56 protein-coding genes and 1 pseudogene (1 of these 57 cut by a window edge) are annotated in these 56,470 nt (G+C 67.6%); 28 read left to right on the forward strand and 29 right to left on the reverse strand.

Features of this window, described 5'->3' with window-relative positions:
* The 12 genes from grpE to C6Y44_RS12900 form a co-directional block, all read right to left on the reverse strand.
* Positions 1-211, reverse strand: partial view of a nucleotide exchange factor GrpE gene (grpE, locus tag C6Y44_RS12845; protein ID WP_120282622.1) — the 5' portion only. 107 nt of this gene lie to the left of the window's left edge; only the first 211 of its 318 coding nucleotides appear in the window; the start codon lies at positions 209-211; its stop codon lies beyond the left edge, outside the window.
* A 40-nt stretch (positions 212-251) separates the two neighbouring features.
* Positions 252-1,007 (reverse strand): FG-GAP repeat domain-containing protein, encoded by a 756-nt coding sequence (locus C6Y44_RS12850; RefSeq protein ID WP_120282623.1) that lies wholly within the window; start codon positions 1,005-1,007, stop codon positions 252-254.
* Between the two features lie 219 nt (positions 1,008-1,226).
* The gene (locus tag C6Y44_RS12855) at positions 1,227-2,162 is read right to left on the reverse strand and encodes an energy-coupling factor ABC transporter permease (RefSeq protein ID WP_159418299.1); all 936 of its coding nucleotides are present in this window, start codon (positions 2,160-2,162) and stop codon (positions 1,227-1,229) included.
* Positions 2,149-2,880 carry an urease accessory protein UreD gene (locus C6Y44_RS12860; protein ID WP_159418298.1) on the reverse strand — a complete coding sequence of 244 codons (732 nt, stop codon included), beginning with the start codon at positions 2,878-2,880 and terminating at the stop codon, positions 2,149-2,151. Before C6Y44_RS12860 ends, C6Y44_RS12855 begins: the two co-directional genes overlap by 14 nt.
* Positions 2,881-2,882: 2 nt before the next feature.
* Positions 2,883-3,644: an urease accessory protein UreG gene (gene ureG / locus C6Y44_RS12865; RefSeq protein ID WP_159418297.1), complete on the reverse strand. Its 762-nt coding sequence runs from the start codon at positions 3,642-3,644 to the stop codon at positions 2,883-2,885.
* A complete protein-coding gene (locus C6Y44_RS12870) occupies positions 3,637-4,332 on the reverse strand; it encodes an urease accessory protein UreF (RefSeq protein ID WP_159418296.1) in 696 nt (231 codons plus the stop codon). The genes ureG and C6Y44_RS12870 overlap by 8 nt, the downstream gene beginning before the upstream one ends.
* Positions 4,332-6,032 carry an urease subunit alpha gene (locus tag C6Y44_RS12875; RefSeq protein ID WP_159418295.1) on the reverse strand — a complete coding sequence of 567 codons (1,701 nt, stop codon included), beginning with the start codon at positions 6,030-6,032 and terminating at the stop codon, positions 4,332-4,334. Before C6Y44_RS12875 ends, C6Y44_RS12870 begins: the two co-directional genes overlap by 1 nt.
* A 4-nt stretch (positions 6,033-6,036) precedes the next feature.
* Entirely contained in the window at positions 6,037-6,366 is a 330-nt protein-coding gene (gene ureB / locus C6Y44_RS12880; protein WP_120282629.1) for an urease subunit beta, read from the reverse strand.
* A gap of 13 nt (positions 6,367-6,379) precedes the next feature.
* Complete coding sequence (locus C6Y44_RS12885) at positions 6,380-6,682, reverse strand: urease subunit gamma (RefSeq protein WP_120282630.1); 303 nt, start codon at positions 6,680-6,682, stop codon at positions 6,380-6,382.
* Between the two features lie 253 nt (positions 6,683-6,935).
* The gene (locus C6Y44_RS12890) at positions 6,936-8,111 is read right to left on the reverse strand and encodes a CaiB/BaiF CoA transferase family protein (RefSeq protein ID WP_120282631.1); all 1,176 of its coding nucleotides are present in this window, start codon (positions 8,109-8,111) and stop codon (positions 6,936-6,938) included.
* The gene (locus C6Y44_RS12895; protein ID WP_120282632.1) at positions 8,108-9,829 is read right to left on the reverse strand and encodes an acyl-CoA dehydrogenase family protein; all 1,722 of its coding nucleotides are present in this window, start codon (positions 9,827-9,829) and stop codon (positions 8,108-8,110) included. The genes C6Y44_RS12890 and C6Y44_RS12895 overlap by 4 nt, the downstream gene beginning before the upstream one ends.
* Before the next feature lie 15 nt (positions 9,830-9,844).
* The gene (locus tag C6Y44_RS12900; protein ID WP_174246921.1) at positions 9,845-10,024 is read right to left on the reverse strand and encodes a hypothetical protein; all 180 of its coding nucleotides are present in this window, start codon (positions 10,022-10,024) and stop codon (positions 9,845-9,847) included.
* Positions 10,025-10,112: 88 nt separating this feature from the next.
* Between C6Y44_RS12900 and C6Y44_RS12905 the strand changes: the two genes are divergently transcribed.
* The 12 genes from C6Y44_RS12905 (at position 10,113) to C6Y44_RS12960 (ending at position 22,001) form a co-directional block, all read left to right on the forward strand.
* Positions 10,113-10,991: a LysR family transcriptional regulator gene (locus tag C6Y44_RS12905; RefSeq protein ID WP_120282634.1), complete on the forward strand. Its 879-nt coding sequence runs from the start codon at positions 10,113-10,115 to the stop codon at positions 10,989-10,991.
* Positions 10,992-11,222: 231 nt separating this feature from the next.
* Positions 11,223-12,599 carry an MFS transporter gene (locus C6Y44_RS12910; RefSeq protein WP_120282635.1) on the forward strand — a complete coding sequence of 459 codons (1,377 nt, stop codon included), beginning with the start codon at positions 11,223-11,225 and terminating at the stop codon, positions 12,597-12,599.
* A 62-nt stretch (positions 12,600-12,661) separates the two neighbouring features.
* The gene (locus tag C6Y44_RS12915; RefSeq protein WP_120284273.1) at positions 12,662-14,113 is read left to right on the forward strand and encodes an aldehyde dehydrogenase; all 1,452 of its coding nucleotides are present in this window, start codon (positions 12,662-12,664) and stop codon (positions 14,111-14,113) included.
* Between the two features lie 87 nt (positions 14,114-14,200).
* Entirely contained in the window at positions 14,201-15,130 is a 930-nt protein-coding gene (locus C6Y44_RS12920) for a VOC family protein (protein ID WP_085468236.1), read from the forward strand.
* Positions 15,127-15,918: an alpha/beta fold hydrolase gene (locus C6Y44_RS12925; protein ID WP_159418294.1), complete on the forward strand. Its 792-nt coding sequence runs from the start codon at positions 15,127-15,129 to the stop codon at positions 15,916-15,918. The genes C6Y44_RS12920 and C6Y44_RS12925 overlap by 4 nt, the downstream gene beginning before the upstream one ends.
* 33 nt (positions 15,919-15,951) lie before the next feature.
* Positions 15,952-16,458: a cupin domain-containing protein gene (locus C6Y44_RS12930; RefSeq protein ID WP_106199710.1), complete on the forward strand. Its 507-nt coding sequence runs from the start codon at positions 15,952-15,954 to the stop codon at positions 16,456-16,458.
* Between the two features lie 2 nt (positions 16,459-16,460).
* On the forward strand, positions 16,461-17,222 hold the full coding sequence (locus C6Y44_RS12935) for a 3-oxoacyl-ACP reductase family protein (protein WP_059383468.1): 762 nt from the start codon (positions 16,461-16,463) through the stop codon (positions 17,220-17,222).
* A 40-nt stretch (positions 17,223-17,262) separates the two neighbouring features.
* Positions 17,263-18,045: an SDR family oxidoreductase gene (locus C6Y44_RS12940; RefSeq protein WP_106199707.1), complete on the forward strand. Its 783-nt coding sequence runs from the start codon at positions 17,263-17,265 to the stop codon at positions 18,043-18,045.
* Entirely contained in the window at positions 18,038-19,699 is a 1,662-nt protein-coding gene (locus C6Y44_RS12945) for a thiamine pyrophosphate-binding protein (RefSeq protein ID WP_120282637.1), read from the forward strand. The genes C6Y44_RS12940 and C6Y44_RS12945 overlap by 8 nt, the downstream gene beginning before the upstream one ends.
* A 94-nt stretch (positions 19,700-19,793) precedes the next feature.
* Entirely contained in the window at positions 19,794-20,744 is a 951-nt protein-coding gene (locus tag C6Y44_RS12950) for a PDR/VanB family oxidoreductase (protein WP_120282638.1), read from the forward strand.
* Between the two features lie 13 nt (positions 20,745-20,757).
* Positions 20,758-20,973: a recombinase-like helix-turn-helix domain-containing protein gene (locus tag C6Y44_RS12955; protein WP_159418293.1), complete on the forward strand. Its 216-nt coding sequence runs from the start codon at positions 20,758-20,760 to the stop codon at positions 20,971-20,973.
* A gap of 2 nt (positions 20,974-20,975) precedes the next feature.
* Complete coding sequence (locus tag C6Y44_RS12960; protein ID WP_159418292.1) at positions 20,976-22,001, forward strand: aromatic ring-hydroxylating oxygenase subunit alpha; 1,026 nt, start codon at positions 20,976-20,978, stop codon at positions 21,999-22,001.
* 94 nt (positions 22,002-22,095) lie between these two features.
* Here C6Y44_RS12960 and C6Y44_RS12965 read toward each other — a convergent pair whose 3' ends face one another.
* The 3 genes from C6Y44_RS12965 to C6Y44_RS12975 form a co-directional block, all read right to left on the reverse strand.
* On the reverse strand, positions 22,096-22,617 hold the full coding sequence (locus tag C6Y44_RS12965; protein WP_159418291.1) for a MarR family winged helix-turn-helix transcriptional regulator: 522 nt from the start codon (positions 22,615-22,617) through the stop codon (positions 22,096-22,098).
* Between the two features lie 101 nt (positions 22,618-22,718).
* Complete coding sequence (locus tag C6Y44_RS12970; protein WP_026061146.1) at positions 22,719-23,081, reverse strand: RidA family protein; 363 nt, start codon at positions 23,079-23,081, stop codon at positions 22,719-22,721.
* 181 nt (positions 23,082-23,262) lie between these two features.
* Positions 23,263-23,661, reverse strand: a complete 399-nt coding sequence (locus C6Y44_RS12975) for a hypothetical protein (RefSeq protein WP_225623548.1) — start codon at positions 23,659-23,661, stop codon at positions 23,263-23,265.
* Positions 23,662-23,946: 285 nt separating this feature from the next.
* Here C6Y44_RS12975 and C6Y44_RS12980 point away from each other — a divergent pair, with 285 nt between their 5' ends.
* Positions 23,947-24,792: an alpha/beta fold hydrolase gene (locus C6Y44_RS12980; protein ID WP_159418290.1), complete on the forward strand. Its 846-nt coding sequence runs from the start codon at positions 23,947-23,949 to the stop codon at positions 24,790-24,792.
* Positions 24,793-24,796: 4 nt separating this feature from the next.
* On the opposite strand, the gene C6Y44_RS12985 is transcribed toward C6Y44_RS12980, so the two are convergent.
* On the reverse strand, positions 24,797-25,198 hold the full coding sequence (locus tag C6Y44_RS12985) for a TIGR03668 family PPOX class F420-dependent oxidoreductase (protein ID WP_159418289.1): 402 nt from the start codon (positions 25,196-25,198) through the stop codon (positions 24,797-24,799).
* Between the two features lie 22 nt (positions 25,199-25,220).
* Positions 25,221-26,189, reverse strand: a complete 969-nt coding sequence (ligD, locus tag C6Y44_RS12990) for a non-homologous end-joining DNA ligase (protein ID WP_159418288.1) — start codon at positions 26,187-26,189, stop codon at positions 25,221-25,223.
* Positions 26,190-26,293: 104 nt separating this feature from the next.
* Between ligD and C6Y44_RS12995 the strand changes: the two genes are divergently transcribed.
* Positions 26,294-27,229 carry a formylglycine-generating enzyme family protein gene (locus tag C6Y44_RS12995; protein ID WP_159418287.1) on the forward strand — a complete coding sequence of 312 codons (936 nt, stop codon included), beginning with the start codon at positions 26,294-26,296 and terminating at the stop codon, positions 27,227-27,229.
* Positions 27,230-27,317: 88 nt separating this feature from the next.
* Positions 27,318-29,645 carry an arylsulfatase gene (locus tag C6Y44_RS13000; protein WP_159418286.1) on the forward strand — a complete coding sequence of 776 codons (2,328 nt, stop codon included), beginning with the start codon at positions 27,318-27,320 and terminating at the stop codon, positions 29,643-29,645.
* A gap of 63 nt (positions 29,646-29,708) precedes the next feature.
* Here the strand turns inward: C6Y44_RS13000 and C6Y44_RS13005 are convergent, their stop codons facing one another.
* Positions 29,709-30,539, reverse strand: a complete 831-nt coding sequence (locus tag C6Y44_RS13005; RefSeq protein ID WP_159418285.1) for an aldo/keto reductase — start codon at positions 30,537-30,539, stop codon at positions 29,709-29,711.
* Between the two features lie 37 nt (positions 30,540-30,576).
* A pseudogene (locus C6Y44_RS28405) lies at positions 30,577-30,759 on the reverse strand (MFS transporter); the annotation flags it as partial.
* Positions 30,760-30,769: 10 nt separating this feature from the next.
* On the opposite strand from C6Y44_RS28405, the gene C6Y44_RS13010 reads away from it, so the two are divergent.
* The 3 genes from C6Y44_RS13010 (at position 30,770) to C6Y44_RS13020 (ending at position 33,522) form a co-directional block, all read left to right on the forward strand.
* Positions 30,770-30,997: a hypothetical protein gene (locus C6Y44_RS13010; RefSeq protein WP_404817747.1), complete on the forward strand. Its 228-nt coding sequence runs from the start codon at positions 30,770-30,772 to the stop codon at positions 30,995-30,997.
* An 84-nt stretch (positions 30,998-31,081) separates the two neighbouring features.
* Positions 31,082-32,257: a Na+/H+ antiporter NhaA gene (gene nhaA / locus C6Y44_RS13015; RefSeq protein WP_404817800.1), complete on the forward strand. Its 1,176-nt coding sequence runs from the start codon at positions 31,082-31,084 to the stop codon at positions 32,255-32,257.
* Positions 32,254-33,522, forward strand: a complete 1,269-nt coding sequence (locus tag C6Y44_RS13020; RefSeq protein ID WP_159418284.1) for a glycosyltransferase family 87 protein — start codon at positions 32,254-32,256, stop codon at positions 33,520-33,522. Before nhaA ends, C6Y44_RS13020 begins: the two co-directional genes overlap by 4 nt.
* Here C6Y44_RS13020 and C6Y44_RS13025 read toward each other — a convergent pair.
* Entirely contained in the window at positions 33,495-34,205 is a 711-nt protein-coding gene (locus C6Y44_RS13025) for a FadR/GntR family transcriptional regulator (RefSeq protein ID WP_085468243.1), read from the reverse strand. The genes C6Y44_RS13020 and C6Y44_RS13025 overlap by 28 nt on opposite strands.
* 26 nt (positions 34,206-34,231) lie before the next feature.
* Positions 34,232-35,950 carry an L-lactate permease gene (locus C6Y44_RS13030; protein ID WP_404817748.1) on the reverse strand — a complete coding sequence of 573 codons (1,719 nt, stop codon included), beginning with the start codon at positions 35,948-35,950 and terminating at the stop codon, positions 34,232-34,234.
* 220 nt (positions 35,951-36,170) lie between these two features.
* Between C6Y44_RS13030 and C6Y44_RS13035 the strand changes: the two genes are divergently transcribed.
* From C6Y44_RS13035 to C6Y44_RS13065, 7 genes are all read left to right on the forward strand, one after another.
* Positions 36,171-36,935 carry a (Fe-S)-binding protein gene (locus tag C6Y44_RS13035; RefSeq protein ID WP_026060979.1) on the forward strand — a complete coding sequence of 255 codons (765 nt, stop codon included), beginning with the start codon at positions 36,171-36,173 and terminating at the stop codon, positions 36,933-36,935.
* The gene (locus C6Y44_RS13040) at positions 36,932-38,434 is read left to right on the forward strand and encodes a LutB/LldF family L-lactate oxidation iron-sulfur protein (protein WP_159418282.1); all 1,503 of its coding nucleotides are present in this window, start codon (positions 36,932-36,934) and stop codon (positions 38,432-38,434) included. The genes C6Y44_RS13035 and C6Y44_RS13040 overlap by 4 nt, the downstream gene beginning before the upstream one ends.
* Positions 38,431-39,054: a LutC/YkgG family protein gene (locus tag C6Y44_RS13045; protein ID WP_192378454.1), complete on the forward strand. Its 624-nt coding sequence runs from the start codon at positions 38,431-38,433 to the stop codon at positions 39,052-39,054. Before C6Y44_RS13040 ends, C6Y44_RS13045 begins: the two co-directional genes overlap by 4 nt.
* The gene (locus C6Y44_RS13050; RefSeq protein ID WP_159418281.1) at positions 39,051-39,314 is read left to right on the forward strand and encodes a WhiB family transcriptional regulator; all 264 of its coding nucleotides are present in this window, start codon (positions 39,051-39,053) and stop codon (positions 39,312-39,314) included. Before C6Y44_RS13045 ends, C6Y44_RS13050 begins: the two co-directional genes overlap by 4 nt.
* A 203-nt stretch (positions 39,315-39,517) precedes the next feature.
* Entirely contained in the window at positions 39,518-40,717 is a 1,200-nt protein-coding gene (locus C6Y44_RS13055) for a S8 family peptidase (protein WP_159418280.1), read from the forward strand.
* A gap of 11 nt (positions 40,718-40,728) precedes the next feature.
* Entirely contained in the window at positions 40,729-41,181 is a 453-nt protein-coding gene (locus tag C6Y44_RS13060; RefSeq protein WP_159418279.1) for a hypothetical protein, read from the forward strand.
* Positions 41,182-41,227: 46 nt separating this feature from the next.
* Positions 41,228-43,234 (forward strand): FG-GAP repeat domain-containing protein, encoded by a 2,007-nt coding sequence (locus C6Y44_RS13065; protein ID WP_192378455.1) that lies wholly within the window; start codon positions 41,228-41,230, stop codon positions 43,232-43,234.
* A gap of 61 nt (positions 43,235-43,295) precedes the next feature.
* Here C6Y44_RS13065 and C6Y44_RS13070 read toward each other — a convergent pair whose 3' ends face one another.
* The gene (locus tag C6Y44_RS13070; RefSeq protein WP_159419219.1) at positions 43,296-43,751 is read right to left on the reverse strand and encodes a M28 family peptidase; all 456 of its coding nucleotides are present in this window, start codon (positions 43,749-43,751) and stop codon (positions 43,296-43,298) included.
* Positions 43,752-44,112: 361 nt separating this feature from the next.
* Here C6Y44_RS13070 and C6Y44_RS13075 point away from each other — a divergent pair, with 361 nt between their 5' ends.
* Both C6Y44_RS13075 and C6Y44_RS13080 read left to right on the forward strand, forming a co-directional pair.
* The gene (locus C6Y44_RS13075; RefSeq protein WP_159418278.1) at positions 44,113-44,823 is read left to right on the forward strand and encodes a PadR family transcriptional regulator; all 711 of its coding nucleotides are present in this window, start codon (positions 44,113-44,115) and stop codon (positions 44,821-44,823) included.
* A gap of 77 nt (positions 44,824-44,900) precedes the next feature.
* On the forward strand, positions 44,901-46,388 hold the full coding sequence (locus tag C6Y44_RS13080) for a DHA2 family efflux MFS transporter permease subunit (RefSeq protein ID WP_159418277.1): 1,488 nt from the start codon (positions 44,901-44,903) through the stop codon (positions 46,386-46,388).
* 96 nt (positions 46,389-46,484) lie between these two features.
* On the opposite strand, the gene ppnP is transcribed toward C6Y44_RS13080, so the two are convergent.
* Positions 46,485-46,808: a pyrimidine/purine nucleoside phosphorylase gene (gene ppnP / locus C6Y44_RS13085; protein WP_059383442.1), complete on the reverse strand. Its 324-nt coding sequence runs from the start codon at positions 46,806-46,808 to the stop codon at positions 46,485-46,487.
* A 309-nt stretch (positions 46,809-47,117) separates the two neighbouring features.
* Between ppnP and C6Y44_RS13090 the strand changes: the two genes are divergently transcribed.
* Entirely contained in the window at positions 47,118-47,483 is a 366-nt protein-coding gene (locus C6Y44_RS13090) for a hypothetical protein (protein WP_192378456.1), read from the forward strand.
* Here the strand turns inward: C6Y44_RS13090 and C6Y44_RS13095 are convergent.
* The 6 genes from C6Y44_RS13095 to C6Y44_RS13120 all read right to left on the reverse strand — a co-directional run bounded on the left by C6Y44_RS13095 (position 47,469) and on the right by C6Y44_RS13120 (position 55,893).
* Entirely contained in the window at positions 47,469-50,000 is a 2,532-nt protein-coding gene (locus C6Y44_RS13095; RefSeq protein WP_159418276.1) for a helix-turn-helix transcriptional regulator, read from the reverse strand. The genes C6Y44_RS13090 and C6Y44_RS13095 overlap by 15 nt on opposite strands.
* A gap of 742 nt (positions 50,001-50,742) precedes the next feature.
* The gene (locus C6Y44_RS13100) at positions 50,743-51,261 is read right to left on the reverse strand and encodes a hypothetical protein (protein WP_159418275.1); all 519 of its coding nucleotides are present in this window, start codon (positions 51,259-51,261) and stop codon (positions 50,743-50,745) included.
* A gap of 32 nt (positions 51,262-51,293) precedes the next feature.
* Positions 51,294-52,217, reverse strand: coding sequence for an NAD(P)/FAD-dependent oxidoreductase (locus C6Y44_RS13105; protein WP_159418274.1), 924 nt, complete (start codon positions 52,215-52,217; stop codon positions 51,294-51,296).
* Between the two features lie 163 nt (positions 52,218-52,380).
* On the reverse strand, positions 52,381-54,219 hold the full coding sequence (locus C6Y44_RS13110) for an FAD-dependent oxidoreductase (protein ID WP_159418273.1): 1,839 nt from the start codon (positions 54,217-54,219) through the stop codon (positions 52,381-52,383).
* 414 nt (positions 54,220-54,633) lie between these two features.
* Positions 54,634-55,233, reverse strand: coding sequence for an NAD(P)H-dependent oxidoreductase (locus tag C6Y44_RS13115; RefSeq protein WP_120282666.1), 600 nt, complete (start codon positions 55,231-55,233; stop codon positions 54,634-54,636).
* A 336-nt stretch (positions 55,234-55,569) separates the two neighbouring features.
* The gene (locus tag C6Y44_RS13120) at positions 55,570-55,893 is read right to left on the reverse strand and encodes a hypothetical protein (protein WP_225623550.1); all 324 of its coding nucleotides are present in this window, start codon (positions 55,891-55,893) and stop codon (positions 55,570-55,572) included.
* Positions 55,894-56,470 lie beyond the last annotated feature (577 nt).

The following is a 56,470-nucleotide window of genomic DNA, read 5'->3' on the forward strand; positions in this document are numbered from 1 at the left end:
CGACCAGGTTCTCCTCCGCCGGTGCCGTTGCCGGCGTCACCGCCACCGCACGGTGACGGCTCGGATCGAACCGCGTACCGGGCTCGATGGCCAGACGTTCGACCCCCAGCTCGGCGAGTCGTGCGGTCGCGGCGGCGCGCTCGGGCCCGTCCGCCGCGACGTCCGCCGCCGCGATCAGTTCGTCGATCCGCTCACGGATCTGCGGTGACATCACCTGCTTGCCCTTCGTCTCGGATCGGTCGGAGTGGTTCTCAGGCCAGATCGGAACCGGCGTCGGTCGACTCGGAACCGTTGTCGAAGGCCGAGACGTCGACGTAGTCGTCGGCGATGCCGTCGCCGTCGTAGTCCACCGCACCGGAGTGCAGGTCGATCACCACGTCGACCTCACCGTCGCCGTCCTCGTCGAAGACGGCCAGATCGAGGCGGCCGTCACCGTCGAGATCACCGGCGACGGCGTCGATGTAGCCGTCGCCGTCGCGGTCGAACTCGATCAGGTCGGCGTTGCCGTCGCCGTCGGAGTCGCTGATCTGCGCGTCGGTCCTGCCGTCGCCGTCGTAGTCCACCAGCGACAGGTCGACCTGACCGTCGCCGTCCACGTCGACGTCGGCGACGCGGGTGCCGTCACCGAGGGTGTACTCGTCGAGCACGACCGGCTCGGTGGAGGCGGATCCGGACGTCACGCTCGAGGTGGACTCGGCGTTCTCCGCGGCGGTGCGATCGGAGGCCGAGGAGGCCGATCCGGCGGAGCTCGACGCACCCGAGTTGCTCGCCGAGCCGTAGGACGAGTCCGAGCTCGAGGAGCCGGAGCTGTCGTACCGCTCGTAACGCTCGTAGGACTCGTAGCTCGTCGATCCCGACTGGTCGGCCGAAGACGAACCGTAGGAGGAGTTGCCGTCGTAGGAGGACTGCGAGCCGTACGACGAGTCCGCGCGGTCGCTTGCGGTGGACTGCGATGCGGCCCGGTCGGAGTTCGAGGAGCTGCTGCCGGGAAAGGAATTGGTAGCCATGGTCGGTGCCTCTTTCGGTGTCTCGGTGACTGACACAGGTAAGAGGGACCGGGAGGCGGAAAGGTTCCCGCCGAATCGAAAAAGTTTCCGAGATTCCTGATCGGCGGTGGAAACCCCAGGTCACGGCGCTGCAACCGGTCGAGGTTCGTGTCGGTCGTGGAACGCAGAACGGTGCGGCCGCATCAGCGACCGCACCGTTCGATGGGGTCCGGAGGACCGTTACGCGCCCTGGCGGACCGGCATGCGGCGGCCCATCGTGGCGAGGGCTGCGCCGAGCACTGCGGTGGCGGCGAGTCCGGCCAGTGCCGCAAGGAATTCGGTGCCGCTGAGCGTGCCATAATCCGCAAGGCCGGGAAGACCGGCGAAGGCAGCGTCACCGACCGGCAGCGAATAGGCACCGACGATGTGCTCGAGACCGTCCGGGCTTCCGGACGCGACGAGCGCCAGCGCACAGGCGCTGACCACGCCCAGACCGCCGATCGCGGCGAGACCACGTCGGACGGCAACAGGAGTGACGGAGGACCGTGCGTCCCACGCGGCGACGCCGGGCGCGAACGCCATCACGGCGCTCAGCACAGCGGCGGTGATGAGAGCTTCACCTAGACCGATGGCGAGGTGGACCGCCGTCAGATTGCCGATGAACGCTGCTGCGGCGCCGGTTCCGGCGGTCACCGAGTACGCGACGCCGAGAACCGCGGCACTCACCGGCACGGACAGACCGGCGCCGACGGCGGCGGTGGTCCGCGTCAGCTTCCCGAGGCCGAGTCGCTCGGCGCCGGTACGGACGGCGGCGGTGACGAGGACAGGCAGCACCGCCATCAGCAGCACGTTCACCCCGAGGGCGTTGATCCCGCCGTCCCCGAACAGCAATGCCTGCACGCCGACCACGGCGGTCATCGCGAGAAGGGCGAGCCGGGGCCCGAGGAGCGCGGTCGCGAGAGCGCCGCCGATGAGATGGCCGCTGATGCCGCCGGCGATGGGATAGTTGACCATCTGAGCACCGAAGATCATTGCGGCGGTCGTTCCGGCGAGAAGGGTGTCCCGGGTCGTGATGCGCGGCCGCCCGGCGGTGGCGGCGAGGACGACCGCACCGGTGGCGATCGCCGCGGCGGGCGCGGTGGCGCTCATGGGGAGGAAATGGTCAGGGACGTGCATGGGTGAGACTCCCTTCGAGGGTGGACGGGTGAACGTGTGCGGAGCGCCAGGAGCGCCAGGTCGACTCGAGCGGCGAGGAGTGGGTATAGGCACCGAGGAACCGCAGCAGGTTGCCGGGCCCTTCGAGCTGGACGACGCCGTCGCCCTCGGCGCGTCGCCCGTAGGTTGCGATGACGTCGTGCACCCGGGCGGAACCGAGGATCCCGGGCTCGGGGAACGCGCCGTGCGCGTACAACTCCTCGACGAAGAGGGGACGACGATCGAGAGTGACCGAGGTACGGCTGCGGATCGCACCCCCGCTTTCTCCGTGGCGCCCGAGGACGAGGGTCTCCCGCATGCTCGCGGCGGCGTCGGAGGCGAGTTCGATCCGGGTGTCGCGGTGCACGCGGGCGCCGGTGGCGATCACGAACGGGTAGGTGTCCCAGACGAGGGTGCCGCCCTCGGCGACGGTGATCCGCACGTCCCACCGGGACAGCCGGTTGTCGGCGTCGTAGGCGACGGTGCCCCCGATGTCCTGCAGTTCGAGTGTGCACCCGACGTCGACGTGGACGTCGACGGTCACCGCGTCACCACCGAGCAACAACGCGCCGGCGGCGACGACGGCGACCCGCGCGTGGTCCGGACCGACCTCGACCGTGCGGGGGACGAGCATGCCCGCCCGCAGGGTCAGGCGTGCCCGGCCCGGTGCGCGGTCGATACGGATCGTGGTGCGGGACATGATCAGTCGTGCGTGTGTGCGACGGCGTGATCGTGCCCGTGCCCGTGCCCGTGCCCGTGCCCGTGGCTGTGGTCGTGGTCGTCCTCGTCGGCGTGGAAGTGCGGAGCCATCGGACCGGGATCGACCGGGGTGTGCGACCCGGCGCGGTGGGCTGCCAGCATCTCGCGCACCCAGTCGCCGAGCGCCTGCACGGATGAGGCGTCGGTCCGCGACAGCGCCAGCACCGGTCCGCCCTCGCGGGCCTTCTCGGCGTCGGCGACCATCTGCGGCACGTCGACACCCACATAGGGGGAGAGATCGGTCTTGTTCACCACGAGCAGGTCGGCGCGGCTGATGCCGGGACCGCCCTTGCGGGCGACGTCGCCACCGCCCGCGACATCGAGCACGAAGATCTGCGCGTCGACGAGCGCGGGGGAGAAGGTCGCGGTGAGGTTGTCGCCGCCGCTCTCCACCAGGACGACATCGAGCGGCGCGAAGTCGCGTTCGAGATCCTCGACGGCCAGCAGGTTCATGGTCACGTCGTCACGGATCGCGGTGTGCGGGCACGCACCGGTCTCCACCGCGCGGATGCGCTCGGGATCGAGCACGCCCGCCGAGCGGAGGAAGCGCGCGTCCTCGTCGGTGTAGATGTCGTTGGTGATCACGCCGAGCTGCAGCTCGGACGCGAGGGTGCGGCAGATCGTCGCGATCAGCGAACTCTTGCCCGTGCCGACGGGACCGGCGACGCCGAGACGGAGCGAACGGGTGGTGGTGTGTTCAGGCACGGAACAGCCTTTCTGGAGCGGATGCGTGGGCTTCGGCCCACAGTTCGGTCTGGGGGCCACCGGTGGCCGGGATGTCCGCCGGATCGGTGAGAGCGGACAGCTCGGCGATGAGCGGTTCGAGATGAGCGCATGCCTCGAGCGCCCATCGCGAACCGGTGGCCGGGTCGGTGGGGTGCAGTTTGAGGAAGGCCGCGACGATCGCCTGCGCCTCCTCGTACAGCACCAGTCGGGCGGTGTCGATCGCTGGAATGCGCGCGAGCGCTGCGATGGCCCCGACCACCAGTCCCCGCGACGGCCGCGGGGTCCGGACGTCGAGATCGTCGAGAACAGTGGAGGGCCACAGGTTCCGGGCCAGTCGCAGATAACCGCGGGCCAGCAACCGGGACGCATCGCGTTGGGCCGGGCCCGGAGTGCGCGCCGCCCAGTGGTCCTCGATCTCGTCGATCCGTAGCGCCAGGGCCGCTCCGGCGGCGGAGTCCACCGCGTGCCGGGTCACCACGGCGACACCGGCCTCGACCGCCGCCGAGGTGCGCAACCGTGCGACGAGGAAGCGGCGCACCTCGGTCGGTGACATCCCACCCTGGAGCGCGGGCTCGAGCCCACCCGAGTTGACGTTCCCGCCGACCGGCGCGCGCCCGTCCGCGAGGAGGAGCAGCACCGTGGTGGGGGACAGAGTGTCGGGCAACATCAGAACATCGAATACAGCTGCGCGAGCGGCAGTTCGGTGGCGGGCGCCGGAACGACCCGCTCGCCGTCGATGTCGATGTCGAAGGTGTCGGGACGGATCTCGATGCGCGGCAACACGTCGTTCTGCTTCATGTCGGCCTTGCCGATGTGCCGGGTCGGCCGCAGCGGCAGCAGTCTGCGGCGCAACCCGAGCCGTTCTGCCAGGCCCTCGTCGAGGGCGGCGGGGGAGACGAACGACACCGATGTGTGCGGGGCGAGCGCATCGCCGAACGCCGGTCGCTGCAGCACCGGCTGCGGAGTCGGGATCGACGCGTTGGGGTCGCCGAGCGCGGCCCAGGCGATCGATCCGCCCTTGATGACCAGCGACGGCCGGATACCGAAGAACTTCGGATCCCACAGCACGAGGTCGGCGAGCTTGCCCTCCTCGATCGAACCGAGTTCGTGGTCGACGCCGTGCGCGATCGCGGGGTTGATCGTGTACTTCGCGACGTAGCGACGAGCCCGTTCGTTGTCGGCGGGCATGCCGCCGTCGAGCGCCCCGCGCCGGTTCTTCATCACGTGCGCGACCTGCCAGGTGCGGGTGACGACCTCACCGATGCGGCCCATCGCCTGGGCGTCGGACGAGGTGATCGACAGGGCGCCCATGTCGTGCAGGATGTCCTCGGCCGCGATGGTGGTGGCCCGGATCCGGGACTCGGCGAACGCGAGGTCCTCCGGCACGGCGGGGTTGAGGTGATGGCAGACCATCAGCATGTCGAGATGCTCGTCGACGGTGTTGATCGTGTGCGGCAACGTCGGGTTGGTCGAGCCCGGGATGATGTGCGGCAATCCGGCAATGCTCAGGATGTCCGGGGCGTGCCCGCCGCCGGCGCCTTCGACGTGGAAGGCGTGGATCGAGCGTCCGCCGATCGCAGCGAGCGTGCTCTCCACGAAGCCCGCCTCGTTGAGCGAGTCCGAATGCAGCGCGACCTGCAGTCCGTGCTCGTCGGCCGCGCGCAACGCCGCATCGATCGCGGCCGGTGTGGAGCCCCAGTCCTCGTGCACCTTGTACCCGGCGGCACCGGCGAGGGCCTGCTCGCGCAGCCCCTCCGCAGAGACGGTGTTGCCCTTGCCGAGCAGCAGCACGTTCACCGGCAGCACGTCGAGCGCGCGGTGCATCTGCATCAGGTGCCACGGACCCGGCGTGACGGTGGTGGCCTTCGATCCCTCGGACGGACCGGTCCCACCGCCGGCGATGGTGGTGATGCCGGTGGCAAGCGCCTCGACGATCTGCGACGGCGACAGCAGGTGCACGTGCGAGTCGAAGGCGCCCGCGGTGAGGATGCGACCTTCACCGGAGATGACGTCGGTGGACGGGCCGATCTGCAGCTTCGGGTGCACTCCGTCGGCGATGTCGGGGTTGCCGGCGCGACCGAGGGCGACGATGCGGCCATCGCGGATGCCGACGTCGGCGCGCACGATGCCCCACCAGTCCAGCACGATCACGTTCGTGATCACGGTGTCGGGAGCGCCCTCGGCTCGGGTCGTCACACCTTGGGCCATCGATTCGCGGATGGATTTGCCGCCACCGAAGACGGCTTCCTCGCCGCCGAAGGTGCGGTCCTCCTCGATCTGGATCCACAGGTCGGTGTCGCCCAGGCGCACCTGGTCACCGACCGTCGGTCCGTACAGTGCCGCGTACTCGGCGCGTGTGATCTCCACGTTCTCAGTCCTCCTGCTTCCGCACCTGGATGCCGGGTACGACGCGTTGTCCGCGCAGGGCGACGGCACCCAGCTCGCGGCTGCTGCCGGGTTCGAAGCGCTGCGAGGTCCCCGACGGGATGTCCAGGCGGAAGCCCTGCGCGCGTTCGCGGTCGAATTCGAGGGCCGCATTCGCGTCCGGCAGGTGGATGTGTGAGCCGATCTGGATGGGACGATCCCCGGTGTTGAGGAAGACGAGGGTGATGCGCTCGTCGTCGGAGCGGTCCGCGTTGAGGGTGAGGGAGCCCTCGGCGACGCGAATCGCTCCGGGTCCCGAAGTCGGTCCGGATGCCATGTCGGGGCTCCTTTCAGGAAATCGGGTGGTGGATCGTGACGAGTTTGCGTCCGTCCGGGAAAGTGGCCTCGACCTGCACGTCGGCCAACATCTCGGCGACGCCGTCCATCACCTCGTCGCGGGCGAGGACCTCGCGGCCCTTCACCATGAGGTCGGCGACGGCGGCGCCTTCGCGTGCCCGTTCGATCACCCAGGTGGACAACAGGGCAACGGCTTCGGGATAGTTCAGTCGGACGCCGCGGTCCCGCCGGTCGCGCGCCACCATGCCGGCGACGGCCAGAAGGAGTTTCTCGGTGTCGGCGGGAGTCAGCTGCATATGTCGTTCTTTCGTACGAGTCGGCGGTCGTGCAATCGATGCCGATCATGCGCGGCTGTTGTTTCGCGGACGTTACCCCCGCGTATCGCGGAGAAATCCGGACACGCCGACCTCAGAAGTGCTGCCGCACTGCGTGACCGCGACGACACCCGGAGCGGGATGTCTCTACCGTCGTTCGTGGTCGAACAGTCCTACGGCCGCTCCCGATCGATCGGAAACGGCCGTAGGTCAGCAATATTCGAGACGTTCGTCGCTAGGACGGAACAGTGACCTCCTGATATCCCGCGAGGATGTCGTCGGTGTGTTCCCCGTGCAGCGGCGGCGCCGACCGCAGCGGTGGTCGCTGCCCACCGAAATTGACCGGGAACGCGATCTGTTCGAGCGGACCCGACGGGTGGTCGACGGTGCCGACCATGCCGATCGCGGCGGTGTGCGGATCGCCGTAGATCTCGTCGAGATGCCGGATGGGGGAGACCGGCACGTCGTGGTCTTCCAGGACGCGGCACCAGTGCTGCACCGTCCCGGTCGCGAACGCCGCGGTGAGGACCTCGTCGAGTTCGCTGCGATGCTCGATGCGATCACGATTGCGGAGGAACCGCACATCGGTCGCAAGTTCCGGTCTTTCCAGTGCCGTGCACAGCTTCTCCCACAATCCGTCGTTCCCGACCGCGACGACGAAATAACCGTCGTTCGCCGGATACGCCTGGTAGGGCGCGAGATTGGGGTGCGCGGAGCCCAGGGCGTGCGGGCGCTCCCGGGTGGCGAAGTAGTTCGTGGCCCAGTTGACGTGCATCGCCAGCTGGCATTCGAACAACGACGTGGTGACGTACTGGCCGCGACCGGTGCGAGCGCGTTCGACCAGCGCGGCGAGCACCCCGATGACCCCGAACAGGGCCGCACCGAGATCGCCCATCGCGTAGCCGGCCTTCATCGGCGCGCCGTTCGGTTCCCCGGTCAGCGACATCAGACCGCCTGCGGCCTGGGCGACCATGTCGTAACCGGGCTGGTCGGCCAGCGGGCCCTCGTCACCGAAGGCCGAGATGTGCAGCACGATCAGGTGCGGATACTGCTCGGACAGGGCGCGGTAGTCGAAGATCTTCTGCAGACCGCTGCCCGGCTTGAAGTTCTCGACCACGACGTCGGCGTCGGCGAGCATCCGGTGCACGATCCGCTGCCCTTCCTCGGACTTGAGGTCGATGGTCACCGACTTCTTGCCGCGGTTGACCGCGAGGTAATAGGTGGCGTCGTCGCCGACGAAGGGCGGCCCCCACACCCGGGTGGGGTCGCCATCGTCGGGGTGCTCGACCTTGGTGACATCGGCGCCGAGGTCGGCGAACGACATGGTCGCGTACGGTCCGGCGAGGATTTTCGACAGGTCGAGGACCTTGACGCCGGCGAGCGGGGCGGGGCCGGTGGGATTCGTGCTCATGAGCGGGCTCCTGTCAGTGCAGTCGGTGCCGCATCGGCGGCGGCCGCGGCGGCCGCGACGGACGGGTCGACGTCGGTGCCGTCGGTGATCGCGGCGAGGTGGTCGACAGCGACGGCATTCGGCTCACCGGCCAGGCCGTCCAGGTAGGCGTGGGCGACGAGCAACGACCGGTGGCCGAGACCGCGCTCGATGCGGTGCGACGCCAGGTCCACGAGCAGGGTCGCCATCACCGTCCGTGCGAGATCGTCGGTGTAGATCGCGCAGCGGGTCTGCGCGTGCGTGTCGTCGCCGGCGAGCAGGTCCTCGCCGCGCGCCTCGAGTGCATTCCAGCGTTCCCGCAGTGCCGCGACCGCCGGGGCGCATTCCGGATGCGCCGCGTCGAGCAGGGTGCGCTGCGCGTCGGCGAGGACCCGGTGCGCGCCGCTCTTGCGCATGGACCGCAGTACGTCGAGCGCGATGACGTTGCTCGAACCCTCCCAGATCGATCCGAGATGCGAGTCGCGGACGAGGCGGGCGAACACGCGGTCCTCGATATAGCCGCTGCCACCCCGGATCTCCATCGCCTCACCGGTGACGGTGCGGGCACGTTTGCAGATGTAGTGCTTGGCGACGGGCGTGAGGATCCGGACGACACCGCGGGCCTGCTCGTCGCCCTTGTCGGCACGGTCGAGGGTCGCACCGCTGTAGGCGACGAGTGCGAGCGCGGCCTCGGCGTCGAGCAGCAGCGGCAGCAGGGTGGCGCGCATGAGCGGTTGATCGAACAGGGACCTCCCGAAGACCTCCCGTTCCCTCGTGTGAGCGACGGCGTCGCGCACGGCACGCCGGATCAGGGCGCTCGAGCGCATCGCGTTCGACAGGCGGGAGGTGTTGAGCATCTCCGTCATCTGCCGGAATCCACGGTCGAGGTCGCCGACCTGCAGCGCGTACGCGCCGTGCAGGGTGATCTCACCACTGGGCATCGATCGCGTGCCGAGCTTGTCCTTGAGCCGGTCGATCGTGTACGAGTTCCGGCTGCCGTCGGGAAGTTGCTTGGGCAGCATGAACATTCCCACCCCGCGCGTGGAGTTCTCGTCGCCGCCGGGGAACCGGGCGAGGGTGATCACGACGTCGGCGTCCGGGTTGGAGGCGAACCACTTACGTCCGGTCAATCGCCATGTGGTGCCGTCGAATTCGGCCCGGGTCTCGGTCTTCGCGATGTCCGTTCCGGCCTGGGTCTCGGTCATGAACATCGCGCCGGTCAGGGCGGTGGCGGGATCGGGGGAGGTCAGGCCGTCGATCCACGGACCGAACACCGTAGGGTCGCCGAACATCCGCAGGGTGCGCGCGGCGGCATCGGTCATCGACACCGGGCAGGCGAGGCCGAACTCGGCCTGCACGAACAGATACGACGCCAGGTACTTGACGAGATGCGGGGGTGTGTCCGTCCAACCGTGGATCGGGCGGTGCGACAGTGCCGAGAGGCCGTATTCGCTGTAGGCGGCGCGGCACAGTTCGAGATAGGCGGGGTGGTATTCGATGCGGTCGATCCGTTCGCCGTCGGGGTCGTACTGGTGCAGTACCGGCGGATGGGCGTTCGCGGTGGCCGCGAGCGCGTCGAGACGGTCGGCGGCGTCGGCACCCAGACGATCGAGGAGGCGGTCGGTGAGCGGCCGGTCGGCGTCGGAGATCCAGCGGTCGAGTACCGCGTGCAGGGCCGGGTCGGTGTGGGCGTAGTTCATGGTCGTCCGTTCGTGTCAGGAGGCGTCGGCCGTCGTCCGGGCGGGTGCGGGGCGTGGTTCGTCGGGCTCGGTGCCGGTCGGTGAGCGTTTGAGCAGGGTGGTCATGCAGACGAGAGAGAACAGCACGTACCCGATCCCGAGGCCGACGACCGGCCGGATCGAGTCGGTGCGCTCGAGGAGGAACTGGCTCGCCATCGGGATCACTATCACCGGCGCAACCGTGTAATGTCCAAGACCTAATCGAGCACGATTGTGTAGATAAACCGACAAAATCGAGGTCGGCATGGAACTTCGGCAACTGCAGGCCTTCCTGGCGGTGGCCGAGGAGTTGCACTTCGGACGCGCAGCGGAGCGACTGCATATCGCCCAGTCGCCGCTCAGCCAGACGATCCGCGCGCTCGAACGCGAACTCGGCGCCGAGTTGTTCGCCCGCACCACGCGCTCGGTGCAACTCACCGCGGCCGGTGAATCGCTGCTCGGACCCGCACGCGTGATCGCCGCGCAGATCGAGATCGCCCGGACCGTCGTGCGGTCGACGGCCTCGGGTGTCACCGGGGTGGTGAGCGTCGGGTTCGGCGGCGCGAGCGGATACACGGTGATCTCGCAGCTGACCCGGCTGCTCGAGGAGCGTTGTCCCGGCATCGAGCTGGATCTGCGTCCGCAGACCTACACGGGGGAAGTGCTCGATCTCGTCTCGCAAGGACTGCTCGACATGGGGATCGTCGGCCTCCCGGTGCCCCGGGACGTCGCCACCGAGACGGTGCGGCAGGAATCGCTCATGGTCGCGCTGCCGGCCGACCATCGGCTGGCGGCGCGGGAGGAACTCGATGCCGCCGATCTGACCGGCGAGCGGTTCGTCGTGTATCCCGCCGCCCACGGGTCGAGCGTGCGGGAGATGACCTTCACGGTGTGTCACTCCGCCGGATTCACCCCGGTGATCGCCCGGGAGGCGCCGGATCCCTACAGCCTGCTGGCCCTCGTCGGAGCCGGGGTGGGGGTAGCGGTCGTCGTCGCGTCGACCACCGACATCACCGTGACGGGCGTGCGATACGTCCCGCTGCGGAACAGTCCGGTGCTGCCGATCGCGCTCGCGTGGCGCTGCGACAACCCGGCACCGGCGGTCCGGCGGGTGGTGGATGTGCTGCGCGCCCATGTGAACTGACCGCTGCCGCGCCCTGGTATCTGCCCTGCGGGTAGTGCGGGCGTGCCAACGTGGAAGGCACCCTCGAAGGGCCCGACGCTCGAGCGGAGGAGGTGACCCGACGGTGCCTGTGCCTGCATAGGTCATGCGGGACGGAAAGTCAACGGTTGACGGATGTCGAGTGCTGCAGGTTACATCTTAGCGGTAAGCCATTTAGGGCTTAAGTAACTGGAACACGAAACCGAGGACCCCATGACACCGGTATCGACCACCATGTCCAGTAGTGCGGAAATGATCAGTGCACGCCTCGAACGGCTGCCGATGAGCCGGTGGCACATCAAGGCGCGGGTCGCCGTCGGCGCCGTGACCTTCTTCGACGGCTTCGACCAGCTGATGATCGCGTACTCCCTCCCCGTCCTGATCCCCAAATGGAATCTCACCCCCGCCTCCGTCGCGTGGGTGATCGCCATCGGCGGCATCGGCATGCTCGTCGGCGCACTCGGTGGCGGCTGGCTCGCCGACCGCATGGGCCGCCTCAACGTCATCATCGCCTCGCTCGCGCTCTATGCGGTGATGAGCCTGGGCATGGCGTTCACCGACTCGCTGATGCTCTTCCTGGTCTTCCGCTTCGTCCAGGGCATCGGACTCGGCGCCGAAGTCCCCGTCGCCGCCACCTATATCGGCGAGATCACCAAGGCCCACAAGCGCGGACGCTTCGTGCTGCTCTACGAGGTGATCTTCCCCGTCGGCCTCGTGGCCTCCGCGATCGTCTCCGCCTGGGTGGTCCCGCGCTTCGGCTACCAGATCCTCTTCGCCCTCGGCGCCATCCCGATCCTGCTGCTGCCGGCCCTGTTCCGGCTGCCCGAGTCGCCCCGCTGGCTCGCCGCGCGCGGACGCCTCGACGATGCCGACGCCGCGATGCGCCGGATCGAGACCGAGATCTCCGGTCGCCACGGTGAACTGCCCGAACCCCGCCCGATCGTCTCCGCCGTCGCCGTCGACACCTCCCGCGGCCGCTTCATCGAGGCGTTCCAAGGTGTGTACCTGCGCCGCACCCTCATGCTCGCCGCGATCTGGGGCAGCGCCTACTTCGTCAATTACGGCATCGCCTCCTGGCTGCCCACCCTCTACCGCACCGTCTTCGAGGTCAGCGTCGACACCGCGCTGCACTACTCGATCTTCACGACCGTCGCCGGTCTCGTCGGCTGCCTGGCCGTCGCGTTCCTCATCGACAATCTCGGCCGTCGCATCTGCATCACGTCGTCGATGGTTCTGTGCGCGGCGCTGCTGTTCCTGCTCGCCGGTACCGGCACCGGTTCGGCCGTGACGGTGCTGCTGTGGTCGGCCGGCGCGGCACTGTTCGTCTTCGCAGTGAACATGGCCCTGTACGTCTACACCGCCGAGCTGTACCCGACCCGGATGCGCGCCATCGGTTGCGCGATCGGCGGCGCCGCCGGCCGCCTCGGCATCATCGTCGGCCCGCTCGTCCTGGGCGGCATCCTCGACGCCGGCGGCACCCTGACCCTGGTCTTCGGGCTGTTCGGACTCGTCGCCCTCGTCGGCGCGATCGTCGTGGGCCTGTTCGCGACCGAAACCCGTGAGAAGACCCTCGAGGAGATCTCCCAGTGACCACCGCACTCCACCCCGCCGTCACGGACACCGATCTCGACTTCGTGCCCGTCCCCGACGAGATGCTCGTAGCCGGTACCTGGCGCCGTGCTACCGGCCCGGCCTTCGAGGTCACCGACCCCGCCACCGGCCGCGTCCTGCAGACCGTGCACCAGGCCGTCGCCGCCGACGTCGACGACGCCGTCGCGGCCGGGAAGGCCGCCTCCGAGGATCCGGCCTGGCGCGGACTGCTTCCGCACCAGCGCGCCCGCTACCTGCACCGCATCGCCGACGGCATCGAAGAGAACTCCGCGCGACTGGCACTGTTGCAGAGCTACAACACCGGCAAGACGCTCGCCGAGACCACCGCCCTCGTCGGCAGTGCGGCGGGAACCTTCCGGTACTTCGCGGCGGTCCTCGAATCCGGGGACGACGACCTGACCGTGCCGCGCGGCAACTACCTGTCGATAAGCGTGCACGAACCGATCGGCGTGATCGGGGCGATCGCCCCGTGGAACTCGCCCGTCGCGAGCGACGCCCAGAAGATCGCACCCGCCCTTGCCGCCGGTAACGCCGTCGTCCTCAAGCCGGCCGAGTGGACGCCACTCGTGTCGCTTGCGCTGGGAAGGATCATCGACGACAGCGGTCTGCCCGCCGGATTGCTGTCGGTGCTGCCGGGCAAGGGCTCGATCGTCGGCGATGCGATCGTGCAGCATCCGGGCATCGGCAAGGTCACCTTCACCGGCGGCACCCGCACCGGTCGCACGATCGCCCACGCCGCGGCCGAGAAGCTCATGCCCGTCTCCCTCGAACTCGGTGGCAAGTCGCCGACGATCGTGCTCGACGACGCCGACATCGAGCAGGCCGTCGCGGGGGTGATGTACGGGATCTTTTCGTCGAGCGGACAGAGTTGCATCGCCGGTTCGCGGCTGTTCGTCGACCGGTCCCTGTACGAACCGTTCGTCGCGCGGCTCGTCGAACGCACCCGCGCTCTGCGCATCGGCAACGGCCGCGATCCGCTCACCCAGGTCGGCCCGCTCGTGCACCACGCCCACCGCGACTCGGTCGCCTCGTACGTCGACCTCGCCCGCCGCGAAGGCGGACGTGTCCTGTGCGGGGGAGCGGTACCCGACGATCCCGCCCTCGCGGACGGCGCCTACTACCTCCCGACGATCGTGGACGGGTTGAGCAACGACGCCCGCGTGTGCCGCGAGGAGATCTTCGGCCCGGTGCTCGTGGTCCTGCCGTTCGACGGGGTGGACGATCTCGTCGCGCAGGCCAACGATTCGGTGTTCGGTCTGGCCGCCGGGATCTGGACCCGCGACTACCGCCGTGCGTGGCGGCTCGCGCGGCGCCTCGACGCCGGCACGGTCTGGATCAACACCTACAAGCGGTTCAGCATCTCCACCCCCTTCGGTGGGGTGAAGGAGAGCGGTCTCGGTGTCGAGAAGGGCCGCGACGGCATCGCCGCTTATTCGCGGTGCAAGAGCGTGTATTTCGGTCTCGACGACAGCCCCGACACCTGGGCGGACTGATCCCCGGCCACCCGGCCGGAATCGCCTCTGTACACCCAAATATCTTAGCGCTAAGATAGTTACCTGTAAGACATTGGAGGGATCGTCATGAACGAACCGATCGCCCGACTGCGGCGCCTACGCTCCGTCGAGCTCCGCACACACGCTGCCGCCGAATCCACCGACTTCTACTCCCAGGTCTGGGGCCTGCGCGTCGTCGAACAGGGCCGCGAAGGCGCTTGGCTGCGCGGCACCGGCGACCAGCACCACGCCCTGCAGCTCACCCAGGCCGAGCGAAACGGGCTGGGCCGCGTCAGCTTCGCCGTCTCCACTCCCGCCGAGGTCGACGAGGCCGCACGACGCGTCGCCGCCCGCGGCATCCCCGTCGTCTTCGGTCCCGGCCCCCTGGACGACGTCGGCGGCGGCTACGGACTGCGCATCGTCGATCCCGAGGGCCGCGTCCTCGAGCTCGTCGCCGACACCCTCGCCGTCCCCGCCCTCGGCCGCGAGGACGCCGTCCCGGTCGGGGTCACCCACGTCGTGCTCAACACCGTCGACATCGACGCCGCCGTCCGCTTCTACTGCGACGTGCTCGGCATGCGGGTCTCCGACTGGTCCGAACACCAGATGGCATTCCTGCGCTGCAACTCCGATCACCACAGCATCGCCTTCAACCAGGCGCAGTGGACGTCGGTCAACCACGTCGCCTACGAGATGCCCACCGTGGACCACTTCATGCGCGGCATCGGCCGGCTGCGCCACCACGGCCAGCTGCCCCTGTGGGGGCCGGGCAAGCACGGACCCGGCGACAACACCTTCTCCTATTTCGCCGACCCCGCCGGCCTGGTGTGCGAGTACACCTCCGGCATCGCACAGGTCGACGAGGACCGCTGGCTGTGCCGGGTGTGGCGCCGCGTCCCGGAACTGTCCGACCTCTGGGGCACCGCCGGACCACCCTCGCGTCAGGTGCGTGAGCACATGGCCGGCATCCCTGACCCCGGTGCCTTCGAACGCTACGACCTCGAGCAGGCGTCATGATCCACGTCGCCGACTACGGCACCGGACCGGCCGTGCTGATGCTGCACGGCATCGGCGGCAGCTGCGACAGCTTCTCCCCGCAGTTCTCCGGCCTCGGTGACTCCCTGCGCATCCTCGCCTGGGACGCGCCCGGTTACGGCCACAGCGACGATCCCGACCGCCCGTTCGACCTCGACGACTACGCCGACGCCGCCGCCGACGTCATCCGCGCACACTGCGACGACGGCGCCCATGTCCTCGGCATGTCGTGGGGAGGCGTCGTCGCGACCCGGCTGGCCCTGCGCCACCCGGGCCTCGTACGCAGCCTGATCCTCGGAGACTCCACCGTCGGCTCGGGCACCGACGCCGACACCGCCTCGGCGATGCGCTCCCGGGCGGCCGACCTCGCAGCGAACGGCCCCGCCGACTTCGCTGCCCGGCGCGCACCGCGCCTGCTCTCACCCGAGGCACCCGCCGACCTCGTCGACCGCGCAACGGACATCATGGCCGGCTCGGTCCGGCTACCCGGCTACGGCCACGCCGCCGAGTCGATGGCCGCGACCGACCACACCGGCGACCTCGCGCACATCGACGTCCCCACTCTCGTGTTGTGCGGCGACGCCGACACCGTCACCGGTGTCCCCGCGAGTCAAGTACTCGCCGGCGGCATCCCCGGCGCGGTCTTCGTGACCCTCCGCGGCGCCGGGCACCTCGCCAACCAGGAACGCCCCGACGCCTTCAACGCGTGGACCGAATCCTTCGTCCACATCACCGAACGCCTGCGCGAACACACCCCCGCGCACGTCTGACCCCCCGCATCTATCCCGGAACGGAGCATCACCATGGCACTCGACTACACCACCTCGGACCTGAAGGAATTCACGGACTCGCTCATCCTCACCCGCGGCACCCGCCACGAGGACTGGGACACCCTCGGATTCCAGGCCAAGGCCGGCGACCGGTTCCGCCGCGCCCAGATCCGCTACGTCGGTTCCGGTGCCACCGGCAACCACGAGAACGACAACCGCACCATCCCGTCGCGCGGCTTCACCTTCTCCAACATGCTGCTGCCCGCCGGTGCCGAAGGCCCCGAGCACACCCACCACGACGCCGAGGAAGCGTTCTTCGTCCTCGAAGGCGAGGTCGAGGTCGGCATCCACCGCGACGGCGTCGTCGAGAAGCGCACACTCGGGTACCGCGACATGATCGTCGTTCCTGCCGGTGTGCCGCGCAGCCTCAAGAACACCGGCACCACCGACGCCCTGTTCTGCGTCATCATCGGCACGCAGAAGCCGCAGGTCCCGACCTACCCGGAGACCTCCGCCGTCTTCGGCATCTCCCGGGACTGAGCGTGGGCACCCTCGACGACCGCACGATCGTCGTCACCGGAGCGGCGCGCGGCCTCGGACTGGCCATCGCGCGCCGCCTCGGCGACGCCGGCGCCGCGGTCTGGATTGCCGACATCAACCCGCACGGTGAGGACGCCGCCGCGAAACTGCGCGCCGACGGCATCGCCGCGCGGTTCGTACACGTCGACCTCGCCGACGCCGACTCCGTCGATGCCTTCGCCGCGCAGGTCACCGCCGACGGACCGATCTACGGACTGGTCAACAACGCCGCGCTCGCCGACGGCGTCGGCGGCAAGGCCGTGCACGAGCTGGCCGTCGAGGACTGGGACCGGGTGCTCAACGTGAACCTGCGGGGCACCTTCCTCGTCAGCCGCGCCCTCGTCCCGTCGATCCTCGATTACGCCGAGCAGCACGGCACCGGCCGGGTCGTCGCCATCGGTTCCGACGCCGCGCTGTACGGATCGCCGCGCCTGACGCACTACATCGCCTCCAAGGGCGGAGTGTCGGCGCTGACCCGCACGATGGCCCGCGACCTCGGCCCGTATGGGGTCACCGTCAACACCGTCTCGCCCGGCCTGACGGAAAGCGAATCGGCACAGTTCGTTCCGCAACACCGGCACGATCTGTACCGGCTGAACCGGGCGTTGACCCGGCCGCAGCAACCCGCCGATCTCGTCGGCGCCGTCGCCTTCCTCATGGGTGACGAGGCGTCGTACATCACCGGGCAGGAACTGGTCGTCGACGGCGGCTTCGTCCTGCACTGACTCTTCGAGTCCTGCACTGATCTCACGGAAGGACCGGGTCGTGGACCTGCTTCTGAACAACCGCACCTGTCTCGTCACCGGCGGCAGCTCCGGCATCGGCCTCGCGACCGTCGCCATGTTGCTCGCGGAAGGTGCCAACGTCGTCACCTGCGCCCGCGACCTCGATCGACTGAACACTGCGCTGGACGCGTTGCCCGGCCGCGACCGGGCGCACGCCGCAGCCTGCGACGTCCGCGACCCCGCCGCGGTGGCTGCTCTCGTCCAGGGCGGATACGAGCGGTTCGGCGGACTCGACGGCCTGGTCAACAACGCCGGCAACTCGCGGATGAAGGCCCGCGCCGAGACCACCCTCGACGACTGGCGCGACGAGTTCGACCTGAAGTTCTCGAGCGTGCTCAACACCGTCGACGCAGCGCTCCCGCTGCTGCGGAAATCGGATGCGGCGTCGATCGTCAACATCTCCGCGGTGCTCGCGCGTCAGCCCGAGACCAAGCTGGTCACTACCAGCGCCGCACGGGCCGGACTGCTCAATCTGAGCAAGTCGCTGTCGCTGGAACTGGCCCGCGACGGGATCCGCGTCAACTCGGTCGCCCTCGGTCTCGTCGACACCGGCCAGTGGCGTCGCCGCTACGAGAACTCCGGCTACACCGGAAGTTTCGACGAGTGGGAGGCCGAGATCGCCGCCGACCGCGGTATCGGGCTCGGACGCTTCGGCACCGCCGACGAGGTGGCCTTCCACATCGTCGGCCTGCTCTCACCCCGCTCGTCGTACGTGACGGGCACCAGCATCGACGTGTGCGGCGGTGTCGCGCGCTATGTCTGAAAGGAATGTCATGACCGCACGCTCGGGTAACGGTGGGGATCTGCTGGTCCAGGTGCTGCGCGAGGCCGGTGTCGACACCGTCTTCGGCATCGTCAGCGTGCACAACCAGCCGCTGGTGGAAGCGGTGAGCCGGCAACTGCGGTTCGTGCCCGTGCGGCACGAGGCGACCGCCGTCAACGCCGCCGACGGATACGCCCGTGCCACCGGAGGACTCGGCTGTGCCCTCACCAGCACCGGCACCGGGGCCGGCAACGCCGCCGGATCCCTCATCGAATCCCTCAGTGCCGGAACGCCGGTGCTCCATGTGACGGGACAGATCGAGTCGCGCTTCCTCGGCTCGGGACGCGGGTTCATCCACGAGACGAAGGACCAGCTCGGCATGCTCGAGGCGGTCTCGGCGCACGCCGCGACGATCCTCGACACCGGCAGCGCCGGAAAAGTACTGCGCGAAGCCGTCGCCCACGCGTTGTCGACGCCCGGTGGACCGGCCAGCATCGAATGGCCGATCGACCTGCAGTACGCAGACGACTACATCCTCGAACCGGCACCGGTGACGCTCGGGACGCCGCGCAGCGCGGATCGCACCCAGGTGGAGGCGGCGCTCGCTGCGATCGCGCAGGCTCGGCGACCGGTGATCTGGGCGGGCGGCGGAGCAGCGCGGGCAGGGGACGCGCTGACCGCCCTCGTCGACCGCTGGGGTGTGCCGCTGCTGACCAGCAACTCCGGTCGCGGCGCCGTGCCGGAGAGCCACCCGCTGTGCATCGGCAATTACGGCTCGTCGCCGCTCGGCCGGGCGCTGCTCGCCGACGCCGACCTCGTGGTCTCGCTGGGCACCCACTTCCGTTCCAACGAGACCGGCGACTATTCGATCCCGATGCCCCCGCGGCACGTGCAGGTGGACCTGGATCCGGCCGCGCCCGGCCGCGTGTTCGCCGCGGATCTGCCGGTCGTCGGCGAGGTCGGTGAATTCCTCTCGGCGGTACTGGGACTCGATGGACTCGGCGATGCCGTCGAGGCAGCGTGGACGGAACGCGCCTGCGAGACTCGGCAGCGTGTACGGGAGAACCAGCGCCACGGACTCGGTGACCACGCGGTCTTGTGCGATGCGGTGCGCGCCGTGCTGCCCGACGATGCCGTCATCGCCCGGGACGTGACGATCGCGTCGAGTTCGTGGGGCAACCGACTCCTGCCCGTCTACGACCCGCGCAGCAACATCTTCCCGCGCGGCGGCGGCATCGGGCAGGGCCTCGGCATGGCGATCGGCGCGGCCCTGGCCGACGAGACCCGGCCGACCCTGGCGCTCGTCGGGGACGGGGGACTGGCGGTGCACCTCGGTGAGGTCCTGACGATGGCGCAGGAGAAGCCGTGGCTGGTGCTCCTCGTGTGCAATGACGGCGGTTACGGCGTACTGCGCAACATGCAGACCGGCTCGGGGCAACGGCCCTACGCCGTCGACCTGACCACCCCGGACTTCGCGCTGCTCGCGCGGGCGATCGGGGTCGAGTACCGGCGCATCGGATCGGCGGGGGAGGCGCACCCGGTGCTCGAGGGTGCAGTGTCGCTGCAGGCCCCGGCGATCGTCGAGGTCGACCTGGCCTCGTACGGGGAGATGCCGGCGCCGTTCACGCCGCCGGTGACGGTCCCGGGCACGTAGACGAGCTGAAAAAAGAAATCTCGCTCGACTGTGGCGCGCGTAACATCTTAGCGCTAAGATACTAAGCACTGAATCAATTACTCGGAGGGTGATCATGGCTGCTGAGACCGTCGACCTCATGGTCCGTCAGATGCGGGTCGAATCCACCGGAGTCCTCTCGCTCCGACTGGAGCGACCCGACGGAGCGGCCGTGGACCACTGGACCCCCGGCGCCCACCTCGACCTGCACCTCGGCGGTGGTCACATCCGGCAGTACTCCCTGTGCGGCGACCCCGACGACAAGACCGGCTACCGCGTCGCCGTACTGCACGAGAAGGCCGGCCGCGGCGGATCCCGTCGTGTCCACGAAATCATCCGCCCGGGCGACGTCGTCACCGTCAGCGCCCCGCGCAACAACTTCGAGCTGCTGCCCTCGCCGCGCTACGTCTTCCTCGCCGGCGGCATCGGCATCACCCCCATCCTCGCGATGGTCCGCGAAGCCGACCGCGCCGGTGTCGACTGGGAGCTGCACTACGGCGGCCGCTCGAAGGAGACGATGGCCTTCCTCGACGAACTCGCGCCCTACGGCGACCGGGTGCACCTCGTCGCCGAGGACGCCGACGGAATGCTCGACCTGCCATCGATCCTCGGCGATTCCCGGCCCGACACCCTCGTCTACGCCTGCGGGCCCGAAGGGTTGCTCACCGCCGTCGAGTCTTTCGCCGACCGCTGGCCGGCCGAGGCCATCCGGCTCGAACGGTTCAAGGCCAAGGAACGCGAGGCCGACGCTGCTGCCGACGCGTCGTTCACGGTGGTGTGCGAACGCTCCGGAATCTCCGCCACCGTCACACCCGAGAAGACCGTCCTCGACACCCTCGAGGAAGCCGGTGTGGACGTACCGAACTCGTGCCGCGAAGGAATCTGCGGCACCTGTGAGACCCGCGTCCTGTGTGGGACCCCCGACCACCGCGACTCGCTGCTCTCGGCCGCCGAACAGGAGTCCGGCGCCACCATGATGATCTGTGTCTCCCGCGCCCGCTCCGCCGAGCTGGTGCTGGATCTGTAGAAAGGACCTCCCGATGGATCGGTACCTGGTGATCAATCAGGCCCGCACGGCCGACCCCACCCCCTACGAGATCAAACTCGCCAAGGCCATCGAAGCCGTCTTCGGATCCGGCGTCCACGACCTCAACGGACTCGTCCGCGGACTCAACGCCTCCGGAATCCACGCGCCCGACGCGCAGGAATGGACCGCCGAATCGTTCACCGCCGAGATGCGCCGGATCGGAGCCTGACCATGGTCAATCGACTGCACCGCAACCTGACCGCCGACGAGATCTTCGCGACCGGCATGCGCAACCAGTGGCACGCCGTGTGCCCCTCCGGCTTCGTGGAACGCGGCAGCATCCGCAAGCTGCGCCGGCTGGGGGAGGACTGGGTCCTCTACCGCGGCTCCGACGGCACCGTCCGCATGCTCGCAGACCGCTGCCCGCACCGCGGCGCACCGCTCTCGCAGGGTGTGCACCTCGGCGACCGCATCGCCTGCAAATACCACGGCGTCGAGGTCGACGGCACCGGCACCGTCGCGAAGGTTCCGGGTATGCCCGGCTGCAACCTAGAAGGCAAGAAGCTGGTGACTTCCCTGCCCGTGCGCGAGGTGGGCGGCGCGATCCTCGCGTGGTTCGGCACCGACCCCGACGTCGAACCCGCACCGCTGGATCTTCCGGACCCGCTTGTGGACGAGGATGTCTCGGCCTTCCTCTGCTACGCCGAATGGGAAGCACCGTGGCGGTTCGCCCTCGAGAACCTCCTCGACCCCATGCACGGTGCGTTCCTGCACCACGAATCGCACTCGATGTTCGGCGGCGAGACCTCCGCGCGGTTCCGTATCCGCGAGACCGATCGCGGTTTCTTCTTCGAGAAGACCGATCAGCGCGGCGTCAACTTCGACTGGGTCGAGTACTGCCGCACCGGCGTCGACTGGGTGGACCTCGAGATCCCGTATCCGCCCACGGCCGGCCCGGGCGGACCGTTCGGGATCGTCGGCATGGGCACCCCCATCGACGCCGAGACCACAGCGGTGTTCTTCTGGCGTTACCGCCGGGTGCAGGGCTGGGAACGCGACGTGTGGCGGTTCCTGTACCGCACGGTGCTCGAGGAACGTCACTGGGAGGTCCTCGAACAGGACCGCATCATGCTCGAGGGCATGGCCCCCGACGCAGATCAGGCCGAGAACCTCTACCAGCACGACCTCGGGGTGATGCGCCTGCGACGCCTGTACCGTTCCCGCGCCGACGAACTCGCCAAGGAGATGGCCGGCTGACGAACGGAAGAGCGGCGGAGACTTCGGTCTCCGCCGCTCTCGCGTATGTGGGGTGTGTGATCCGTCGGCATGCAACGGTATCGATGATCAGTGGTCAGCCACCCTGGTGCCGGACGAGTGAGTGCTCGAGCTTGCGCAGCAACTGCACGAGTTCGGCCTTATCGTTCTTCGACAGCTCGGCGAGCATGCGCGTCTCGTTCTCGAAGTGCGCGACAGCGATCTCGTCGATGAGTTTCTTTCCGGCAGGAGTGAGTTCGGCGTAGACGATGCGCCGATCCTCTGCGTCGCGTTCGCGCCGCACCAGTCCGGCCTTCTCGAGGCGGTCGATGCGCAGTGTGATCCCACCTGTGGTGACCAGTGAACTCTCCGCGAGCTGACCCGAGGTCATGCGGTACGGCTTTCCGGCGCGGCGCAGTGCGGCCAGGACGTCGAACGAAGCCATGTTGATGCCGTACTCGTCGAAGACTCGGCCGATCGCACTCTGATACCGCAGATACGTGCGGTGAAGGCGTCCCAGCACCTCGAGGGGAGTGACGTCCAGTCCGGGCCACTCACGGGCCCACTGGTCGACGATGTCGTCGACGGCGTCACGGTCGGGAACCCTGTCGCGCCCCACGTTGCCCTCCTCGTGCTGTCGGAAATATCCGGGCTCAGTGGTTGAGCGCCAAGACATCCTTCACGATACGGGCAACGCGGGGCGCGTGGGGAGTTCGGGTCTCAGCGCGTCGCGGTGGCGATCGCGTCGATCTCGACGGTCGCACCGTAGGGCAGGGCGCTGACCTCGACGAAGGTGCGGGCCGGTCGGGGCTCGGCGAACAGTCGCTCGAACTGGCGGTTCGCCTCCTCGCGCAGCGACAGGTCGGTGACGTAGTAGGTGAGCTTGGCGACGTCCTCCAGTTTGCCGCCGACCACGGCGAGTCGGTCGGTCATGCGGTCGATCGCGGCGTCGAGGGCTTCGTCGCGTCCCTCGACTGCGACGCCTTCGGGGTCGACGGACAGGGCGCCGGAGACGAAGACGAGATCGCCGGCGACGAAGGCAGGGCTGTAGGGATGGTGGGCGCTGACGGTGGTCAGGGACATCGTGATCACTCCTGGTTGCGGGACACGGTGCCATTTATCTTAGCGCTAAGGTAAGTGTGGTGCCAGGGTCGAATCATCCTTGGAAGGAGTCGGTATCGGAATCCGTCGCGGACGTCAGCTCAGTGCGCCGACACTCTTACCGGTCAGCGTCACGCGACCGCCAGTACAGATGCACCGGCAACTACCGAGTCGCGAGGACCGATCGGGCATGGTTGAGCACGGTGTTCAGTGCGCGTTCGGCGGCGGCGCGATCGGACGGGTCGACGGCATCCCAGATACCGGACGTCAGCTCCTCGATGCGATGTTCGATCCTCGCCACGGTATCTTGTCCGGATGCGCTGAGCCGGTCGTCGCGGACCAGCCCGCGAGCGATCAGGGAATCGACGACCTCCGCAGTGTCCGGTGCGTAGGTGGTGTTGTGGAGCAGCGCGGCGAGAGTCCGCGAACCGTCGGATCGTTCGGCGAGGCGCAGTGCGACCCACTGTGTCTCGACCAGGTCCTCGTCGGCAAGGGCTACGGCCAGCAGAGCGTTGAGGGCCTTCTCGGTGCGGCCGATGAGTTGTGGTCCGAAAGCGATCATGGTTCCCTCCGCGAGTGTCGTTGTGCGGACAGCGCAGCACCTCGAGTCGACTCGAGGTCAACCGTCGGGACCGATGAGATCGGGGAGTTGTACCGGTCTGTCCGAGTAACACCGATCCGCGTCACCGAAGCGGACGGGACCGAATCCCGATCGAGAAGGAGCCGAGATCATGGGACAGGCACAACACACCACAAGGGCCACCGAGGACGTGATCGACCGGTTCGACCGGGCGTTCCGCTACTCGAAGACCGCACCGACCGTCGCCGCACTGGAGGTTGAGCGGCAGTGACCACCGTCAGCGCCAACGGGGTCGACCTCGGCGTCGAGTTCTTCGGCGACGACGACGCTCCACTCGTCCTGCTCGTCGGCGGGACGACGATGCTCTCGTGGCCCGACGAACTGTGTGAGCGGCTCGCGGCGGGTGGGCGTCATGTCGTGCGGTACGACCTGCGGGATTGCGGAGAGTCGACGACGAAGGACCCGGACGCGCCCGGCTACACCCTGCGCGACCTCGCCGACGACGCGGCAGCCCTCGTCGATGCGCTCGATGGCAGGCCGGCGCATATCGCGGGCATCGGTGTCGGCGGCATGGTCGCCCAGGTCGCTGCGCTCGACCATCCCGCCACGTTCCGGGCCCTGACTCTGGTCGGGACGCGTCCGGTCGCCCCGGGCCCGTGCGACCGCGACCTTCCCGATCACGACGCAGCGACGATGAAGCGCATGTTCGCACTTCCGATGCCCGAGTGGGCCGATCGCACGGCCGTGGCAGAGTTCGCCGCTGCCCGCGCAGCAGTCCTCGGCGACGATCCGGTCGCCGCGCGCGCGGTCGCCGAGCGCATCTGGGACCGCACACCGAACGATCAACCGTCGGCCCACTCCGCGAATCAGCTCGGGATGGTCTTCTCCAGGCTCGATTGCACGCCCCGTTGGCGAGAACGCTTGCCCGAGGTCGGTATCCCGGCCCTCGTCGTGCACGGTCGCCGGGATGCGTTCTTCCCCGTCGGCAACGGAGAAGCCATCGCACGCGAGATCCCGGGAGCGCGGTTGCTCGTCCTGGGCGATGCCGGCACCGCGGTCCCCGTTGCGGCGGTCGACGAGATCGCCGCGGCGATGCTCACGTTGGATCGGTAGTTGCTCACGCGGACCAGGACCGCCAGCGCAGCCTGTCGATGGTGATCACCGGTCCCGGTGGTCGTTTCGCCTGGTACTGCGAGTATTTGCGGACGAGCGCGTCGATGCCCGCAGTTCCCTCGGGAGTATCGGCGTCGTGGGCCGTGGCGATGCCGTCGATGCGGACCCACCACAGCTGCGACCAGTCGTCGCTGTAGTGGTCGACGAGCACGCACACCCGCGGGTTCTCTGCGATGTCGGCGAGGCGACGTAGACGCCGGGTGGATTTGGGTTTGTCGTCGACGCAGGTGTGGATCACGTCGCCGTCGAGGGCGAACACGATCGGAACGAGGTGCGGCTCGCCCGATCCGTCGGCGGTGGCGAGGCGGGCCACGCGGGCATCGGCGACACTGCGACGGACATCCATGCGCCTCACGGTAACCGGACGGTCAGTGGCGGCCGGGCAGATCGACCTCCGGCACCGTCTTGTCGGTGCGTAGTCCTCGCCAGCTCGGATGCCGGAGGCTTCCGCCTGCGTACTCCCGGTACTCGACCTCTCCGACGAGGATGGGTTCCACCCAGTGGGCTCTGTGGGTCTCCCGTGCCGGCGGCGCAACTGCCAGCGGGGTCGTCGGTCGCTCCAAGGGACGCAGCTGCGATCGCAACTCACGTCTGGTCGCAGCGGTGAACCCCGTCCCGACCCGGCCGATGAACACCAACCGTTCCTCGTCGTCGTGGGCGCCGAGCAGCAGTGAACCGATGCCGCCGGCGGCCTTGCCGGATCCGGGGAGCCACCCGACGACGACCACCTCGGTGTTCCGACGCAGCAGCGTCTTGATCCAGCCGTCGCTGCGGGTCCCGGGTAGATACGGTGCGTCCGGGTCCTTGGCGACGATCCCTTCGAGGCCGTGTTCGCGCGCGACCGTGAGCATGGTCGGTGCGTCGACATCGGTCCAGTAGGGCGACAGCTGAACCCGCGGTCCGGGGACGATCAGATCGTCGAGGACGGCCCGGCGCTCCAGATAGGACAACTCCGTCGTGGACTGTCCGTCGAGAGCGAGGACGTCGAACAGGTAGATCAGGACCGGTAGCTCGGCACGTAGCTCCTCGGTGGGGCGGTGGACGTGCATGCGGCGCTGCAACCGGGCGAAGGAGGGCCGACCCTCGGCGTCGAGGGTGACGATCTCACCGTCGACGATGCAGTCCCGGCCGTCCGTCGCAGTGGTGAGCGGGCGGGGGAGTTCGGGGAAGCTCCGGGTGATGTCGTTGCCGGTGCGGCTGGTCAGCCGGCACTGCCCGTCGGCCACCGTGGCGAGGGTGCGCTGGCCGTCCCATTTCATCTCGAACGCCCAGTTCCCGGTCGGCGGCGGACCGAGGGTCGCCAGCATCGGGGACAGTTCCGTCGTCGTGGAGGGCATGTCCCGAGTCTGCGGTACGGGGCCGGGACGGGACCGGAGAATGCGCGGTCTCGTCCGTCGGTGCGTCCCTCGCGCCGCGACCCGGGCCGTGCGAGGCTGACGTCATGACGCGTGCCGCGACGCAGAACATGACCCTCGTTCCCGGAGGCACGTTCTGGATGGGGTCCGAGGACTTCTATCCGGAGGAGCGACCGGTCCACCAGGTGACGGTCGACGGGTTCTGGATGGACACGCACCCGGTGACCGTCGCCGAGTTCCGGCGCTTCGTGAAGGACACCGGATACGTCACCACCGCGGAAGTCGCGCCGGACCCCGCCGATTATCCCGGCGCCGATCCGTCCCTGCTCGTGCCTGGCTCGCTCGTGTTCACGCCTCCTCCGGGGCCGGTACCGCTCGACGACTACACGAGGTGGTGGTCGTTCGTCCCGGGTGCCGACTGGCGCCATCCCGAGGGACCGGGCAGTTCCGTCGGCGGGCGGGAACGGCATCCCGTCACCCACGTGTCGTGGTTCGATGCCCGCGCCTACGCCGAGTGGGCCGGCAAGGAGCTGCCGACGGAGGCGGAATGGGAGTTCGCCGCCCGCGGCGGACTCGACCGCACGGCCTTCACATGGGGGGACGAACACGAACCGAAAGGCCGACCCGGCGGGAACGTCTGGCAGGGCGAGTTCCCGTGGCAGAACCTCGAAACGGACGGATTCGCCGGAACCTCACCTGTCGGACACTTCCGGCCGAACGGATACGGGCTCCACGACATGGCGGGCAACGTGTGGGAGTGGACCGCCGACTACTTCACCGCGAACCATGCTTCGAGCAGTAAGAACGTCGCGCCGGCGTCGTCGTGCTGCATCCCGACGAATCCCCGTGTCGACAAGGCCGAACACGATCCGCGCGAGGCGTATCCGCGCCGTGTCATCAAGGGCGGATCGCATCTGTGCGCCCCGAACTACTGCCTGCGGTACCGACCCGCGGCCCGCCAGGGTGACACCGAGGAGACCGCGACGTGCCATATCGGATTCCGCTGCATCATTCGCCCGTAACAGGGCAGGTTTCACCCTGATCAGGGGTGTGTGCGGCCCGATACCGGTGGTGTACTGGGAACGGATGGGGTGAGAAGAGGCATCCACCATGAGCCAGGATCTGCGTCCGGATCCGATCCCGGGCGGAGAAACTCTGCCGTTCCCACCGGTGCCGTCGGGAAGCATCGCAGGACGGACCATGCAGGAATCGGTCTACAGCCCACGCGCACAACACCGTCGCCTTCCCGACGACGCCCCGAATATCCTGGTCGTCCTCATCGACGACGCGGGCCCCGGTCTGCCGAGCGCATTCGGCGGCGAGGTGAGCACACCGACCCTCGATCGCCTGCTCGACGAAGGCATCAGCTACAACCGCTTCCACACCACGGCGATGTGCTCGCCCACCCGCGCATCGTTGTTGACCGGACGCAATCATCACCGCGTCGGAAACGGGCAGATCGCCGAACTCGCCAACGACTGGGACGGATATTCCGGGCACATCCCGAAATCGAGCGCCACCGGGGCCGAGGTGCTGCGCCACTACGGTTACACCACAGCGGCTTTCGGCAAGTGGCACAACACTCCTGCGGAGGAGACCACCGCAGCGGGTCCCTTCGACAACTGGCCCACCGGAGTCGGTTTCGACTACTTCTACGGTTTCCTCGCCGGCGAGGCGTCGCAGTACGAGCCGAATCTCGTCCGCAACACCACCGTCGTCCTGCCCCCGAAGAGTCCCGAGGAGGGCTACCACCTCAGTGAGGACCTCGCCGACGACGCGATCGGCTGGTTGCGCCGCCACAAGGCACTCGATCCGTCCCGGCCGTTCTTCATGTACTGGGCCAGCGGGTGCCTGCACGGGCCGCACCACATCATGAAGCCGTGGGCCGACCGGTATGCGGGCAAATTCGACGACGGATGGGACGCCTACCGCGAGCGCGTGTTCGAGCGGGCCAAGGAGAAGGGCTGGATCCCGCCGGAGGCCGAACTCACCGAGCGGCACCCCACCATGACGGCGTGGGACGACATCCCCGACGACGAGAAGCCCTTCCAGCGTCGTCTCATGGAGGTCGCGGCCGGATACGCCGAACACTGCGACGTCCAGGTGGGGCGGCTGTTCGACGAACTCGACCGGCTGGGCTACCGCGACAACACCCTGGTCTTCTACATCTGGGGCGACAACGGGTCGTCCGGTGAAGGCCAGAACGGCACCATCAGCGAACTGCTCGCGCAGAACGGGATCCCCACGACCACGGCCCAGCACATCGCGGCGCTCGACGAGCTCGGCGGACTCGATGTTCTCGGCTCGCCGAAGACCGACAACATGTATCACGCAGGGTGGGCCTGGGCGGGCAGCACGCCCTACAAGGGCATGAAGCTTCTCGCGTCCCATCTCGGGGGAACCCGCAATCCCATGGTGGTGCGCTGGCCTGCGCGCATCACGCCGGATCGCGCCCCTCGCACCCAGTTCCTGCACTGCAACGACCTGGTGCCTACCTTCTACGAGCTGCTGGGCATCGCACCGCCGCGGATCGTCGACGGGATTCCGCAGGATCCGATCGACGGCGCGGGTTTCGCCCGGACCTTCGTGGACCGTGACGCGCCGGCGGGTAAACTCACCCAGTACTTCGAGGTCATGGGCAGCCGAGCGATCTACCACGACGGATGGATGGCGTCGGCTTTCGGTCCCCGCGCACCGTGGTTGCCCGGTCTGCCCGGCGGGATCCGCGATTGGAGCCCGGACGACGACACCTGGGAGCTCTACAACCTCGACGAGGACTGGACGCAGAACCGCGACCTCGCCGAGCAGTACCCCGAGAAGTTGGCCCAGATGCGGGAGATGTTCGCGATCGAAGCAGCCAAGAACAACGCTCTTCCCATCGGTGGGGGGCTCTGGGTCGCGGCGATCCATCCGGAGCAACGCATCACCACGCCGTACACGAGTTGGGATTTCACCGGCGACGTCACCCGTATGCCCGAATTCTGTGCTCCTGCACTGGGAAACAAGAACAACCGGGTCTGCATCGAGGTGACCTTCCCGGAGCGGGCGCACGGCGTCCTGTACGCGCTGGGGGCCAACGGTGGTGGTCTGACGTGCTTCGCGGACGACGGTTACCTCTGCTACGAGTACAACCTGTTCATCCTGATGCGGACGAAGATGCGCTCGGAGAGCCGCGTCGCGCCCGGACACCACCTCGTCGAGGTGGTCACCAAGTACGCCGAAGCGCGCCCCGGTGGTCCGTTGAACGTCCGGATGTCCGTCGACGGGCAGTCGGTGGGGGAGACCGTCGTACCGGTCAGTGCGCCGTTGCTGTTCACGGCGAACGACTGCCTGGACATCGGCACCTGCCTGGGTTCACCGGTCTCGCTCGACTACTTCGACCGCGCACCGTTCCCGTTCGACGGGAGCATCGACAGGATGACCGTCGAATACACCTGAACGCAGCTCTTCGAGCGCCTTACCGACTCCGGGCGGTGGATCCGCCCGGAGCCGCGAGGTCTGTCAGTTGAACTCGTCCGGATGAGGTCCGGTGCGCAGATCGCGATCGGCACCGGCGATGGTCGACATGTCCTCGTCGGTCAGCTCGAAGTCGAAGACCTCGAAGTTCTCCCGGATCCGGGACGGCGTGACGGACTTGGGGATGACGACGTTGCCGAGCTGCAGATGCCAGCGCAGCACCACCTGGGCCGGCGACTTGCCGGTGCGTCCGGCGATCGACGTGATCGCCTCGTCGTCCAGCACGGCGCCCTGGGCGAGCGGGCTCCATGCCTCGGTGGCGATGCCGTGCTCGGCGTGGAAGGCGCGCAGTTCGCTCTGCTGCAGACCGGGGTGCAGTTCGATCTGGTTGATCGTCGGGACGAGCGAGCTGCCGTCCAGCAGGCGCTGGAGATGGGCGGGCTGGAAGTTCGACACGCCCGCAGCGCGGAGGCGTCCTTCCACGACGAGGCGTTCGAGCGCACGCCAGGTGTCGGCATAGAGATCGCGGGCCGGAGTCGGCCAGTGGATCAGGTAGAGGTCGAGACGATCGAGGCCGAGCGCGGCAAGGCTGGTGTCGAAGGCGCGGAGGGTGGCGTCGTAACCCTGATCGGAGTTCCACACCTTCGTCGTGATGAACAGCTCGTCGCGGGACAGTCCGGAATCCGCCAGCGCGCGGCCGACGCCGGCCTCGTTGCCGTAGGCCGCGGCGGTGTCGATGTGGCGATAACCGGTCTCGAGTGCGGCGCTGACGGCCGCGGTGGTCTCGTCCTCGGGGATCTGGAAGACGCCGAAGCCGAGCTGGGGGATCTCGACGCCGTTGTTCAGGGTGACGGTGGGGATCGTGGACGATGTCACGAGGTGGTGCTCCTTCGGGGGTGTTCGCGTAGTTCGGGATCAGAGCGGACGCGGCCAGGACGGCCCCGACGGCGTTGGGTGCCGTGTACCCGAATCCGGCGGATATCACCATGCCGCCGAGCCAGGCGGCCAGAGCGTTGCCGAGATTGAAGGCACCGATGTTGGCGGCGGACGCCAGGGTCGGGGCGCCGTGCGCATGGTCGAGGACGTGCTTCTGCAAGGACCGCGGGTTGCTGTCGCGCTATCTGTGTCCCACCGATCGCCGCGGCATCTACACCGACGTCACCGACGCCGGCCGGCGCCTGCTCGAGGAGGCCCGGCCCACCCGCAACGCCGCCTTGCGGGAGGCGCTCGACGAAGCCGCGGCCGAACCCGTCCTCGCGCCGCTGGTCGACGCCATCCGGCAGTTGCAGGACGGTGATCGGCCGGATGCCGCAGGGGGCCCGGAACGACGCTGACGGGGCCATCTCGCGGCGACGTCCTCCGCGCGCAGACCTCTCGGAACAGGTGAGATCACGCGGCCGGGTCGGGTATCGTCTCCCCTGGTGTGCCGGGAAGTCTGGTCGGCGGGAACAGCTTTCTTCGACGACTACCATGCCCTGCGGGAGACCCGGATCGGTCCGGCATCGTGGCACCTGGACCTGACCCTGGGCACCTGGGCGGCCGACGGCCTGCTCGCCGTGTTCTTCTTCGTCGTCGGCGTCGAACTCAAACGGGAATTCGTCGAAGGCAGTCTGCGGGATCTGCGGCGTGCCGCCATGCCGGTGACCGCCGCCCTGGGCGGCATGATCGTCCCGGCCGTGATCTTCGCCGTCATCAATCTTCGTGGTGGCGCCGACGCGTTGAACGGATGGGCGGTCCCGACGGCGACCGACATCGCGTTCGCCGTAGCGATTCTCGCCGTCATCGGTAGTCATCTCCCGTCGGCGCTGCGAACGTTCCTGCTCACCCTCGCCGTGGTCGACGACCTGCTCGCCGTGAGCGTGATCGCGGTCTTCTACACCGACGAGGTGAACCTGCTCTACCTGGGCGGGGCGCTGATCCCGTTGGCGCTGTTCGGCATCGCGCTCCGACGCGGCTTCGGTTCCTGGTGGCTCCTGGTGCCGTTGGCTGCAGTGACCTGGTGGCTGGTCCACGAATCCGGTGTGCACGCGACCATCGCCGGTGTACTGCTCGGCTTCGCGGTTCCCGTCGCCCGGCAGGTGGGGGACCGCACGATTCCGGTCGCCGAGCACGTCGAACACCGGATCCGGCCGCTGTCCGCCGGTATTGCCGTGCCGGTCTTCGCCTTCTTCGCCGCCGGCGTCACCGTCGGAGGATTCACCGGCCTGGCGAACGCCCTCACCGATCCCATCTCCGCCGGGGTGATCGCCGGTCTGGTCGTCGGCAAGGTCGTCGGGATCTTCGGGGTCAGCTACCTGGTGGCGCGCTTCACCCGAGCACATCTCGACGACGAGCTGAGTTGGGTGGACGTGCTGGGTGTGTCCCTGCTCGGCGGTATCGGCTTCACGGTGTCCCTGCTCATCGGCGATCTCGCCTACGGTGCAGGAACCGTCGCGGCCGATCACGTGAAGGTCGCCGTGCTGTGCGGATCGTTGCTCAGCGCCGCTCTGGCCTCGACTGTTCTCGTCGCCCGTAACCGTGCCTACCGCACGATCAGGGCGGCCGAGCAGGTCGACGAGGACGGCGACGGGATTCCCGACGTCTATCAGCGATGATCGATACCTCGGATCGCGGTCGGGACGGTCGGCCGTGGTGGGTCCAGCCGACCGTGCGGTCACCGCAGGCCCTGCTGAAGTGCGTCTTCTGGCCGGTCGCCGTGATGCTCGTCGTCCATCGCACGGTGATCCTCGCCGTCGACGGTGCACGCACGGACGACTTCACCGGTGTCTACCGCGCAGCCGTCGCCTTCTGGAACCGTGAACCGGTCTACACAGCGACGTACGAACACGTCGACCCGCACTACCTCTACCCGCCGTCGGGTTCGCTGCTGATCGCACCGTTCGCGGCCCTCGAACACGAAGTCTCACGATGGGCGTTCATCGGGGTCAACGCGGCGGCCGTCCTCGTTGCCGTGTACCTGGTCGTGCGGATGTTCGGGTACATGGCACGATCGGCGGCGTTCCCGATCGCGGTGGCGGTCGCCTTCGCGTCCGAATCGGTGATCAACACCCTGGTGTTCACCAACATCAACGGTGTGGTCCTACTCGGTCAGATGGCGTTCCTGACGTTGTTGCTGGCGCGGCGGGACCTCTGGGCCGGCGCCGCGATCGGGGTGACCTTCGCGATCAAACCGATTCTCGCGCCGTTGCTGTTGCTTCCCGTGCTGCGCCGCCAGAGCAAGACTCTCCTGACCGCCGCAGCGGTGCCGGTCGGGCTCACCGCACTCGCGTGGCCGTGGGCTGCGGATCCGTGGCAGTTCGTCGAACGCACCGTTCCGTATCTGTTGCAGTCCCGCGACTACTTCAACAGTTCGATCACCGGCAACGGCACCTATTACGGTCTGCCCGAACCCCTGATCCTCGCGTTGCGCATCGGTTTCGCGTTCCTCGCCGCGGCCACGCTGTATCTGCTCCACCGCTACCACCGGCACGAGGAGGTGTTCTTCGTCGTCACCGGTGCCGGTGTGCTGATGACCGCATCGTTTCTGCTCGGTTCGCTCGGGCAGATGTACTACTCGATGCTGCTGTTCCCGTTGCTCATGAGCGTGGTCCTGCCGCAGTCCGTGATGCGGAACTGGCCGGCATGGCTGGCGGTGTACGGCTTCCTCAGCGCCGACGAATGGTATTCGGGCAGATGGGTGCAGGCGGGCCGGTACGCCGAGTACATGCGCCCGACACTGGGCTGGTCGCTGCTGCTCATCGTGATATTCGCGGTGCTGGTCGATCGCCGACGATCCGCACGCGTCCCCGAACCGGTCACAGACCCTTCGGTGGACATCGCTCGGACAGGGCGTCAGAACGCGTCGGCGCCGAAACTCTGAGCATAGTAACCGCGGATGTGCTCGACGATGCGCTTGCGGGCGAGCGTGGCATCGCCGGCGCGGACCGCGTCGACGAGACCGCGGTGCTCGTGACGCAGCCGCACGCAGGTCGCGGGCCAATCGGTGTGTGGTGCGCCCGCGAGGACGTAGCTCTCGATGGAGTCGCGCAGACCGGCCATCATCGCCGCGACGACGAGGTTGCCCGCCGCGTCGGCCATCGCGACATGGAACTGGGCGTCGAGAACGAGGAACTCGGGTGCAGCCAACTCCGGATCGTCCATCGCGTCCAGCAGTTCCTCGGCCGGGGTGAGTTCCGGTGCCGGGGTCCGGTTGGCCAGCGTCTGCATCACTTCCGTCTCGAGTACCAGACGTGTGCGGACGATGTCGGAGACCGGGAAGTTCTGCGCCGCGACCTGCAGACGCATGAGCATAGACATCCCGCCGGTGGGTCGCGAGACGATCATCGCGCCGGCGTTCGGCCCGGACCCCGTGTGGGTGCTGAGCAGCCCGAGGGCCTCCATCACCCGCAGTGCCTCACGAACCGAAGACCGGCCGACGCCGAGTTGTGCGGCGAGCGTGCGCTCCGGGGGCAGACGCTGGCCCGGGCCGAGTTCTCCCGAGACCAGCATCTGCTCCAAGTGGTTCAGTACCTGCTCCCACGCACGACCCTCGGACGACGACATGACTTCAGAGCCTAGTCGATTCCGGATCAGGGGAGCATCCAGGACAACACCAGCGTGGACTGCAGGTAGACCAGCACACAGAGGATGACGAGCATCGCGACGCTGTAGCCGATCACCTTGCGCAACAACACCGATTCGCTGCCCGGCTGATCGACGGCGGTGGCGGCGATGGTGAGGTTCTGCGGGCTGATCAGCTTGCCGACCACACCACCGGAGGTGTTCGCCGCGACCAGCAGGGTCGGGTCGATGCCGGCGGTCTGCCCGGCGGCCTGCTGCAGGCGGGCGAACAGGGCGTTGGCGGATGTGTCCGAGCCGGTGACGGCGGTGCCGAGCCAGCCGAGGATCGGGGAGAACAGGGCGAAGATCGCGCCGGTGCCGGCGAGCCACGTGCCGATCGCGACGGTCTGGCCGGACTGGTTCATCACGTAGCTCAGGCCCAGGACGGTGGCCACCGTGGCGATGGCGAGCTTCATCCGCACGACGGTGGTGCCGAAGGTGGCCACGGCCTGGCGGACGGTCAGCGGGAACATGCCGCCGCTGTCCCACCGCGCGTAGACGAGGGTGACGATCGCGCCGCTGAGCAGCAGCAGTGTTCCCGGCGACGACAACCACGAGAAGGTGTAGACCGCGCTGCTCGACGCGTCGCCGTTGCCTGTGAGCAGATTGCCGTACAGGCCGGGCCACTCGATCTTGACATCGGTGGCGGCGAGACGCTCCGGCAGATCGACACCGACGGTCCACAGCTTCGCAATACCGAACACGGTGATGACCAGCAGGTACGGGAACAGGGCCATGACGACGCGCGAGGTGGTCAGCGACTCGTCGGCGACGGGACGCTGCGGAGCACGAGCGGCTCCGGGGCCCTCCTTGCCGGCCTGGACCGCGATGGTATCGGTGCGGGTGCGCGAGAGCTGGCCCTCGGGGGTCCGCGGCTTCCAGAGCTGCAGCATCAGTACGGCGGCGGTGAGACCGGCGAGCGAGGCGACGACATCGGTGAGTTCGTACGAGAAGTGGCTCGAGCACCAGAACTGGGCGAGCGCGAAGGTCGTGCCGGTGACCAGTGCGATCGGCCAGGCCTGCCGGACACCGCGACGACCGTCGACGAGGAAGAGCAGCAACAACGGCACGAAGAGAGCCAGGATCGGTGTCTGACGGCCGACGACGGCGGCGATCTCGGTGGCGGGGATGTCGGTCAGGGCGCCGGCGGTGGTGATCGGGATGGCCATGGCGCCGAAGGCGACCGGTGCGGTGTTGGCGATCAGGACCGTGACCGCGGCCCGCAGGGCGGGCATGCCGAGGGTGACGAGCATGGCGCCGGTGATAGCGACGGGCGCGCCGAATCCGGCGAGTGCTTCGAGCATGCCGCCGAAGCAGAAGGCGATGAGCATCGCCTGGATCCGCATGTCGCCGTGACCGATCGAGTTGAAGATGCGCCGCAGATCCTCGAACCGGCCGCTGACGACGGTGAGTTCGTAGAACCAGATCGCAGTGATCACGATCCACATCACCGGGAAGAGCCCGAAGGTAATACCCTGCAGGGCGGACAGGCCGGCCAGCGGCGCGGGCATGTCGAAGCCGATGATCGCGACGACGAGAGCGACGACGAGGGCGCCGAGTCCGGAATACCAGGCCTTGAGTTTGAAGCCGGCGAGCAGGACGAAGAAGGTCAGCAGCGGCGCAAGGCCCACGAGAGCCGATGCGGTGAGGCTGCCTGCGATGGCGTCAGTGGCGGGTGTGAATGTCACCGCCGATATCCGGGTTGCCACACGAAACTCCTGTGGTTGCGCCGCTGTTGGCGGCGGATCTGATTTCGACCGATGTGGTCAGACCACGTGAAAGTACACCATGGTCCGCGTCACAGTCGACCCGTGACGGAATTTGCGGTCACTGTCCGAAAATGTGCGGCGGATCTCCGGAACGTGTGGTTCAATGTGGTCAGACCACACCCCCGATGCGGAGATCTCCATGCGAATCGCCCTGTTCGCGACGTGCCTCGGCGACACGATGTTCCCGAAGGCCGTTTCGGCCACCGCCCTGCTCCTCACCCGGCTCGGGCACGACGTCGTCTTCCCCGAACGCCAGACCTGCTGCGGCCAGATGCACGTCAACACCGGCTACCAACCCGACGCGCTGCCGCTCGTCGAGAACTACGTCGACGCCTTCGACGACAGCAGCATCGACGCCGTCGTCGCCCCTTCCGGATCGTGCGTCGGATCCGTCCGTCACCAGCACGAAATCGTCGCCTCCCGTTACGGTTCCGCGTCGTTGTGCGGGCGGGTCGACACCGTCAAGGCCAAGACGTACGAGTTGTCCGAATTCCTCGTCGACGTCCTCGGCGTCACCGACGTCGGTGCGTATTTCCCTCACCGGGTGACCTATCACCCCACCTGCCACTCGTTGCGGATGCTGCGGGTGGGGGAGAAGCCGCTCCAGCTGTTGCGTGCCGTGCGCGAGATCGACCTCGTCGAACTGCCCGAGGCCGACTCGTGCTGCGGCTTCGGCGGCACCTTCGCGATCAAGAACGCCGAGACCTCCACCGCGATGCTCGCCGACAAGCTGAGCAATGTCGCCGCCACCGGCGCCGAATACTGCAGCGCCGGCGACTCGTCGTGCCTGATGCACATAGGTGGCGGTCTCACACGACTGCGCACCGGTACCCGCACCATCCACCTCGCCGAGATCCTCGCCTCCGTGGAACCGGCCGTCGCCCCCAAGGGAGTGCCCGCGTGACCGCACTCGGTATGCCCGTCGTCCCGCCACGAGGATCCGGAAATCTGCGCGGTATCAAAGCGTTTCCCGACGCGGCGCACCAGGAACTCGCGAACCCCCAGTTGCGGCGCAACATCGGCAAGGCCACCCACACCATCCGCGCCAAGCGACTGAACGTCACCGGGGAACTGCCCGACTGGGAACAACTGCGCGACGCCGGCGCCGCCATCAAGACCGACGTGCTCAACCGCCTCCCGGAACTGCTCACCCAGCTCGAGGAGGCGGTGACCGCGCGGGGCGGCGTGGTGCACTGGGCGGCCGACGCCGCCGAGGCCAACGCCATCGTCACCGAGCTGATCCGGAAGACGGGATCCGACGAGGTCATCAAGGTCAAATCGATGGCCACCCAGGAGATCGGGCTCAACGAGTACCTCGAGGAACAGGGGATCGCGGCCTACGAGACCGACCTCGCCGAGCTCATCGTCCAACTCGGCCACGACAAGCCCTCGCACATCCTCGTGCCCGCCATCCACCGCAACCGCGCCGAGATCCGCGAGATCTTCCTACGTGAGATGCCGGACGTCGACCCCGACCTCGACGACAACCCCCGCCATCTCGCCGCCGCGGCACGAAAGTTCCTGCGACACAAGTTCATGACGGTGCCGGTGGCGGTGTCGGGCGCGAACTTCGGCATCGCCGAGACCGGCACCCTCGTCGTCGTCGAATCCGAGGGCAACGGCCGCATGTGCCTGACGCTGCCGCAGACACTCATCACCGTCATGGGCATCGAGAAGCTGCTGCCCACCTTCCGCGACCTCGAGGTGTTCCTGCAGCTGCTGCCGCGCTCGTCGACTGGGGAGCGCATGAACCCCTACACCTCGATGTGGACCGGTGTCACCCCCGGCGACGGCCCGCAGGAATTCCACCTCGTGCTGCTCGACAACGGCCGCACCGCCGCGCTCGCCGACGATATCGGACGCGAAGCGCTGCACTGCATCCGGTGCTCGGCGTGCCTGAACGTGTGCCCGGTCTACGAGCGCACGGGAGGCCACGCCTACGGCTCGACCTATCCGGGCCCGATCGGCGCCGTCCTCAGCCCGCAGTTGGCCGGGATGGACCAACCCGACGACCCCAACGCCAGCCTGCCGTTCGCATCGAGCCTGTGCGGTGCCTGCTACGACGCCTGTCCCGTCAAGATCGACATCCCCTCGTTGCTGGTGGAACTGCGCCACCAGAAGGTCGAACACGCCCGCTTCGGACCCGAGGCCGCGGCGATGAAGGCCGCGTCGCTGGCCATGTCGTCCTCTCGACGCTGGACGGCCGCGCAGAAGGCCGCCGGACTCGGCCGCGTCCTCGCCGGCAAGAAGGGGAGAATCACCAATCTGCCCGGTCCGCTCGCCGGCTGGACCGACGCTCGCGACATGCCGGCCCCGCCGAAACAGACCTTCCGGCAATGGTGGGCCTCCGACGAAGGACGTGCCGCACTCGCGAAGGCACGCGAGGAAGGACAGCAGCGATGAGCAGCCGCGACGCGATTCTCGGCCGGATCCGTTCGGCGCAGACTCTGGCACCGCCGACACCGGTCGAGGTACCGCGTGACTACCGTCTCGGACGCACCCTGCCGGACGCCGAACGCCGTGAGCTGCTGGTCGACCGGCTGGTCGACTACAAGGCCCACGTGCACGAAAGCACACCGGAGGATCTGCATGTTGTGCTGGCGAAGATCCTCACGGCTCGTGGGGTGCGCCGCGTCGGGATCCCGGAGGGCCTGGATCGGTCGTGGCTGGCGGAATTCGGTGACGAGGTGGTGGTCGACTCCATCGACCGGCCCGCAGCCGACCTCGGTGATCTCGACGGGGTCGTCACCGCTTCGGCCGTCACCTGCGCCGAGACGGGCACGATCTTCCTCGACGGCAGCCCCGACCAGGGGCGACGCGCGCTCACGCTGGTGCCCGACCTGCACGTGTGCGTCGTGGCGATGAGCGACGTCGAGGTGGGAGTGCCCGAAGCGCTGGCCCGGCTCGTCCCGGAACGGCCTATCACCATGATCAGTGGACCGTCCGCGACGTCGGACATCGAACTCGAACGCGTCGAGGGCGTGCACGGCCCCCGCACCCTGGAGGTGGTGATGATCGGATGACCGTGCTGACCGAGCGTGTCCGGCCACGACTCGGATGGCAACAGCATGCCAACTGCCGGACCTCTGACGAGTACTTCTTCTTCGCCCCGGAGGGCGAGCCACCGAGCATCCGCAGGCGGCGCGAGGTCGTCGCGAAACGCATCTGCGCGAACTGCCCGGTGCTGGTCGAGTGCCGCACCCACGCGATGCTCAGCGGCGAACCGCACGGAGTGTGGGGTGGACTGTCGGAACACGAACGGCTGCAACACCTGAAACGTTGAGCGCACGCAATCTTCGGTGTTTCCGACATCGCTGAGCGCGGTCGGGAACACCGAAATCGAGAACGGCTACGCACGGCCGGCGCGGCCCACCCCGTCGAAATGGGGTAGTCGTCTACGCAGGCGCCGGTATCGGCCGGTTCCCATACTGATCCCGCGGGGTTCTCCCGCATCTCTTGTCACCCTTCGGATCAGAGGAAACCATCATGATGACGGACGATGTCGACGGCCCCGTCGAAGCCGAGACCACGGGCCGGCAGATCATCACTTTCACCGAGGACAGCACCCATGAGGAACGGGTGGCCGCACTCGAATCGATCGGCGGCGTGACCTCGATCGCGTCCAGCGACGAGACGGGACCGGAAGCGGTACCCGCCGACGAACTCGAATCCGCCGACGCGACCATCTTCGAACGACTCGGGGTGGCTGTCGCCGCGGTCGACGGGTCGCAGGTCGAATCGCTCGAGGAAGTCGCGCGGCAGGATCCGGCGATCGTGGCCGTGGAACCCGAACATGTCATCCATACCCTGGCGGCACCACTCGCCATGGAGACACATCTGGCGGACGGCCGCAGGCACACCTGGGGTCTGCAGGCCACCCGTGCGCTCGCGTCGCAGTTCGACGGCTCCGGTGTTCGAGTGGCCGTGCTCGACACCGGATTCGACCTGAACCATCCCGACTTCGCGGGCCGGACGATCATCAGCAAATCGTTCATTGCAGGCCAGGCGGTCCAGGACGGAAACGGGCACGGCACCCACTGTGTCGGCACGTCCTGTGGACCGAGGAATCTACCGAACGCGCGGGGTTACGGCGTCGCGCCGAAGGCGTCGATCTTCGTCGGGAAGGTGCTGAGCAATCAGGGCAGTGGGTCCGACTCCACGATCCTTGCCGGGATCGAGTGGGCGTTGGCCAACGGATGCCAGGTCGTCTCGATGTCGCTGGGCGCCAACGTTCCTCAACCGGTGATGGCCTACGAGGCCGTCGGCCAGCGCGCACTGGCCGCCGGGACGCTGATCATCGCTGCTGCGGGAAACAACGCTCGTCGGCCGGCGGACCCCGGATTCGTCGGAAGTCCCGCGAACTCGCCGTCGATCATGGCGGTCGCGGCACTGGCGTCCGACCTGAGGATGGCGGCGTTCTCGGCCAGGGCCACCGTGGTCCCGGGCGGCGCGATCGACATCGCCGCACCCGGTGTCGATGTGTACTCGTCGTGGCCGATGCCGGACCGCTACAACACGATCAGCGGCACGTCCATGGCCACGCCGCACGTGGCCGGATTGGCGGCGCTCATCGTGCAGAGCACAGCGAAGACCGGGAAGGAACTCTGGAAGACGCTGGTCGACGGGGCCGAGGTGCTGCCGTTGCCGCAGACCGATGCGGGCGCGGGGTTGGCCACCGCACCGTGAGTCGGTACCCGATGCGCAAGGCCTCCGTCGTCCTGGCGGTGTTGTCGGTCGTAGTCCTGGTGTCGGTGACGGCCTGCTCGCACGACGCCACGAATCCGCAACGAGGGGGCACCTCGGAGGACGGGGAGACATCCATGGTGGAAACACCCCGAGAGCACCTGGTCGTCCTTGCCTCCGCGCAGGCCGAGGCGGCCCTTGCCGGCATCGAGGCAGCGGCCCCGGTGACCCAATTGCTCCGGCCACGGCTGCTCCTCGTCCTCACGGATCCCGATGCGAGGGAGAACATTCGAAGAATCCTCGGTGTCTACGGCACCGCCCCCGACAGGGAACCACTCGGTTTGTCGCCCGAGGAACAGTTGTTCGTGGACGCCTGGGTCGCCCGATGCGCGCCGAAGACGCGCCCCGGCGAGGGCTCGAACTGGGACACTCCCGGGTTCGAACCGCCGGATATCCCCGGCCGGTGACTTACCGGACCGGTTTGCACACCATTTTCGACATCAGGAGCATGACATGGCCGGCGACCTGAACATCACGGAACGCGTCGTGCGTGCAGACGACGTACGCGCAGCCGATCCGAGCGACGAGGCACAGGAACGAACGATCCACCGCTACGGGCGGATGGCCATCCTTGCCGCTCCGGGGGAGTCCGCGGAGGAATCCGTCCCGGAGATCGGAGACATGCGGGACCTCGTCGACGACCCCACCGAGGTCGAGACACTGGGCCTCGCGGCGCAACGGCTGCGCCAATCCGCCGACTACCGTCGTGCGAAGGAGAACCGACCCCGCGACGGTCAAGAGTGGGACATGGGGGATTGCACGTCGGTTGTGCCCGTCCCGCCCCAGGTGGCAGAGCGCGACAGTCAGCAGGAAGCGGGACCGACGAGTTCCTATCTCGAGGGGTCGGTGGCGGTCGGCATCGTCATCGTTCAGGGACCGACTGCGGCATTGAGCTTCTCCGAGGCCGAGGTGGTGAAGGTGGTCGCCGAGGTCCAGAACGGTCTGGGTTGGCTCGCCACCGCAAACCCCTTGGCGGGCATTTCCTTCTCGTACGACATCCAGAACGTGAACCTGAGTGTGCCGGCGGATCCGTCCGCCGCCGACCTCGAGGCGCACTGGCGTGATCCGGCGATGGGCGCGCTGGGATACAGTGCCGACTGGAACGGCGTGGGTGCTTATGTCGAGGACATCCGCAGCCGTTACGGAACCCGCTGGACCTACTGCGCCTTCTTCACGAAGTATCCACTCGGTCACTTCGCGTACGCGGGTGCGCCACGGGTCGTCATGGACTACAACAACGACGGCTGGGGCCCGGACAACATCGACCGGGTGTTCGCGCACGAGACCGGGCACATCTTCGGCTGCCCGGACGAGTACGCGGACAGCAGATGCACGTGCGGCGGTGCCTTCGGACGATACGGACTCGCCAACGGCAACTGCGAGAACTGCGCGGCCGAAGGTGGCGTCCCGTGCCTGATGAAGGGCAACACGTTCACCGTCTGCGGCTTCACTCCCGGGCACCTCGGATGGGCGCCGCAGCTCGCCGTCAACAATTTCGGGTACAACGCCGGATCGTGGCGCACCGATCGGCATCCGCGGTTCCTCGCCGACACCACGGGCAACCGCCGGGCCGACATCGTCGGATTCGGTGATGCCGGTGTGTACGTGTCGCGCGCTCAGCCCAACGGACGCTTCGAGACACCGCGCCTCGTCGTCAAGGACTTCGCGTACCAGGCCGGTGGCTGGCGGGTGGAGCGGCATCCGCGGTTCCTGGCCGACACCACGGGTGACGGTCGTGCGGACATCGTCGGTTTCGGTGATGCGGGGGTGTATGTGTCTCGAGCGCAGGCCGATGGGTCGTTCGGGCCGGTGACCCGGGTGGTCGCCGATTTCGGGTACGTCGCGGGTGGTTGGCGGGTGGAGCGGCATCCGCGGTTCCTGGCCGACACCACGGGTGACGGTCGTGCGGACATCGTCGGTTTCGGTGATGCGGGGGTGTACGTGTCCCGGGCACAGGCGGACGGGTCGTTCGGGCCGGTCACGCGCGTCGTCGACGACTTCGGATACAACGCGGGTGGATGGCGCGTGGAGCGGCATCTACGGTTCCTCGCGGACACGACCGGGGACGGCCGGGCCGACATCGTCGGATTCGGCGAGGCGGGCGTGTATGTCTCCCTGGCGCGAGCCGATGGGACGTACGGGCCGGTCACGCGCGTCGTCGACAACTTCGCCTACAGCGCCGGAGGATGGCGGATCGATCGGCACCCGCGGTTCCTGGCCGACACCACCGGGGACGGCCGGGCGGACATCGTCGGATTCGGCAATGCCGGCGTCTACGTGTCGCGGGCACTGGGCAACGGCGGGTTCGACGCGCCCGGATTGATCGTCACCAACTTCGGTTACGACGCCGGTGGGTGGCGGGTCGACCAGCATCCGCGGTTCCTGGCGGACACCACAGGTGACGGTCGCGCCGACATCATCGGGTTCGGCAGCGCCGGAGTGTGGCTGCACAGATCGTGACCGTACTCGAGCGAGGAGTTCCGGCCGATGCGACGCACCGGCCGGAACCCCTCATCCACGTCTATGCCGATCCCAGCAGGCGTGCTGTAGCAGCAACGTTCATGCGCAGGATCTCGAGTGCGAGGTCGTAGTCGATGGAATCGAGCGTGTCGCGCGCACTATGGATGTTCGCGTTCGTGCTGTCGGCTCCTTCGATGGTCAGCACCGCGGGGATGCACTTCTCGAGGAACGGCACGTGATCGCTGTTGAGCGGATGCAGGCTGGTCTGCACAGCCGGCGTCGTGTAGGTCGCGGCGGCCCGGGCAAGTTCGTCGATCAGGTGCTGCGACAGGCTCGCGCCGGCGAGAAGAACGGTGGGCTGCGGGGCATTGAGCGAGGCGATCATGTCCAGGTTGACGACGCTCCGGATGAGCTCCCGTTCTGCGGTCGACAGGCCGGCGACGTAGGCGAGGCTGCCGGAACTCGACGTGGATGTCGGTGTAACTGGGGCTCTGCAACAGCAGTTTGTGGTGCACAGCCATCGTTCCGCAGACCTCGCGGGTCGACAGGGAGTCCAGGTCGGCCATGACGGATCCTTTGCTGAGCCGGAAACAGCTTCGAATGAAGCATCACGCTCGGGTGCTGCGGAATCATGCGTAGTCGACTACTCGAAACCCTCCTACCGGATGACATCGAATCCGACGCAACTGTCCACGAGGGGAGTCTGCCACCCGGAGGGACCGATTGCGGGGATGCCCGAGTGTGCGGATCTGCGATGTCGAGCGACCTCACGCGCTTGTCCGTCTGTTATTCCACGCCGTATATTCGGCGCCGACTATTCGAAGCGAACCAGTCGCAGAATCGCAACGCCTCCCGACGATCGAAGGAAATCGAGACCGGTGTCCGATCAGCCCCGCAGCCCCGTCCTGACGCCTATGGCCGTCGCGGTACTCGGGCTGCTCGAGGAACGGCCGATGCATCCCTACGAGATGCACCAGCTTCTGCTCAAGCGTCGCGAGGACAACCTCATCAAGCTGCGGCCGAGCTCGCTGTACCACACCGTTTCCCGCCTCGCGGAAAGCGGACTGATCCGGCAGGAAGGCACCGAACGCGCAGGTAATCGCCCCGAGCGCACCACCTACAGCATCACCGAGGCCGGCGCCGCGGCCGTGCGGGCCCGCCTCGCCGAGATCATCCGACGGCCCGTCCGTGAGTATCCGATCTTCCCCCTCGGTCTCGCCGAATCGCACAACCTTCCGGCAGACGAGGTCGTCGTTCTTCTCGGAGAACGCATCGAGCGGCTCGAGGAAGAGCTCGTCGAATTCGACGCGATCCGCACGTGGGCCGCGGACAACGGCGTGCCGCGTCGCTACTGGGTGGCCGTCGACTTCCTCCGGGACAGGACCGCCCACGAAGCGGAGTGGCTTCGTGGACTGATCGAGGAGATCCGCGACGGGTCCTTGGTGTGGCAGAGCGTCGATGCCGCCGATCGACAACTTCCGGACCTGCCCCATGATCTCGGTCGCGACTGGGGTGCTGCGCTGACGGACGAGACTCTCGCCGAACTGCGGAGGAGCGGTGCGGGAAGTAGTGGTCCCGGTCGGCCGTAGTACATCGACCGAACCGGGACACCTTGACCCAGTAGATCTCCGGTCGCGCTCGACCGGTACGAACAGGAACGAAATCGATGAAAACCGAACGTAATCCGTGGTGGGGCCTGTCGGCCCTGGTGGTCGGGTTCTTCATGATCCTGCTGGATCTGACCATCGTCGCGGTGGCCAACCCGGCGATCATGGCCGACCTGCAGGCCGACATCAATCAGGTCGTCTGGGTGACCAGCGCCTATCTGCTCACCTATGCGGTGCCCCTGCTGTTCACCGGTCGTCTCGGCGACCGGTTCGGCCCCAAGCACGTCTATCTCGCGGGCCTGGTGGTGTTCACCGCGGCGTCGCTGTGGTGCGCGACCTCCGGCACCATCGAGATGCTCATCGCTGCCCGCGCCGTCCAGGGACTCGGCGCGGCGCTGATGACGCCGCAGACGATGGCGATCATCACCCGCACCTTCGCGCCCGACAAGCGAGGCGCAGCCATGGGTCTGTGGGGCGCCGTCGCCGGTCTGGCCTCGCTGCTCGGCCCTCTCGTCGGCGGTGTACTGGTCGATTGGCAGGGCTGGAACTGGATCTTCTACATCAACGTCCCGGTCGGCATCATCGCCTTCGTGCTGGCGGCATGGCTCGTGCCCAGCCTCGAGACCCAACCGCACAAGTTCGACGTCGTCGGCGTGATCCTCAGTGGTGTCGGATTGTTCCTGCTGGTCTTCGGAATCCAGGAAGGTTCCAGCCGCGACTGGGACGTCTGGACCTGGACGATGATCGTCGCGGGTATCGCGGTGATGGTGCTGTTCGTGTCCAACCAGGCGCGTAACAAAGGTGAACCCCTCGTGCCATTGGCCCTGTTCCGCGACCGGAACTTCTCGATGTCGAACATCGCGATCTCGTCGATGGGCGCAGCCATGACCGCACTGATGGTTCCGGCCTACTTCTATCTCGAGACGGTCCGCGGATTCTCACCCACGCGCGCCGCCCTGATCTTCGCCCCGATGGCGATCGTCACCGGTCTCACGGCGCCGCTCATCGGCAAGTTCTCCGACCGGATGCCGCCCCGGGTGCTGCCCACCGTCGGCTTCACACTCTTCTCCGCGTCGATCTTCGGGTTCGCGGTGCTCATGACGCCGGACAGCCCCATCGTGCTGTTCCTGCTCATCGCCGGTATCGCCGGCGTGTCCAATTCGTGCATCTGGGCACCGCTGGCCTCCACCGCCACGCACAACCTGCCCATCCGCCAGGCGGGCGCCGGTGCCGGCATCTACAACACCACCCGCCAGGTCGGTTCGGTGCTGGGCAGTGCCGCGATCGGTGCCTTGATCTCGTCCTTGATGGCCGCGCAGGGACTCGGTGAGGTGCAGGCCGGTGAAGGCGGCGGAGCCGCGATGGGAACCGCTCTCCCGGAGCAGATCGCCGAGAAGTTCAGCACCGCGCTGAGCCAGTCGATGCTCCTGCCCGCCTCGGTCCTGATCATCGGGATCGTGGCGTCGGCGATGTTCGTCGGCCACGCCTCGTCGCAGCGGAAGGCGCAGGCCGGCACTTCGGCCGATCGCGCAGAGGCCACCAGCTGAGCCGGGTTTGCATTAGTGGCCTGGTCGCCACGAACGGAAGAACGCTCCCACAGAGCTTGGCTCGGTGGGAGCGTTCTAGTTCGCTCAGGAGTGTGGTCAGCCGTAGTGGCAGACGTAGCTGACGGCTTCGGTGACCTCGATGTCGAACGACGAGTCGCCGGGCACCGAGAAGGAGTCGCCTGCACCGTAGGAGGTCCAGTCCTCGCTGCCGGCCAGTCGGACGCGGCACGCGCCGCTGTGCAGTTCCATGACCTCCGGAGCGGCCGTGCCGAAGTTGAGGGTCGCGGGCAGGATCACGCCGGCCGACTTGCGGGTTCCATCCGCCAGATGGAAGTTGTGGCTGACGCACTTGCCGTCGAAGTAGACGTTGGCACGCGGGTCGAGCGTCACGTTGGCGTAGGTCGAAGTCGGCTCACTCATGAGCTGGAGCGTAGCGAGGCGGGTGCAGGTCGCCGGTCGCCGGGGTCGGTGTGCGAGACCACTTCCGCTGACTGACCGCGCAGAGCGTGTTCGGTAGGGGGCTCACAGCGCAGAAGCGGTGCTCGCAACCCGCAGGGTCCACCACCAGGGTTGTGAGCCTCATTCTTCGGTTGTGGACCTCCGTCTGCTCGGCACGCTGTCGACCGTCCCACTCGGCTGGTTCACCGCCCGCGACTTCGAGCAGTTCAAGCGCGTCGTCCAGAACGACACGCTGTCGCTGCACTACTGGTTCATAATCGATGTATTCCATTGCAGGAGAACAAGTTCGAGTCAAAATCGATCGGCGGTTCTGCGAGAGTTGATGATCGCGGGTCGGGCGGCGTGCTGCAGCTCGACACAGTCACGCCACGCATCCGGAGGGACCTGCACCCGGCGCCGGTGCAGCCACTGTCCACACAAACACAACCCTTCGTCGGCTGTCGCCCGGCTGAGCGGCAGTACCGGCGCCCTACCGATCTCGAGTGCATTGCGGGCGCACTCACCGCCGGCGAGTGGGAATCGGCGTCGATGGCAGCGGCCGTTCGGCGTCCACGCCGCCGGTCGATCTCGCGCACTGCGCTCACCGAATGGCGCGATCTCGGGACCGAATCGGCGACGGCTCTAATCGAGGTGTAGACGTCGGGCGGCGGCGACAGCGTCCTTACGATTGTGCACGCCGAGTTTGCGGTACAGAGAACGCAGTTGGGTTTTGACGGTATTGGCACTGACGAAGTGGGATGCAGCGATGGCGGTGATCGTTTTCCCGGTGAGCAGAGCGTCGAGCACGGCGCGCTCCCGGGCGGTCAGTGTCAGCATCGGTCGGTAGACCGGGAAGGTGGCAAAGTTTCTGGCGGTCCGGTTCAGGTCGAGGGGTAGTTCGACGCCGAGGTCGGCAAGAGCGATCTGCGACGCCGAGGGCAGCAGTACGAACGGGCGCAGCATGCCGGTGTGGCGTGACAGGGTGACGGCCCGTTCGAGGTGCCTACGAGCAGCGTCGACGTCGTCGAGGGCCGCGGCTGTTGCGGCACCGAGCACGGCCAGTTCCATCGAGGTGCGCACGGGACCGACCGAGGTGGGGAAGTACCACCGGTCGACGATCTGTTGGGCGCCGGCCGAATCCGCAGCGAGCAATCGAGCCCGCGCTCGCACCGGCACTGCTGAGGGATGGGTGGACGTTGCGATCAGGTCTTCGGCTCGCTCGGGATTGCCGCACGCGAGATGTAGATCCGCCAGCACCGTGTCGATCAGGGTTGCGGAGTGGCCACCGGTGCGCAGTGTCGGGTAGCGCTGCAGGTGGGACTCGACAAAGCGCAGACCGTCGGTCGGCATACCGGTCAGCAACGCATGGTGTCCGCGGGTGTAGAGGACGTAGGCCCAGAACTCTTCGTTATCGGCGGGGGTACCGAGCTCGGTGAGGATGTCGAGGGCGGTGTCGGGTTCGAGTTCGTCGAGGGCGGCGAGTGCGGCGGCCACACAGCCGGCGGTGCGGACGAGTTTTTCGCTGTCACCCGGCGGGGGTGGGTGGCGCCGTTCCTCGGCGATCCAGGAGTGGGTGTCCACCAGTGCGCCTTCCATCGCGCTGGTGAGCGCAAGTTTTCCGGCGGCGTCGCGTTCGATGAACGTCCCTGTTCCGGCGACGTGCGCGCGTCGGAACATCGCGGTCGCGTCGTCGGTTCGGTCGACGAGCAGGTAGGTGATGCCGACGTGGAGATAGTAGAAGGCGTAGGCGTTGCGGGTGTGCTCGTCGAGTTCGTCGAAGACAGGCAGTGGGTGATCGGAAGCGGCGTCGCAGGCCTTGGCGGCCTCGAGGAACCGGCCGTCGATCCGCAGCATCACTGCGCGCATGACGACTTCGGCAGGTTCGGGTCCGATACCGTCCGCGACGTCGGGTTCGGCGGTGACGACGGGGACATCGCGCGGTGCGGAGAACTGTCGGTGCAGTCGGCGGATGGCTCTGCTCGTGGGGTGGGTATCGGCGATCTCTGCGGGAATGCGTTCGACCAGTGCTGCGCCGAGTGTGTCGAGGAAGCCGCCGGTGTACAGCGTGGTCCAGTGTTCGTCGACGATGTGAAGAGCGCGCTCCCACTGACCGCCGTCGATGGCGTAGGTCAGTGCGGCATGCGGTTTCCCGGCATGGAGTAGGGCGTCGATCGTTGCGGTCTCGGTGGCCCGTAGGTCGGTGGGATGTCGGTCCTCGGCGATGCGCCGCAGTGAGGCACGGACCGGTTCGGGGTAGCACCACTTCCGCGGATAGCCGTCCTCTCCGGTGTCGGGGCTGGGATCGAGGAATCCGGCAGCGATCATGGTGTGGGTGAAGGCGACGATGTCGGAGACACCGGACAGTGCGAAGTCCGAACGCTCGATGTTCGACGATTCCTCTGGAAGTGCGGTCAGGGTCGAGGATGCGAGGATCGATCGCCGCAGCGGTGTGAGGTCGGGATCGTCGAGAGCACGCAGCACGGCCCGGTCGATCGAATCGTCGACAAGTTTGTCGAGGTCATCGACGACGATCTCGAGGGAACCGGCGGAGTGCTGCTGCAGGCTTTCGCGCACGGCGTCGATCAGGGCCGGCAGTCCCGTGGTGCGACGCGTGATCCACTGCACCGTGCGTTGCGACTGGGGGACCGCCGCTGCGTTCAGGATGGTGGCGGTCTCGACGTCGGTGCATGCAAGCTCGGTCGCAGAAAGGATGGTGCGGTCGGCGGCCGTGTCGGTCACCTGTTGCCACTTTCCGGTCGTGCGGGTGGTGACGAGGACCCGCAGGTGGGGGCAGAGGTCGAGCAGAGCAGCGACGTGCGGTTCGATGCCGTGGATGCGATCGACCGCGTCGAGGATCAACACGATCTGGTGCTGCAGCGCGGAGAATAGGGAGCACAGTGTCTGGAACGAGGCCGGGCCGCGCTCCGGTCTTGTGGCGCCGGTTCGGGCGTGTACCGCCGAAAGGACGTCCGTCCAGTACTCGTCCGGGGTGCTTGTGCCCGCGGGAGCGGTCATGGGTACGACGATGGCGTCGGGCTCTGCTCCGCTGAGCAGCCACGACCGTGCCAGAACCGTTTTTCCCGCGAACCGGTTGCCTTGCAGGACGACCAGTGGCGTCGTGCTCGACAAGGTGGCGAACAACCGAGCGCGCGGGGACGTGGAGCTGTCCAGCACTGTCGGGAACCTCGACTTCCGTCCGGTGGATACGCGCAGGACCCCGACAACCCGCACAGACCCACCTGCCTAATACAAAATGCAATACAAATTTTATCGCGGGGATCAAAGCTCGTGTGGTGCAACAGTCGGAAAGTGGCGCAACTCTCGCGGGAATCCTCGGCCGAGTTCTCGACGATCATCGACGGGGGACGAGCCCCTCTGCGCATACGACGCACGGTCGCAGGGCGGGTAGCGGCACGTCGTTCTATTCTATCTTCTGCACTCCGAATACCATTTATTCGCAACATCTTTCATGGAATCGGATGTCGCCGACCCTGTTCCTTCGAGTCGCGGGGATGAGCTGGTGGAAGTCGCGCGCTCGGCACCCGAGTCCTATTGCTGTTCTTTGCCTAGTCAAGGTAATGTCTTGAACATTCGGTGTGGTCTTCTGCAGGGGAGTGCACGAGTCACCCGAATGCGCGCCCCACCGTGTCGCCGGTCCATTTCCCGGCCGACGTCGACACCATGCCGGGGCGCGGATATGTCGATGCCCGCCCCGCATCGGCATGGGTCCCGACGCTGCCCTGGCGCGTCGGACCCCCTCCGTCGGCGCGGCTGAGGCTGTCGCTGCGCCGACGGAGGGTCCCCTGATGAACTGTCCCCGCAGGCCCGGTCGGTTGGCGTCGAGGAATTGTCGGCCGACTCGAGGGCCTGCACCGATGGCGATGCAGGCCCCCGAGCTGCGTCTCGATCGGGTACGTCAGTTGCTGCTGCCGAAGGCTGGAAGTCCGAGTCCCGGAACCGGGGGAGCGGGAGCATCGGTGGGCACGGTGAGCACGGTGGAGGACTGCTGGACCGCGAAGGCGGTCAGGGGGAACAAGGCAAGAATGTCGCCGATTCCGGGGTAGTCCGAGGCCCACATCACGGTGTTGTCGGCGTTGACGCAGGTTGCCAGCGCCACATAGGAGCCATCCGGTACTTCGGTGATGGTCTGCGTGGTGGTCCCGGACTGGACCTGGCCCGAGGCGTACAGCGTCTGACCGGGGCCGGTGACCTCCCAAATGGGAGGCAACACCCCGCCGGGCGCGGGGGCGAGCGAGGTCGTGCAGGTCAACACGCCGCCGGTGGTGTTGGTGATCGTGTTGGTCACGCTCGTGCCGTCGACGCCGAAGGCGTAAACGACTTCGTCGGCGGCGGCAGCCGACCCGAGGGCAGGGGCGGTCACGGTGAAGGCAGCAACGGCGGTGGTGAGTACCGCAGTACGAATGATCGATCGCATCGAGGTTCCTGACAGTCGAATGAAGAGAGTACCTATGTGATCTTGCTGTAAATGCGACCGGTTGGCATGTTTTCGGTGATGGTCCGGCATTGGTGGTGTTTAAGCACGACCTCGTGCTCGACTCTGATCGACGAGACATACCGAACCTCGTCGTCTCGGTCGAAGGTGGTCGCCGTCGATGTTCCGGTCCTTTGGTGACCGGGCTCGACTGGATCGACGCCGTCGCTGCCCCCGGGCGGACGCCCGAATCGATGTGTAGTTGTGGAGATCGAATGTGCGGGTGTGTAACCGATATCGCCATGTGGGACCGGGTCGCAGGGAGCGGTTGATTCCTTCGCGGTCGAGATACCAACTGCGGCAGCCGCCTCGGGGCCGGGTCGTCGCAGCCGAGTCGCGGTGGATGCGTGTGGTGAATCGGTGTTGTGCTTGTTCGCGGACGACGAGTGCATCGGCGCCGATGCGGTCGGTTCATCGAGCGCGGCAGCGACGTAACGGAATTGGCTTTCGAGCATGAACAGCACCGAGGTGTGTCCCACTCCGGCGTTCGGTCCCCCGAGAACGAATGCGTTGGGTATGCCGGCCACGGTGGTCCCCAAGTGCGCTGAGGCACCGTCACGCGCCCAGATCTCCTGCAGGCTGATTCCGTTTCGGCCGTGGACGGGCATGCGCATCAAGGCGGCGGAGACGTGGAATCCGGTGGCGTGGACGAGCTCGTCGATCTCGTGCCGGCGGCCGTCTGCGGTGTGCACGGCGTCTGCTGCGAGTTCTGCGATGGGGGAAGTGGTGAGGATGGTGGTGGGTCGGCGCAGGACGGGGTCGGGTATCTGGGCGTGCAGGTGACGCAGGGCCCGCGCCTCGAGGGCGGTGCGGCGACGCTGCGATCCGATCAGGGCGGGGAGAAGTGTTTCGTTGCGCCAGTATTCGACGGTCCGGCGTGCACGGTAGGGCAGCGGCACTCGGGTGCACGTGCACACGCCGCACGGTGTGCGGTCCGGGCCGGGGACACGGGCGTTCGACCGTGCGGAGCCGACGAGACGAATGCCGGAACCTCGTGGAGGGGGATCGGGCGTCGGTGTAGAAGACGTCGCGCTCGGCTGCGGCACGGTCGAACGACCGGGCTTATGCGTTGTTCTGCCGCGTAGCAACGGCACGTCCGGCCAGGTAACCGAACACGAGTCCGAGCGAGATGGTTCCGCCGGCGCCGCCGTAGAAGCCCTTCGTGGGCGCGCCACCGGAATTGCCCGCCGCGTACAGGCCGGGGATGACCTTGCCTTCGGTGTCCAGTGCCCGCCCGTCGGCGTCGGTCTTCGGGCCGCCGACGGTGCCGAGTGCGCTGGCTTCGACCTTCAGTGCGTAATACGGCGCAGTGTCGATGGGGCCGAGAACACTCGACTTCGGACTGTTCAATACCGGTCGAATGATCTTGGCCAGCGGGCCGACGATCAGTGAACGCAGACGTTCCGGATCGTTCTTCCGTGCGACTCGTCCTGCGAGTTTGTCGACCACCGGACCGATGGCCTTGGCGAGGATCGTGCGGGCCTTGGCGGTGGCGGCGGGGAAGCGATTGTCGGCGGAGTATTTGCCCAGTCGGGGGTAGTACGCGCCGAAGTAGCGGTCGAACAGAGTGTCGCCGCGGTGGAACTGCGGGTCGCGGCCGCGGGCGGCGTCGGGGTTGAACCGGTCGACGGTGCGGAGCAATCCGACCTCGTCGACCCCGATCTTGTTCGCCAGCTCGGCGAGAGTATCGGCCTGGTGGAGGTATTCGGGAACCTCACCGCCGGGGGTGACGCCGAAGATGCCGAACTTCGTCCAGTACTGGTGGTCGAAGATCAGCCAGGCGGTGGCGTTGGGCATGGTGCCGGTCTGGGGGTCCACCTCACGCATGATCTGCCCGAACTGGTCGTAGGCCAGGGCTTCGTTCGCGAACCGCCGGCCCGTGCTGTTGACCATGATGCTGTGCGGCAGTGCACGCTCGCCGAGGAAGACGCGGCTGAGGGGTCGGCCTTCGAGTTCTTCACCGGGCAGTTGCACCCCGGGCATCCACCAGGCGTCTTCCATGCCGGTCAGGTCTGCGCCGACGTCCTCGGCCAGTTGCACGGCGATGCCGTCGTGGCCCTTGGGGGAGACCTGCACGCCGAACGGAGCGCCGAGATGGGTCGTCGTCAGCTCGGGGGAGCTTTCGTATCCGCCGCTGGCGAGCAGAACACCCTGGGTGGTGCGGACGGTGTGTTCGACGCCGCCGGCCTTAACGACGACGCCGGTGACCTTCGAGTCCTCGATCACGAGCCGGGTTGCGGGTGCTTCGACGCGCACGTCGACGCCGTTGCGCAGGTTCGCTTCGAGTAGCGCGCCGATCAGGGCGGGGCCGGCGAGCCAGATCTCATCGATGCCGATGCCGCCCAGCAGCCAGAAGGGCAGTGGGTTCTTGGCCATGCCGGTGGTCAGGGCAGGTCGGACGTACTTCGCAGCCTCGCCGAGTCCCTGGGGTGAATACGGACCGGGGAACAAGGCGCGGCCGACGGACGCACCGTCGATGTCCGAGCGGTAGTCGGGCCAGATCGTCGGGATCCACCCGAACGAGGTGTGCTCTTCGATGTACCGGGCAACGTGGGGGCCGGTCTGCAGGAACTTCTCGATCATGTCGTGGTCGAGAACCTTGTCGCGTCCCTCGCCGTAGATGTAGCGCCGGGCCTGGTCGAGATCGTCGTCGACCTTCAGGTCGTCGGTGGAGAAGCCGTGATTGGGTATCCATGCGGCGCCTGCGGAGATGCCGGTGGCGCCGCCGACGAGTTCGCGGGATTCGACCACGAGCACTCGTGCGCCCTCCTTGGCCGCGGTGAGCGCTGCCATCAGGCCGGCTCCGCCGGAGCCGACGACCGCGACGTCCACTTCTTGCGGGATGCCGTTCTGGGATACCGTCCCGATGGAGCCGGTGAACCGAGTCGAATTACCGATCATGATCCTCCAACCTTTCAGTTTTCGGTGCGCCTTCGTCGTGCAAGCGCAAATACCGTATTGCTGTCAAATCAACAAGATTGACGTTTCTCTGTGATGTCCGAACGGCAGCACCGATCCGAGCGGAGGCGGAGCGTGCCCAGAAGCCGGCGCAGCATCGATATACGTGGTGTGCCCGGCTCGGGGACTCGCGCGGTCGCGTCCTCGAGTCTCGGGTGTCGCCTCGACGTGTGGTGTTGCACGATCGTGGTGTGCATCCCAGGCGATGATCCGATATCGACCGCAGCCGTGAGGTCCTTCCGTTGCCGATCGGCGGGAAGAACCGAATGTACTCGTCAGGACTGCAGTCGATCTCGACGGGACGACCCCCGTTGCCAGGGTCGGTCGTCCTTCCGCTCTGTGGTGGGAAGGGCGATGTCAGTTCGCGAATTTGGAGGCCACGGTCACGACGCGGTGGGCCATGTGGTCGAGGGCCGCGATCGTGGCGTCGTCGAGTTCGTTCTGGTTGTTCGGTCCGGTGACGTGCCCGACTCCGTAGGGGTTGCCATCGGCGAACTTGAGCGGATCGGTGTAGCCGGGTGGCACGATGATGCCGCCGAAGTGCATCAGCGAGGTGTACAGGCCGGTGAGGGTGGTCTCTTGTCCGCCGTGCGCGGTCTGGCTCGAGGTGTAGGCGGCGTACACCTTGTCGGCGAGTTCGCCCTGTGCCCACAGGCCGCCGAGAGAGTCGATGAACGTCTGGAAGGGGGCGGCGGTGCTGGCGAAGCGGGTCGGTGAGCCGAAGATGACGGCGTCTGCCCATACGATGTCCTCACCGGTGGCGGCCGGCAGATTCTTGGTGGCCTCGTAGTTTGCAGTCCAGGCGGGGTTTTCGGCGAAGGTGGCCGGGTCGCGGGTCTCGGCGATGTGGCGCACCCGGACCTCGGCGCCGGCGGCCTCGGCGGCCTTGCGCAGTCGCTCGGCCATCGCGGTGCCGTGCCCGGTGGCGGAGTAGTAGATGATCGACAGATTGGTCATATCGGTCCTTTCCTGATCGATGCCCATGTGTCTGTGCGCAGGGCAGGATCTGGGCGGTTCTCCCGCGCACGCGTCGGCGGACACCGCACTTCGTCGAGTCGCGACCCGGTCGGTCGGGACTTCTTCGACAACACGCAACTAGTTGCGATGTCAACTAGTTTCCACTGTAGTGCAGATGGTTGAAATATCAACCAAAGGCTCGTCGCAGTGTCGCCGAAGTCAGTGGGATTGCCGACCCCGTCGCGGCCCTTCCGCACCCGCAGGTGGGTTCCCCGGCCGACGCGACACCGGAAAGTGGTCCGGATCGAAGGTGGAGGGAAATGGGGGAGGTGGGGATCACAGAGCTTGGAAGCTAGGGAACACGGCGATCGCGCAGGCGGCGATGATTCCCGCGATTCCGGTGACGATTGCGAGCAGGGCTCGCAGGGAAGCGGCTTCGTCCTCGGCGACCGTCGGCCGCGAGCCGGCCAGCGCCCCGCAGACGGCCGCGATCATCCCGAGGATGAAGCCGAGTTCGAAAAGCCAGAAGAAGGCGAGGGACAGCACGTCCATCCAGGCCGAGACCGTCGGCAACAATGAGCGCGGTCGGTGCGGTCCTCGACGTCCCCGCGCCTCCGGACAGAGGGGGCGCGCCGAATCCGAGTCGCGAGGGTCGCTCATCGCTCCTCCTTCGCGTGGGGGACGAGTCGGACCGACAGGAGTTGTTCGGGACCGTACGTATCGGAGATGTGTGTTTCGAGATGGGCGCGGAGCCGGTTCTGGGCGCAGGTGCGGGCGACGAATGCTAAAACCCCGGGGACGTGCACCGAGGGTGCAGAGGCCGCTCCGGGGTCATTGCTGTCCACTGTATCCGGGCCGGAGGGGCATGCCCACCGGTTTGCAGCATTTCCGACTCGGGCAATCCATATGGTCTCGATGTCGGACCATTCGTTGTGCCCAGTCGACTTCCCCCCGAAGCGGGGCACGTGAGACGGTAGGGCTGCCGCTCTCGGGGATGCGGCCGCATGCCCCCTGGGGTGTTGCCGAGCTGGATGTGAGCCGATGGTGCACGCGTAAGTGTCCAGGTCCCGTAGTGAGCGAGTCTCGCCGGAATTGTCCGTTCCAGGGCGAACGTTGCGGCGACCGTGCTGCGGTCGTGTCGGTCCCGGTCTTCAAGAGTGGGGTTGCCACCCGAACGTGACACCTGATGTCGTGACGAGATTCGATACCGAGGGAGGGACACGATCACATGGATACG

Source organism: Rhodococcus rhodochrous, from assembly GCF_014854695.1.
Lineage (GTDB): Bacteria > Actinomycetota > Actinomycetes > Mycobacteriales > Mycobacteriaceae > Rhodococcus.

What these genes read in the sequence shown, in the direction of transcription:
- C6Y44_RS12850 (WP_120282623.1), bottom strand. Translation starts at nt 1,007, where the DNA reads ATGGCTACCAATTCCTTTCCCGGCAGCAGCTCCTCGAACTCCGACCGG.
- C6Y44_RS12855 (WP_159418299.1), bottom strand. Translation starts at nt 2,162, where the DNA reads ATGCACGTCCCTGACCATTTCCTCCCCATGAGCGCCACCGCGCCCGCC.
- C6Y44_RS12860 (WP_159418298.1), bottom strand. Translation starts at nt 2,880, where the DNA reads ATGTCCCGCACCACGATCCGTATCGACCGCGCACCGGGCCGGGCACGC.
- C6Y44_RS12870 (WP_159418296.1), bottom strand. Translation starts at nt 4,332, where the DNA reads ATGTTGCCCGACACTCTGTCCCCCACCACGGTGCTGCTCCTCCTCGCG.
- ureB (WP_120282629.1), bottom strand. Translation starts at nt 6,366, where the DNA reads ATGGCATCCGGACCGACTTCGGGACCCGGAGCGATTCGCGTCGCCGAG.
- C6Y44_RS12885 (WP_120282630.1), bottom strand. Translation starts at nt 6,682, where the DNA reads ATGCAGCTGACTCCCGCCGACACCGAGAAACTCCTTCTGGCCGTCGCC.
- C6Y44_RS12890 (WP_120282631.1), bottom strand. Translation starts at nt 8,111, where the DNA reads ATGAGCACGAATCCCACCGGCCCCGCCCCGCTCGCCGGCGTCAAGGTC.
- C6Y44_RS12895 (WP_120282632.1), bottom strand. Translation starts at nt 9,829, where the DNA reads ATGAACTACGCCCACACCGACCCGGCCCTGCACGCGGTACTCGACCGC.
- C6Y44_RS12900 (WP_174246921.1), bottom strand. Translation starts at nt 10,024, where the DNA reads ATGGCGAGCCAGTTCCTCCTCGAGCGCACCGACTCGATCCGGCCGGTC.
- C6Y44_RS12905 (WP_120282634.1), top strand. Translation starts at nt 10,113, where the DNA reads ATGGAACTTCGGCAACTGCAGGCCTTCCTGGCGGTGGCCGAGGAGTTG.
- C6Y44_RS12910 (WP_120282635.1), top strand. Translation starts at nt 11,223, where the DNA reads ATGACACCGGTATCGACCACCATGTCCAGTAGTGCGGAAATGATCAGT.
- C6Y44_RS12915 (WP_120284273.1), top strand. Translation starts at nt 12,662, where the DNA reads ATGCTCGTAGCCGGTACCTGGCGCCGTGCTACCGGCCCGGCCTTCGAG.
- C6Y44_RS12920 (WP_085468236.1), top strand. Translation starts at nt 14,201, where the DNA reads ATGAACGAACCGATCGCCCGACTGCGGCGCCTACGCTCCGTCGAGCTC.
- C6Y44_RS12925 (WP_159418294.1), top strand. Translation starts at nt 15,127, where the DNA reads ATGATCCACGTCGCCGACTACGGCACCGGACCGGCCGTGCTGATGCTG.
- C6Y44_RS12930 (WP_106199710.1), top strand. Translation starts at nt 15,952, where the DNA reads ATGGCACTCGACTACACCACCTCGGACCTGAAGGAATTCACGGACTCG.
- C6Y44_RS12945 (WP_120282637.1), top strand. Translation starts at nt 18,038, where the DNA reads ATGTCTGAAAGGAATGTCATGACCGCACGCTCGGGTAACGGTGGGGAT.
- C6Y44_RS12950 (WP_120282638.1), top strand. Translation starts at nt 19,794, where the DNA reads ATGGCTGCTGAGACCGTCGACCTCATGGTCCGTCAGATGCGGGTCGAA.
- C6Y44_RS12955 (WP_159418293.1), top strand. Translation starts at nt 20,758, where the DNA reads ATGGATCGGTACCTGGTGATCAATCAGGCCCGCACGGCCGACCCCACC.
- C6Y44_RS12960 (WP_159418292.1), top strand. Translation starts at nt 20,976, where the DNA reads ATGGTCAATCGACTGCACCGCAACCTGACCGCCGACGAGATCTTCGCG.
- C6Y44_RS12970 (WP_026061146.1), bottom strand. Translation starts at nt 23,081, where the DNA reads ATGTCCCTGACCACCGTCAGCGCCCACCATCCCTACAGCCCTGCCTTC.
- C6Y44_RS12975 (WP_225623548.1), bottom strand. Translation starts at nt 23,661, where the DNA reads ATGATCGCTTTCGGACCACAACTCATCGGCCGCACCGAGAAGGCCCTC.
- C6Y44_RS12985 (WP_159418289.1), bottom strand. Translation starts at nt 25,198, where the DNA reads ATGGATGTCCGTCGCAGTGTCGCCGATGCCCGCGTGGCCCGCCTCGCC.
- ligD (WP_159418288.1), bottom strand. Translation starts at nt 26,189, where the DNA reads ATGCCCTCCACGACGACGGAACTGTCCCCGATGCTGGCGACCCTCGGT.
- C6Y44_RS12995 (WP_159418287.1), top strand. Translation starts at nt 26,294, where the DNA reads ATGACGCGTGCCGCGACGCAGAACATGACCCTCGTTCCCGGAGGCACG.
- C6Y44_RS13000 (WP_159418286.1), top strand. Translation starts at nt 27,318, where the DNA reads ATGAGCCAGGATCTGCGTCCGGATCCGATCCCGGGCGGAGAAACTCTG.
- C6Y44_RS13020 (WP_159418284.1), top strand. Translation starts at nt 32,254, where the DNA reads ATGATCGATACCTCGGATCGCGGTCGGGACGGTCGGCCGTGGTGGGTC.
- C6Y44_RS13025 (WP_085468243.1), bottom strand. Translation starts at nt 34,205, where the DNA reads ATGTCGTCGTCCGAGGGTCGTGCGTGGGAGCAGGTACTGAACCACTTG.
- C6Y44_RS13035 (WP_026060979.1), top strand. Translation starts at nt 36,171, where the DNA reads ATGCGAATCGCCCTGTTCGCGACGTGCCTCGGCGACACGATGTTCCCG.
- C6Y44_RS13045 (WP_192378454.1), top strand. Translation starts at nt 38,431, where the DNA reads ATGAGCAGCCGCGACGCGATTCTCGGCCGGATCCGTTCGGCGCAGACT.
- C6Y44_RS13050 (WP_159418281.1), top strand. Translation starts at nt 39,051, where the DNA reads ATGACCGTGCTGACCGAGCGTGTCCGGCCACGACTCGGATGGCAACAG.
- C6Y44_RS13055 (WP_159418280.1), top strand. Translation starts at nt 39,518, where the DNA reads ATGATGACGGACGATGTCGACGGCCCCGTCGAAGCCGAGACCACGGGC.
- C6Y44_RS13060 (WP_159418279.1), top strand. Translation starts at nt 40,729, where the DNA reads ATGCGCAAGGCCTCCGTCGTCCTGGCGGTGTTGTCGGTCGTAGTCCTG.
- C6Y44_RS13065 (WP_192378455.1), top strand. Translation starts at nt 41,228, where the DNA reads ATGGCCGGCGACCTGAACATCACGGAACGCGTCGTGCGTGCAGACGAC.
- C6Y44_RS13080 (WP_159418277.1), top strand. Translation starts at nt 44,901, where the DNA reads ATGAAAACCGAACGTAATCCGTGGTGGGGCCTGTCGGCCCTGGTGGTC.
- ppnP (WP_059383442.1), bottom strand. Translation starts at nt 46,808, where the DNA reads ATGAGTGAGCCGACTTCGACCTACGCCAACGTGACGCTCGACCCGCGT.
- C6Y44_RS13100 (WP_159418275.1), bottom strand. Translation starts at nt 51,261, where the DNA reads ATGCGATCGATCATTCGTACTGCGGTACTCACCACCGCCGTTGCTGCC.
- C6Y44_RS13110 (WP_159418273.1), bottom strand. Translation starts at nt 54,219, where the DNA reads ATGATCGGTAATTCGACTCGGTTCACCGGCTCCATCGGGACGGTATCC.
- C6Y44_RS13115 (WP_120282666.1), bottom strand. Translation starts at nt 55,233, where the DNA reads ATGACCAATCTGTCGATCATCTACTACTCCGCCACCGGGCACGGCACC.
- C6Y44_RS13120 (WP_225623550.1), bottom strand. Translation starts at nt 55,893, where the DNA reads ATGAGCGACCCTCGCGACTCGGATTCGGCGCGCCCCCTCTGTCCGGAG.